This window comes from Escherichia sp. E2586, assembly GCF_005781105.1.
Taxonomy (GTDB): domain Bacteria; phylum Pseudomonadota; class Gammaproteobacteria; order Enterobacterales; family Enterobacteriaceae; genus Escherichia.
Genome location: NZ_VATN01000023.1, coordinates 1 through 57523, shown reverse-complemented (window position 1 = coordinate 57523; position 57523 = coordinate 1). Strand labels below are relative to the sequence as shown.

The following is a 57523-nucleotide window of genomic DNA, read 5'->3' as shown; positions in this document are numbered from 1 at the left end:
GCGCGCTAAATGAAATCCACACCAGCCCGTACAGCAAAGACGCGCCGCTGGTGGCTAGCCTTTCGGTTAACCAGAAAATTACCGGGCGTAACTCTGAAAAAGACATTCGTCATATCGAAATTGACTTAGGCGACTCAGGCCTGCGTTACCAGCCGGGTGACGCGCTGGGCGTCTGGTATCAGAACGATCCGGCACTGGTGAAAGAACTTGTCGAACTGCTGTGGCTGAAAGGCGATGAACCTGTCACCGTTGAGGGCAAAACCCTGCCGTTGAATGAGGCGCTACAGTGGCACTTCGAACTGACCGTCAACACCGCCAATATCGTTGAGAACTACGCTACCTTAACGCGCAGCGAAACGCTGCTGCCGCTGGTGGGCGATAAAGCGAAGTTGCAGCATTACGCCGCGACCACGCCGATTGTCGACATGGTGCGTTTCTCTCCGGCACAGCTGGATGCCGAAGCGCTGATTAATCTGCTGCGCCCGCTGACCCCGCGCCTGTATTCCATCGCCTCCTCGCAGGCGGAAGTCGAGAACGAAGTACACGTCACCGTTGGCGTGGTGCGTTACGACGTGGAAGGCCGCGCCCGTGCCGGTGGTGCCTCCAGCTTCCTCGCGGACCGCGTGGAAGAAGAGGGCGAAGTCCGCGTCTTTATCGAACATAACGACAACTTCCGCCTGCCCGCTAACCCGGAAACCCCGGTGATTATGATTGGCCCAGGTACCGGTATTGCGCCGTTCCGCGCCTTTATGCAGCAACGCGCCGCTGACGAAGCGCCAGGTAAAAACTGGCTGTTCTTTGGCAATCCGCATTTTACGGAAGACTTCCTGTATCAGGTGGAGTGGCAGCGCTACGTCAAAGAGGGTGTGCTGACGCGGATCGATCTCGCCTGGTCGCGCGATCAAAAAGAAAAAGTTTACGTACAAGACAAACTGCGCGAACAGGGCGCGGAGCTGTGGCGCTGGATCAATGACGGTGCCCACATTTATGTCTGCGGCGACGCTAATCGCATGGCGAAAGACGTTGAGCAGGCACTTCTGGAAGTGATTGCCGAATTTGGTGGCATGGACACCGAAGCGGCGGATGAATTTTTAAGTGAGCTGCGCGTAGAGCGCCGTTATCAGCGAGATGTCTACTAATGAGCGAAAAACATCCAGGGCCTTTAGTGGTCGAAGGAAAACTGACAGACGCCGAGCGCATGAAGCTTGAGAGCAACTACCTGCGCGGCACCATTGCTGAAGATTTAAATGACGGCCTGACCGGTGGGTTTAAGGGCGATAACTTCCTGCTGATCCGCTTCCACGGCATGTATCAGCAGGATGACCGCGACATCCGCGCCGAACGTGCTGAACAGAAGCTGGAGCCGCGCCACGCGATGATGCTGCGCTGCCGTTTGCCTGGCGGTGTTATCACCACCAAACAGTGGCAGGCGATCGACAAATTTGCGGTGGAAAACACCATTTACGGTAGCATCCGCCTGACCAACCGTCAGACGTTCCAGTTCCACGGTATTCTGAAAAAGAACGTCAAACCTGCACACCAGATGCTGCACTCGGTTGGTCTGGATGCGTTAGCCACCGCCAACGACATGAACCGTAACGTGCTGTGCACCTCGAACCCGTTCGAGTCGCAGCTGCATGCGGAAGCCTATGAATGGGCGAAGAAAATCTCTGAACATCTGCTGCCGCGTACTCGCGCTTACGCGGAGATCTGGCTCGATCAGGAAAAAGTCGCCACCACCGATGAAGAACCGATCCTCGGTCAGACCTACCTGCCGCGTAAGTTTAAAACCACGGTAGTGATCCCGCCGCAGAACGATATCGATCTGCATGCCAACGACATGAACTTCGTGGCGATCGCTGAAAACGGCAAGCTGGTGGGCTTTAACCTGTTGGTGGGCGGTGGGCTTTCCATGGAGCACGGTAACAAGAAAACCTACGCCCGCACGGCGAGCGAGTTTGGCTATCTGCCGCTGGAGCATACGCTGGCGGTGGCGGAAGCCGTCGTGACAACTCAGCGTGACTGGGGTAACCGAACCGATCGTAAAAATGCCAAAACCAAATACACGCTGGAGCGCGTGGGTGTTGAGACGTTTAAAGCGGAAGTGGAACGTCGCGCGGGGATCAAATTTGAACCGATCCGTCCGTATGAGTTTACCGGACGCGGTGATCGTATTGGCTGGGTTAAGGGCATTGATGATAACTGGCATCTGACGCTGTTTATCGAAAATGGTCGCATCCTTGATTATCCTGGGCGTCCGCTGAAAACCGGCTTGCTGGAGATCGCGAAGATCCACAAAGGCGATTTCCGCATTACGGCGAACCAGAATCTGATCATCGCCGGTGTACCGGAAAGTGAGAAAGCGAAGATCGAGAAGATCGTCAAAGAGAGCGGGTTGATGAATGCCGTCACGCCGCAGCGTGAAAACTCAATGGCTTGCGTGTCATTCCCGACTTGCCCGCTGGCGATGGCGGAAGCGGAGCGTTTCCTGCCGTCGTTTATCGATAACATCGATAATTTAATGGCGAAACATGGCATTAGCGATGAGCATATCGTGATGCGTGTAACAGGCTGCCCGAACGGTTGTGGTCGCGCGATGCTGGCGGAAGTGGGTCTGGTGGGTAAAGCGCCGGGTCGCTACAACCTGCATCTTGGCGGCAACCGCATGGGGACACGTATCCCACGGATGTATAAAGAAAACATCTCCGAGCCGGAAATCCTGGCGTCGCTTGATGAACTGATAGGGCGCTGGGCGAAAGAGCGTGAAGCGGGTGAAGGCTTCGGCGACTTTACGGTGCGTGCGGGCATCATTCGCCCGGTGCTCGACCCGGCGCGCGATTTGTGGGATTAACCATCAGCCCGGTCTTGTAGGCCTGATAAGACGCGCCAGCGTCGCATCAGGCAAGTTGGCACCTTTTGCCGGATGCGGCGTAAACGCCTTATCCGGCCTACGGTTGAGCCCGGTTTTGTAGGCCTGATAAGACGCGCCAGCGTCGCATCAGGCAAGTTGGCACCTTTGCCGGATGCGGCGTAAACGCCTTATCCGACCTACGGTTGAGCCCGGTCTTGTAGGCCTGATAAGACGCGTCAGCGTCGCATCAGGCAAGGCAAACAGTGAGGAACTTATGCCCAAACTCGATCTAAACACCCTGAACGAACTGCCAAAGGTAGACCGGATTCTGGCGCTGGCCCAAACTAACGCCGAACTGGAAAAACTGGACGCTGAAGGCCGCGTTGCCTGGGCACTGGATAATCTGCCCGGTGAATATGTGCTTTCTTCCAGCTTCGGCATTCAGGCGGCGGTGAGCCTGCATCTGGTGAATCAGATTCACCCGGACATTCCGGTGATCCTCACCGATACCGGTTATCTGTTCCCGGAAACTTACCGCTTTATTGACGAGTTAACGGACAAACTCAAGCTCAACCTGAAAGTGTACCGTGCTACCGAAAGCGCCGCCTGGCAGGAAGCGCGCTACGGTAAACTGTGGGAGCAGGGCGTTGAAGGCATTGAAAAATACAATGACATCAACAAAGTTGAACCGATGAACCGGGCGCTGAAAGAACTGAATGCGCAAACCTGGTTTGCTGGCCTGCGCCGCGAACAATCCGGCAGCCGCGCTAATTTGCCAGTACTGGCTATCCAGCGTGGTGTATTTAAAGTGCTGCCGATTATCGACTGGGATAACCGAACTATTTATCAGTACCTGCAAAAACATGGCCTGAAATATCACCCATTATGGGATGAAGGATATTTATCTGTAGGAGATACCCATACAACCCGTAAATGGGAACCGGGCATGGCGGAAGAAGAAACGCGTTTCTTTGGCTTAAAAAGGGAATGTGGGCTTCACGAAGGGTAATAAATCGGTACCGTTAATAAGCGCCCCTGTCGGAAACGATGGGGGCGTATTTATTTTGCGAGCAGCATTCCTGCTTTTAAACGTGAATGTAGCAAGGGGAATCTACAGGCATAGAATGGCGTCGGGTGCTTGAGGCTGTCTGGCGTTAAGCATTCGCGAGGTTCCAGATGGACAAAAGCCCCAGGCGATATTTCTATCAACCTGAGGCCTACGTTCGAACCTAAGCAATTCGGATGTTAGTCTCTTCTTTGCAGGGAGGCAAGACATGCTGACAAAATATGCCCTTGTGGCAATCATCGTACTGTGTTTTACAGTACTGGGATTCACGCTGATGGTAGGCGACTCGTTGTGTGAGTTGAGTATCAGAGAACGTGGTATGGAGTTTAAGGCAGTTCTCGCTTACGAATCGAAGAAGTAGCCACCACGCGGGGGTAAAACCCCGCGTATTGAATTGTTAAAGTTTGGCCTCCTGCACCCCTTTTTTATTCTCTGTTCCAGGTGGCATTGATTTCCTGCAGGCACGGGAGTAATCATTTCAACCCCATCAAGACGCCTTCGCCAGCTCCTTCACCAACGGTAACATTATCCGCATAACATCACGGCAGCGGCGTTCTATTCTTCCAGGAAGTGCCTTATCTATATGCTGTTGATTATCCAGTCTTACGTCATGCCAGCTATTTCCCGCAGGGAATGCGGCTGTTTTTGCTCGTTGCTGATAACCATCCTTATTCCCAAGATTCCAGTTTGTCGCTTCCACCGAAAGTACAGCAATGCCCGCTTTGTCGAATATTTCTGCGTCATTACAACACCCAGTGCCTTTCGGATAGTTTTTATTCAAACCTGGATTTGTGGTGGCGGCAATTCCGTGACTGCGGGCAATTGCCAGCGCCCGGTCGCGCGTTAATTTCCTTACTGCTTCAGGTGTTTTTACGCCACTGTTGAAATACAGCTTATCGCCAACAATCAGATTATCGAGGTTAATCACCAATAAAGTATTTTTCTTTTCGGTATCACTCATGCGCTTGAGTAAATTCTCAGCACCTAATTTCCCTTCCTCTTCACCACTGGTGGCAATAAAACGAATCCCATACTCAGTCGGAATATCTTTCAGGCGTTCAGCCAGCTCCAGCATGACACCTAAACCTGCGGCATTATCATCCATTCCTTGTAACGTCAGCCCGCCGAGATTGGCATCTGCATCTGCGTCGCTCTGCGGGGCATAGGTATCCAGATGCGCCATAATGATGATCTGCTGCGGCGCTTTGCCTTCATGAGCGGCAATCACCGTACTTCCCGTCACGTTGTGCCAGTTTTTGCGGTTATCGCGTGCGGTATAAATATATCGGCTATTAAATGTTCGAATATCACTGCGGTAACCCATTTGCTGAAACTGTTGCCGAATATAATCGGCAGATAACATTTCTGCGGGTGTTCCGGTCATTCGTCCCGGAAAGAAAGTGGCAATATGTCGCGCCTGTGTATTGGCAAAATCACCAGGTTTAGGTGATGAGGCGTAAACGGGGAGAATAAAGCATACGCCGAGCGCCAGGGCAGCGGTACGGTGGCGCAATGCGGAAAACATAGTGAGTCCTTAAATACCATGCAAAATTTTTACCGCCATAGTATGAAACTGCCGCTGCGCTAAAACAATTTCAAATCTTCCTAAACGCCCGAAATTCGGTAGCTTAAGCACTTTTTGATATTTGCTTTGCCAAAGCGTTATTCCGTTAAGGAACTACTCATTCCAATTGGTAATTTCATTCGTTCTCCTGCGCTCCCTATAGTCGAAACATCTGATGGCAAGAAAATAGCGGTATTGCAAAGGAACGGTTATGGATCAAAAACGACTTACCCACCTACGACAGCTGGAGGCGGAAAGCATCCACATCATTCGCGAGGTGGCGGCAGAATTCTCAAATCCGGTGATGCTCTACTCCATCGGCAAAGATTCCAGCGTCATGCTGCATCTGGCGCGCAAGGCGTTTTATCCTGGTACGCTGCCGTTCCCACTGCTGCATGTCGATACCGGCTGGAAATTCCGCGAGATGTATGAGTTCCGCGATCGTACGGCGAAAGCTTACGGCTGCGAGTTGCTGGTACATAAAAACCCGGAAGGCGTGGCGATGGGGATTAACCCGTTCGTGCACGGCAGCGCCAAACATACCGACATTATGAAAACCGAAGGTTTGAAACAGGCTCTGAACAAATACGGTTTTGATGCCGCCTTCGGTGGCGCACGTCGCGATGAAGAGAAGTCCCGCGCCAAAGAACGAATCTACTCTTTCCGTGACCGATTTCATCGCTGGGATCCGAAAAACCAGCGTCCGGAGTTGTGGCACAACTATAACGGGCAGATCAACAAAGGCGAAAGCATCCGCGTCTTCCCGCTCTCTAACTGGACCGAGCAGGATATCTGGCAATACATCTGGCTGGAAAATATCGACATTGTTCCACTGTATCTCGCCGCTGAACGTCCGGTTCTGGAACGCGACGGTATGTTGATGATGATTGATGACAACCGTATCGACCTGCAACCGGGCGAAGTGATTAAAAAACGGATGGTGCGCTTCCGCACGCTGGGCTGCTGGCCGCTGACCGGTGCGGTTGAGTCGAATGCACAAACGCTGCCGGAGATCATCGAAGAGATGCTGGTTTCCACCACCAGTGAACGTCAGGGGCGCGTGATTGACCGCGACCAGGCAGGCTCTATGGAGCTGAAAAAACGTCAGGGGTATTTTTAAGATGAACACCGCACTTGCACAACAAATCGCCAATGAAGGCGGCGTCGAAGCCTGGATGATTGCGCAACAACATAAAAGCCTGCTGCGTTTTCTGACCTGTGGTAGCGTCGATGACGGCAAAAGTACCCTGATTGGTCGCCTGCTGCACGATACCCGCCAAATCTACGAAGATCAGCTCTCATCGCTGCATAACGACAGTAAACGTCACGGCACCCAGGGCGAAAAACTGGATCTGGCGCTGCTGGTGGACGGCCTGCAAGCGGAACGCGAACAGGGCATCACAATCGATGTGGCTTATCGCTATTTCTCCACCGAGAAGCGTAAATTTATTATCGCCGATACCCCTGGGCACGAGCAGTACACCCGCAATATGGCGACTGGCGCGTCAACGTGTGAGCTGGCGATCTTATTGATCGACGCCCGTAAAGGCGTGCTCGATCAAACCCGTCGTCACAGTTTTATCTCCACGCTGTTGGGGATCAAACATCTGGTCGTAGCGATCAACAAAATGGATCTGGTGGATTACAGTGAAGAGACATTCACCCGCATTCGTGAAGACTACCTGACTTTTGCCGAACAATTGCCGGGCAATCTGGATATTCGCTTTGTGCCGCTCTCTGCGCTGGAAGGCGACAATGTAGCTTCGCAAAGTGAAAGAATGCCGTGGTACAGCGGCCCAACATTACTTGAAGTGCTGGAAACCGTGGAGATTCAGCGAGTGGTTGATGCCCAGCCGATGCGCTTCCCGGTTCAGTACGTTAACCGCCCTAATCTCGATTTTCGTGGCTACGCCGGAACGCTGGCTTCCGGCAGCGTGCAAGTCGGGCAACGTGTCAAAGTGCTGCCCTCTGGCGTGGCGTCAAATATCGCGCGGATCGTCACTTTTGATGGCGATCGCGAAGAAGCTTTTGCTGGAGAAGCGATCACCCTGGTGCTGACGGACGAGATCGACATCAGCCGTGGCGATCTGCTGCTGACAGCAGATGAAGCGTTACCGGCGGTGCAGAGCGCGTCAGTTGATGTGGTATGGATGGCGGAGCAACCGCTTTCCCCTGGGCAGAGTTACGACATCAAAATCGCCGGTAAGAAGACGCGCGCCCGCGTTGATGGTATTCACTATCAGGTTGATATTAATAACCTTACCCAACGCGAAGTTGAAAACCTGCCACTGAATGGGATCGGCCTCGTGGATCTCACCTTTGACGAGCCGTTGGTGTTAGATCGTTATCAACAAAATCCGGTGACGGGTGGGCTGATTTTTATCGATCGCCTGAGCAACGTGACTGTTGGTGCCGGTATGGTGCATGAGCCGAAATACGAGGCCGCCGTTGCGCCGTCGGAATTTAGCGCATTCGAGCTGGAGCTGAATGCGTTAGTACGCCGCCACTTCCCGCACTGGGGAGCGCGCGATTTACTGGGAGGTAAATGATGGCGCTGCATGACGAAAACGTCGTCTGGCATAGCCATCCGGTTACTGCACAACAACGCGAGCACCACCACGGTCATCGAGGTGTTGTGCTGTGGTTTACCGGCCTCTCTGGTTCCGGTAAATCAACGGTCGCGGGGGCGCTGGAGGAGGCGTTACATAAACTTGGCGTCAGTACATATTTACTGGATGGCGACAATGTCCGCCACGGTTTATGCAGCGATCTCGGTTTTAGCGATGCCGATCGCAAAGAAAATATCCGTCGGGTCGGTGAGGTGGCGAATTTAATGGTCGAAGCCGGACTGGTGGTGCTGACGGCGTTTATCTCACCACACCGCGCCGAACGGCAGATGGTTCGCGAACGTGTAGGAGAAGGGCGGTTTATCGAAGTGTTTGTCGATACGCCGCTGGCGATTTGTGAGTCTCGCGATCCAAAAGGCTTATATAAAAAAGCACGCGCTGGTGAACTGCGTAACTTTACCGGAATAGATTCCGTTTACGAAGCGCCTGAATCGGCAGAAATTCATCTCAATGGTGAACAATTAGTAACAAATTTGGTTCAGCAATTATTAGATCTACTGAGACAGAACGATATTATCAGATCCTGAGACACCACCGGGTTTTCATGCCCGGTTCGTCAAAGTAACAGGATCTGATATGCGTAATAGCCATAACATTACACTAACAAATAGTGATAGCCTTACCGAGGATGAAGAAACCACATGGTCGCTACCAGGGGCCGTGGTCGGTTTTGTGTCCTGGCTGTGTGCACTGGCGATTCCGATGTTGATTTATGGCTCTAACACGCTGTTTTTCTTTATCTACACCTGGCCTTTCTTTCTGGCGCTGATGCCTGTTGCGGTGGTGGTAGGTATTGCGCTGCATTCCTTGATGGACGGGAAATTACGCTACAGTATTGTTTTCACTTTTATCACCGTTGGCATTATGTTTGGTGCACTGTTTATGTGGTTGTTGGGCTAATCTGTTCTTTCCTGTTCATTCTGTCCATAATTCAAACCGTAACCAATAATGAGATTATGTTCTGCGCGCCCTGGGTATACGTAACAGTGGACAAATGTGGTACATTTGCCCGCGTTGTCGCGGTATCCCCAACAGAGGATGTAGAGTCGTCTTCGGATGCATGGGATGAGGATGCCGTTTTTCAGGGGGCAGGATGGGTAAACTAACGCTGCTGTTGCTGGCTATTCTGGTCTGGCTACAGTATTCGCTGTGGTTCGGTAAGAACGGTATACATGACTATACCCGCGTCAATGATGATGTGGCGGCACAGCAAGCTACAAACGCGAAACTTAAAGCGCGAAACGATCAGCTTTTTGCCGAAATTGACGATCTCAATGGCGGCCAGGAGGCGCTCGAAGAGCGTGCGCGTAATGAACTCAGCATGACCAGGCCGGGCGAAACTTTTTATCGTCTGGTGCCTGACGCGTCGAAGCGCGCGCAGTCTGCGGGGCAAAACAATCGATAAATCAGCCCAGGAATTAACATGGCAACCACTCATTTGGATGTTTGCGCCGTGGTTCCGGCGGCCGGATTTGGCCGCCGAATGCAAACGGAATGTCCTAAGCAATATCTCTCAATCGGTAATAAAACCATTCTTGAACACTCGGTGCATGCGCTGCTGGCGCATCCCCGGGTGACGCGTGTCGTCATTGCAATAAGCCCTGGCGATAACCGCTTTGCTCAACTTCCTCTGGCGAATCATCCGCAAATCACCGTTGTTGCTGGTGGTGAAGAGCGTGCTAATTCCGTGCTGGCAGGTCTGAATGCCGCTGGCGATGCGCAGTGGGTGTTAGTGCATGACGCCGCTCGCCCTTGTCTGCATCAGGATGACCTCGCGCGCCTGTTGGCGTTGAGCGAAACCAGCCGCACGGGAGGGATCCTCGCCGCGCCGGTGCGCGATACGATGAAGCGCGCCGAGCCAGGCAAAAATGCCATTGCTCACACCGTTGATCGCAACGGCTTATGGCACGCGCTTACGCCGCAATTTTTCCCTCGTGAGCTGTTACATGACTGCCTGACACGCGCTTTAAATGAAGGCGCTACCATTACTGACGAAGCCTCAGCGCTGGAATACTGCGGTTTTCATCCGCAGCTTGTCGAAGGCCGAGCGGATAACATTAAAGTCACGCGCCCGGAAGATTTGGCGCTTGCCGAGTTTTACCTCACCCGAACCATCCATCAGGAGAATACATAATGCGAATTGGACACGGTTTTGATGTTCACGCCTTTGGCGGCGAAGGCCCAATTATCATTGGTGGCGTGCGCATCCCTTATGAAAAAGGGCTGCTGGCACATTCTGATGGCGACGTGGCGCTGCACGCGCTGACCGATGCATTACTTGGTGCAGCGGCGCTGGGGGATATCGGCAAGCTATTCCCGGATACCGATCCGGCATTTAAAGGCGCTGACAGCCGCGAGCTGCTACGCGAAGCCTGGCGACGCATTCAGGCGAAGGGCTATACCCTCGGCAACGTCGATGTCACTATCATCGCTCAGGCACCGAAGATGCTGCCGCACATTCCTCAAATGCGCGTGTTTATTGCCGAAGATCTCGGCTGCCATATGGATGATGTTAACGTGAAAGCCACTACTACGGAAAAACTCGGATTTACCGGACGTGGGGAAGGGATTGCCTGTGAAGCGGTGGCGCTACTCATTAAGGCAACAAAATGATTGAATTTGATAATCTCACTTACCTCCACGGCAAACCGCAAGGAACCGGGCTGCTGAAAGCTAACCCGGAAGATTTTGTAGTGGTGGAAGATTTAGGCTTTGAGCCTGATGGTGAAGGTGAGCATATCCTGGTGCGGATCCTCAAAAACGGCTGCAATACCCGTTTTGTGGCCGACGCACTGGCGAAATTCCTGAAAATTCATGCTCGCGAAGTCAGTTTCGCCGGGCAGAAAGACAAACACGCCGTTACGGAACAGTGGTTATGCGCTCGGGTACCGGGCAAAGAGATGCCTGATCTAAGTGCGTTTCAACTGGAAGGCTGCCAGGTGCTGGAGTATGCACGCCACAAGCGCAAACTGCGTTTAGGTGCGCTGAAAGGCAACGCTTTTACCCTGGTGCTGCGAGAAGTGAGCAATCGTGATGACGTTGAACAGCGACTGATCGATATTTGCGTGAAAGGTGTACCGAATTACTTTGGCGCGCAACGTTTTGGTATTGGCGGTAGTAACTTGCAGGGTGCGTTGCGCTGGGCGCAAACCAATACTCCGGTGCGCGATCGCAATAAGCGTAGTTTTTGGTTGTCGGCAGCTCGTAGTGCGTTGTTTAATCAGATTGTTGCTGAGCGTCTCAAAAAAGCAGAAGTTAATCAGGTTGTTGACGGTGATGCGCTACAATTAGCCGGGCGCGGCAGCTGGTTTGTTGCCACGAATGAAGAACTGGCGGAATTACAGCGTCGCGTGAACGATAAAGAGCTGTTAATTACCGCTGCAATGCCGGGTAGCGGCGAATGGGGAACCCAGCGTGAGGCGCTGGCATTCGAACAAGCAGCTGTCGCCGGAGAAACGGAATTACAAGCCTTACTGCTGCGCGAAAAAGTTGAGGCGGCGCGCAGAGCGATGCTGTTATATCCGCAACAATTAAGCTGGAACTGGTGGGATGACGTCACCGTCGAAATCCGTTTCTGGCTTCCGGCAGGAAGCTTTGCAACCAGCGTTGTCAGGGAACTTATCAACACAACAGGTGATTATGCGCATATTGCTGAGTAATGATGACGGGGTACATGCACCCGGTATACAAACGCTGGCGAAAGCTCTGCGTGAGTTTGCTGACGTTCAGGTGGTCGCCCCCGATCGTAATCGCAGCGGCGCTTCAAATTCTCTAACGCTGGAATCCTCCCTGCGCACGTTTACCTTTGAAAATGGTGATATCGCCGTGCAAATGGGAACCCCGACCGATTGTGTCTATCTTGGCGTGAATGCTCTGATGCGTCCGCGCCCGGATATTGTGGTTTCGGGTATTAACGCCGGGCCGAATCTGGGTGATGATGTTATTTATTCCGGCACGGTAGCCGCCGCGATGGAAGGCCGTCATTTAGGCTTTCCGGCACTGGCCGTTTCACTTGACGGGCATAAACATTACGACACTGCTGCAGCGGTCACCTGTTCCATTTTGCGTGCACTGTGTAAAGAGCCGCTGCGTACCGGACGTATTCTCAATATCAACGTACCTGATTTACCGCTGGATCAGATTAAAGGTATCCGCGTGACTCGCTGCGGTACACGACATCCGGCAGATCAAGTGATTCCGCAGCAGGATCCGCGCGGTAATACGCTGTACTGGATTGGCCCGCCGGGCGGTAAGTGTGATGCCGGTCCGGGGACCGATTTTGCTGCGGTAGATGAAGGCTACGTCTCCATCACGCCGCTGCATGTGGATTTAACCGCGCACAACGCGCAAGATGTGGTTTCAGACTGGTTAAACAGCGTGGGAGTTGGCACGCAATGGTAAGCAGACGCGTACAAGCACTTCTGGATCAATTACGTGCGCAAGGTATTCAGGATGAGCAGGTGCTTAATGCACTTGCTGCCGTGCCGCGTGAAAAATTCATCGATGAAGCGTTTGAACAAAAAGCCTGGGACAATATCGCATTGCCGATAGGTCAGGGGCAGACAATTTCGCAGCCGTATATGGTGGCGCGAATGACTGAATTACTTGAACTGACGCCGCAGTCGCGAGTGCTGGAGATCGGCACTGGTTCAGGATATCAAACAGCAATTCTGGCACATCTTGTCCAGCATGTATGCTCGGTCGAGCGGATTAAAGGGTTGCAGTGGCAGGCGCGCAGGCGTCTGAAAAATCTTGATTTACACAATGTTTCAACCCGTCACGGCGATGGATGGCAAGGTTGGCAAGCACGTGCGCCGTTTGACGCTATCATTGTAACGGCTGCACCGCCCGAAATTCCGACAGCGTTAATGACGCAACTGGACGAAGGCGGCATTCTCGTCTTACCCGTAGGGGAAGAGCACCAGTATTTAAAGCGGGTGCGTCGTCGGGGAGGCGAATTTATTATCGACACCGTGGAGGCTGTGCGCTTTGTTCCCTTAGTAAAGGGGGAGCTGGCTTAGCGCGTGAGGAAAATACCTGGAATTTTCCTGGTTATTTTGCAGCAGGTCAGCGTATCGTGAACATCTTTTCCAGTGTTCAGTAGAGTGCCTTGCACGGTAATTATGTCACTGGTTATTAACCAATTTTTTTTCTGGGGGATAAATGAGCGCGGGAAGCCCAAAATTCACCGTTCGCCGTATTGCGGCTTTGTCACTGGTTTCGCTATGGTTGGCTGGCTGTTCTGACACTTCAAATCCACCGGCACCTGTCAGCTCCGTCAATGGCAATGCACCTGCAAATACCAATTCTGGTATGTTGATTACGCCGCCACCGAAGATGGGGACGACGTCTACAACGCAGCAACCGCAAATTCAGCCGGTACAACAGCCACAAATTCAATCGGCTCAACAGCCGCAAATCCAACCGGTACAGCCTGTTGCCCAGCAACCGGTGCAAATGGAAAACGGACGCATCGTCTATAACCGTCAGTACGGAAATATTCCGAAAGGCAGTTATAGCGGCAGTACTTACACCGTGAAAAAAGGCGACACGCTTTTCTATATCGCCTGGATTACCGGTAACGACTTCCGTGACCTTGCCCAACGCAACAATATTCAGGCGCCTTACGCTCTGAACGTAGGTCAGACCTTACAGGTGGGGAATGCTTCCGGTACGCCAATCACTGGCGGAAATGCCATTACCCAGGCCGACGCAGCAGAGCAAGGAGTTGTGATCAAGTCTGCACAAAATTCCACCGTTGCTGTTGCGTCGCAACCGACAATTACGTATTCTGAATCTTCGGGTGAACAGAGTGCTAACAAAATGTTGCCGAACAACAAGCCAACTGCGACCACGGTCACAGCGCCTGTAACGGTACCAACAGCAAGCACAACCGAGCCAACTGTCAGCAGTACAACAACCAGTACGCCGATCTCCACCTGGCGCTGGCCGACTGAGGGCAAAGTGATTGAAACCTTTGGTGCTTCTGAGGGAGGCAACAAGGGGATTGATATCGCAGGTAGCAAAGGACAGGCAATTATCGCGACCGCAGATGGCCGCGTTGTTTATGCCGGTAATGCGCTGCGCGGCTACGGTAATCTGATTATCATCAAACATAATGATGATTACCTGAGTGCCTACGCCCATAACGACACAATGCTGGTCCGGGAACAACAAGAAGTTAAGGCGGGGCAAAAAATAGCGACCATGGGTAGCACCGGAACCAGTTCAACACGCTTGCATTTTGAAATTCGTTACAAGGGGAAATCCGTAAACCCGCTGCGTTATTTGCCGCAGCGATAAATCGGCGGAACCAGGCTTTTGCTTGAATGTTCCGTCAAGGGATCACGGGTAGGAGCCACCTTATGAGTCAGAATACGCTGAAAGTTCATGATTTAAATGAAGACGCGGAATTTGATGAGAATGGAGTTGAGGTTTTTGACGAAAAGGCCTTAGTTGAAGAGGAACCCAGTGATAACGATTTGGCCGAAGAGGAGCTGTTATCGCAGGGCGCAACACAGCGTGTGCTGGACGCGACTCAGCTTTATCTTGGTGAGATTGGTTATTCGCCACTGTTAACGGCCGAAGAAGAAGTTTATTTTGCGCGTCGCGCACTGCGTGGTGATGTCGCCTCTCGCCGCCGGATGATCGAGAGTAACTTGCGTCTGGTGGTAAAAATTGCCCGCCGTTATGGCAATCGTGGTCTGGCGCTGCTGGACCTTATCGAAGAGGGTAACCTGGGGCTGATCCGCGCGGTTGAGAAGTTTGACCCGGAACGTGGTTTCCGCTTCTCAACTTACGCAACCTGGTGGATTCGCCAGACGATCGAACGGGCCATCATGAACCAAACCCGTACTATTCGTTTGCCGATTCACATCGTAAAGGAGCTGAACGTTTACCTGCGAACCGCACGTGAGTTGTCCCATAAGCTGGACCACGAACCGAGTGCGGAAGAGATCGCAGAGCAACTGGATAAGCCAGTTGATGACGTCAGCCGTATGCTTCGTCTTAACGAGCGCATTACCTCGGTAGACACCCCATTGGGTGGTGATTCCGAAAAAGCGTTGCTGGATATCCTGGCCGATGAAAAAGAGAACGGTCCGGAAGACACCACGCAAGATGACGATATGAAACAAAGCATCGTCAAATGGCTGTTCGAACTGAACGCCAAGCAGCGTGAAGTGCTGGCACGTCGATTCGGTTTGCTGGGGTACGAAGCGGCAACACTGGAAGATGTAGGTCGTGAAATTGGCCTCACCCGTGAACGTGTTCGCCAGATTCAGGTTGAAGGCCTGCGTCGTCTGCGTGAGATTTTGCAGACTCAGGGGCTGAATATCGAAGCGCTGTTCCGCGAATAAGCAAGCATCTGTCAGAAAGGCCAGTCTCATATGAGGCTGGCCTTTTTCTTTTGTATAGGGAGTTGGTGTGTTTTGTCGCCTGGATAAGATGCGACAGCGTTATGTGTTCATCATTTTTCGCACCAGCTGCATAAACAGCTCCTGCTCTTCTCCACTCAAACGCCCCAAAAATTCTTCATCCACGCCGTCCCCAATGGGGATCGCCGCTGCAAGTACCTTTTCTCCTTCCGCAGTCAGCCAGACAAAGCGCCGTCGCTTATCGACGGTGTCATGCTCTCGTCTGACCAGGCCACGATTTTCCATTCTTGCCAACATTTCCGCCAGCGTAGCCTTCGTGCTGACAGCAGCTTCTATCAGCGCAACCTGCTCTATACCGGGGTGTTCAGCAATAGCGCGCATCACCGCATACTGCGGTTTGGTCAGATCAGGTAACTCATGCTGCCAGCGAGACGTGTGCTGCTGAAAAAGCTGTCGTAACTGATGGAACGCTTTATTTCGTAACGCCATGTAAACTCCGGGCTAATTCTCTGCCGTTATCATAGCGGTTTTTTAGTGACGAAGAAGATGTTGTTACTTTTCCGCACTTGCCGCTACGTGAATAGAAGGGTATGTTAATAATAACGTTCGTGTACGAACAATTAAGGGAATAAAAAATGAGACTGATCGTCGGGATGACTGGGGCTACAGGTGCGCCTCTTGGTGTGGCATTACTGCAAGCACTAAAGAAGATGCCCGGTGTTGAAACACATCTTGTGATGTCGAAGTGGGCGAAAACCACCATTGAACTGGAAACGCCATACAGCGTCCACGATGTCGCGGCCCTGGCAGACTATTGCCATGACCCGGCGGATCAGGCGGCGACTATCTCCTCAGGTTCCTTTCGTACCGATGGCATGATCGTTATTCCGTGCAGCATGAAGACGCTGGCTGGTATTCGTGCTGGCTATGCCGATGGGCTGGTGGGGCGCGCAGCTGATGTTGTTCTCAAAGAAGGGCGCAAGCTGGTGCTGGTGCCGCGTGAAATGCCGCTCAGTACTATCCACCTTGAAAATATGCTCGCGCTTTCCCGTATGGGCGTGGCGATGATACCGCCCATGCCTGCCTTCTATAACCATCCCGAAACGGTAGATGACATTGTCCACCACGTGGTTGCCCGCGTGATGGATCAGTTTGGCCTCGAACATCCTCAAGCCAGGCGCTGGCAAGGATTGCCGCAGTCCGGGAGTTTTTCTCTGGAGAATGAATAATGGCTTTTGATGATTTACGCAGCTTTTTACAGGCACTTGACGACCAGGGGCAATTGCTGAAAATCAGTGAAGAGGTTAACGCCGAGCCAGATCTGGCCGCTGCTGCCAACGCCACCGGGCGTATCGGCGACGGCGCACCCGCGCTGTGGTTTGATAATATTCGCGGCTTTACCGATGCCCGCGTGGCGATGAATACCATTGGGTCCTGGCAGAACCACGCGATTTCCCTCGGCCTGCCGCCGAACACGCCGGTTAAAAAACAGATTGATGAGTTTATCCGCCGCTGGGATAACTTCCCGATTGCCCCGGAGCGCCGCGCCAATCCAGCCTGGGCGCAGAACACTGTCGATGGCGAAGAGATTAACCTGTTCGATATTCTGCCGCTGTTTCGCCTGAACGATGGCGATGGCGGTTTCTATCTCGATAAAGCCTGCGTGGTTTCCCGCGATCCGCTCGACCCGGATAACTTCGGCAAGCAGAATGTCGGCATCTACCGTATGGAAGTGAAGGGCAAGCGTAAGCTCGGCCTGCAACCGGTGCCAATGCACGATATCGCCCTGCATCTGCATAAAGCGGAAGAGCGTGGAGAAGATTTGCCGATAGCCATCACCCTTGGTAACGATCCGATCATCACGCTGATGGGCGCTACACCGCTGAAATACGATCAGTCTGAGTACGAAATGGCGGGCGCACTGCGCGAAAGCCCATACCCGATCGCTACCGCCCCGCTGACCGGTTTTGATGTGCCGTGGGGCTCGGAAGTAATCCTCGAAGGGGTTATCGAAAGCCGCAAACGCGAGATTGAAGGGCCGTTCGGCGAGTTTACCGGCCACTACTCCGGCGGGCGCAACATGACCGTGGTGCGCATCGATAAAGTCTCTTACCGCACGAAACCGATTTTCGAATCGCTCTATCTCGGTATGCCGTGGACTGAAATCGACTACCTGATGGGGCCAGCCACCTGTGTGCCGCTGTATCAGCAACTGAAAGCCGAGTTCCCGGAAGTGCAGGCGGTGAACGCCATGTACACCCACGGCCTGCTGGCGATAATCTCCACCAAAAAACGCTACGGCGGCTTTGCCCGCGCGGTGGGCCTGCGTGCGATGACCACGCCGCACGGTCTGGGCTATGTGAAGATGGTGATTATGGTCGATGAAGACGTTGATCCGTTCAACCTGCCGCAGGTGATGTGGGCGCTCTCGTCGAAAGTGAACCCGGCGGGCGACCTGGTGCAGTTGCCAAATATGTCAGTGCTGGAACTCGACCCAGGCTCAAGTCCGGCGGGGATCACCGACAAGCTGATTATCGACGCCACCACGCCTGTCGCCCCGGACAACCGTGGTCACTACAGCCAGCCGGTGGTGGATTTACCGGAAACTAAAGCCTGGGCTGAAAAACTGACCGCTATGCTGGCCGCACGTAAATAAGGAGAACAAGATGATTTGTCCACGTTGTGCCGATGAACAGATTGAAGTGATGGCGAAATCGCCGGTGAAAGATGTCTGGACGGTCTACCTGTGCCAGCATTGCCTTTATACCTGGCGCGATACCGAACCGCTACGCCGCACCAGCCGTGAACATTATCCGGAGGCGTTCCGTATGACGCAAAAAGATATTGATGACGCGCCGATGGTGCCGAGCATTCCGCCGCTGCTGGCGACAGATAAGCGTTAATAAAAAATGCCGGGTAGAGGATTTACTTTACCCGGCTACGTTATTTAATTTTATAAAACGACAGGCGTCCGCTTTTCGGCGATCCGGTATCAATGTAAATCTGGTTAGCGAACGTCTGAATGTTATCAAACATCGTATGTCCAAATATAAAATAGTCAGCGCCGTTTATTTCTTCTAACTCGCCATTAAGCGATTTCTGCACACGATCAACAGGCCAGAGTAATTCGCTTTCCGCTATTTCTTTGTCAAAGAGATATTCATTCCCCGGATAATCTGCATGTGCGATGACATATTTTATTATGTCGTTGGTAATTTCAATAATATGCGGAAGGTGATGGAATTTCAGTAACAGGTCTATTGCCTCTTGTTGTTCCGTATCATTTAAATCGAAAAACCAGTCACCGCCGCTGGCTAACCACATATTACCATCACCTGTAGCGAACGCATCAAGCGCCATCGCTTCGTGGTTGCCTTTTACGGTGGTAAACCAGGGCTGGTTTAACAGGCGCAACACATTAAGACTCTCCGGCCCACGATCAATGTTATCGCCGACGGAAATAAGTAAGTCTGTTTCAGTGCAAAATGATAATTGATGTAAACGGGAGTGTAATAATTGATAATCCCCATGAATATCACCAACGGCCCATATATGGCGATAGTGATGGGCATTGATTTTTTGATAGCGTGTAGATGGCATGGTTTTACCCTGTAAAATAATATCTACTATTATACAGGGTATTTTTATTTGATTTGTCAGTTGTCGTTAATATTCCCGATAGCAAAAGACTATCGGGAATTATTTTTACACCAAACTTTTCAACCGATAAATCCACTCTAACGCCTGACGCGGGGTGAGTGAATCTGGATCAAGATTTTCCAGAGCTTCGACCGCAGGCGAAGTTTCTTCTGGTACTGATAGCAAAGACATTTGCGTACCATCCACCTGCGTAGCGGCGGCATTCGGTGAAATGCTTTCCAGCTCGCGCAGTTTTTGCCGCGCGCGTTTGATCACCTCTTTCGGCACGCCTGCTAGCGCAGCAACCGCCAGGCCGTAGCTTTTGCTCGCCGCGCCGTCCTGCACGCTGTGCATAAAGGCGATGGTGTCGCCGTGCTCCAGCGCATCGAGGTGCACGTTAGCGACGCCTTCCATTTTCTCCGGTAGTTGAGTCAGCTCGAAGTAGTGGGTGGCAAACAGCGTCAATGCCTTAATCTTATTCGCCAGATTTTCCGCGCACGCCCATGCCAGTGACAGACCATCGTAAGTGGACGTCCCGCGTCCAATCTCATCCATCAACACCAGACTGTACTCGGTGGCGTTATGCAGAATATTAGCGGTTTCGGTCATCTCCACCATAAAGGTTGAACGCCCGGATGCCAGATCGTCCGCCGCGCCCACACGGGTAAAGATACGGTCAATCGGGCCAATCTCGACTTTTTGTGCCGGTACATAGCTGCCGATATAGGCCATCAGCGCAATCAGTGCGGTCTGGCGCATATAGGTACTTTTACCGCCCATGTTCGGACCGGTAATGATTAACATGCGACGCTGTGGCGACAGATTCAGCGGGTTAGCGATAAACGGCTCATTCAGTACCTGTTCAACCACCGGATGGCGGCCTTCGGTAATGCGAATGCCAGGTTTATCAATAAAGGTCGGGCAGGTGTAGTTCAGGGTATAGGCCCGTTCTGCCAGGTTCACCAGCACGTCGAGTTCTGCCAGCGCGCTCGCGCTCTGTTGCAGCGCTTCCAGATGCGGCAACAGCAGGTCGAACAACTCTTCATAAAGCTGTTTTTCCAGTGCTAGTGCTTTGCCTTTTGAAGTGAGGACTTTGTCTTCGTACTCTTTCAGCTCTGGAATAATGTAACGTTCAGCGTTTTTCAGCGTCTGGCGGCGCATATAGTTGATTGGCGCCAGATGGCTTTGCCCACGGCTGATCTGAATGTAATAACCATGAACCGCGTTAAAGCCGACTTTCAGCGTGTCCAGGCCGGTACGTTCACGCTCGCGGATTTCCAGACGCTCCAGATAATCGGTCGCGCCGTCAGCCAGCGCCCGCCACTCATCCAGTTCTTCGTTATAGCCTGGTGCGATAACACCACCGTCGCGTACCAAGACCGGCGGCGTGTCGATGATTGCGCGCTCCAGCAGATCGCGCAGCTCGGCAAACTCGCCCATCTTTTCACGTAGCGCCTGTACCGGTGCACTATCGACATTTTCTAACTGCGCGCGCAGTTCCGGCAGTTGCTGGAAAGCGTGACGCATACGGGCCAGATCGCGTGGGCGAGCAGTTCGTAAAGCCAGACGTGCCAGAATACGCTCCAGATCGCCCACCTGACGCAGCACAGGCTGCAGCTCGGCGGTAAAATCCTGCAATGCGCCAATAGTTTGCTGGCGCTCAAGTAACACGCGGGTATCGCGCACAGGCATATGCAGCCAGCGTTTCAGCATACGGCTACCCATCGGCGTGACGGTGCAATCGAGCACTGAAGCCAGCGTATTCTCCGCACCGCCCGCCAGATTCTGGGTGATTTCCAGATTACGGCGTGTCGCGGCATCCATAATGATGCTGTCCTGCTCACGTTCCATCGTGATAGAACGAATATGCGGCAGGGTGGTGCGTTGGGTATCTTTTGCATACTGCAACAGGCAACCGGCAGCACAAAGCCCGCGTGGCGCATTCTCGACGCCGAAACCAATCAGATCGCGAGTGCCAAATTGCAGGTTCAACTGCTGGCGCGCGGTGTCGATTTCAAACTCCCACAGCGGGCGACGACGCAGGCCGCGACGACCTTCAATCAGCGACATCTCGGCGAAATCTTCTGCATACAGCAGCTCTGCCGGATTGGTGCGTTGCAGCTCTGCCGCCATCGTTTCGCGGTCAGCCGGTTCGCTCAGACGAAAACGCCCGGAGCTGATATCCAGCGTCGCATAGCCAAAACCTTTGCTGTCCTGCCAGATAGCCGCCAGCAGGTTATCCTGGCGCTCTTGCAACAGGGCTTCATCACTGATAGTCCCCGGCGTGACGATACGGACAACCTTGCGCTCAACCGGCCCTTTGCTGGTTGCAGGATCGCCAATCTGTTCGCATATAGCGACGGACTCGCCCTGATTCACCAGTTTGGCGAGATAGTTTTCCACTGCATGGTAGGGAATACCCGCCATCGGGATCGGCTCGCCCGCAGACGCGCCGCGTTTGGTCAGCGAAATATCCAGCAGCTGCGACGCCCGTTTTGCGTCGTCATAAAACAGCTCGTAAAAGTCACCCATCCGGTAGAACAGCAGGATCTCCGGATGCTGGGCTTTCAGCTTGAGATACTGCTGCATCATTGGTGTATGGGCGTCGAAATTTTCTATTACACTCATGGAATTAGATCCGGTTCCCTGATGTTAAATGTAGTGTGATGGTTTTTATTTTCGTTGTAATCACATAAGGCGCACATGATACCGGAGTTAATCATTTCAGGGGAAGACGCGAAAGGTCAGTTCTTGATGCCGGTTCCGCGAAAAATGCTGCTTTGCAGCTTTTGCGTGATGACTATGAAACAAGATCGCAAAATTACATCGGTTGAAGAAACCTCCTCCTTCAGAGCCATAGTCCCCTTTAGAATTAAGTTGTAATATAAATGCACCTTAAGAGTATGGAGGCAGCATGTCCGGCAAGCGTATCTCTCGTGAAAAACTGACGATTAAAAAAATGATCGATCTTTATCAAGCGAAATGCCCGCAGGCGTCAGCGGAGCCGGAGCATTACGATGCGCTGTTTGCTTACGCGCAAAAGCGGCTGGATAAATGTGTGTTTGGCGAAGAGAAACCTGCCTGTAAACAGTGTCCGGTGCACTGTTACCAGCCTGCGAAGCGTGAAGAGATGAAGCAGATTATGCGGTGGGCGGGGCCGAGAATGCTGTGGCGTCATCCGATCTTAACCGTGCGTCATCTGATTGATGATAAACGTCCAGTGCCAGAACTGCCGGAAAAATATCGCCGGAAGAAATAAATTTGCCGGAGGAATTTATTCTCTCCGGCAAATACGGCGCTTACGCTTTGGTCGCAATCAGGATTGCTGATGCCTTGATCAATGCAATAACGCGCGATCCTGTGGTGAGTTTCATTTCATCCTGGCTTTCATTGGTTACCACTGCCACAACTTCAAAACCCGCATCTGTTTTGATATGGACAGTGGCATTCACTGCGCCTTCGGTGATTTTCGAAACGCTGCCAGCAAACTGGTTGCGAGCAGAGAATTTCAGTCCACAGTCTTCCGTTGCCAGCGTTACCCACGGGGCTTTAATCAGGGCAATCGCTTCTTTCCCTTTTGCCAGCCCCAGGGCTTGCTGGCTACTGTGGGTAACAACCGCTACCAGCTTTGCGCCACCTGCCAGCGTCAGTTCTACTTCATCATTCACCGCGCCCATTGCGACTGCGCTAACTGTTCCGGTTAATTGATTTCTTGCTGAAACTGCCATACTGCCTCCTTTCATTGAATGTTGATCGAGTATAACCACATCTGTTAAACCAATGCCGCTTTATCTATCCCCAGCCGCTTCATCCGTGACAGCAGAGTGGTGCGTTTTAACCCCAGACGTTGTGCAGCGCCTTTTGGCCCGGCAACCACGCCATTAGTCTCTTTTAATACGCGGACAATCAGTTGATATTCATCTTCGCCTTCCTGGGCGACGACCGTCGCGGCCGGTGGTGTTTCAGGTTCTGACAGAGGGATATCGGGTAAAGAGAGTTGTAGAACGTTACCTCGTGTCAGCAACACCGCGCGCTCAATGACGTTTTCCAGTTCGCGCACGTTACCTGGCCATTCCATATTGCTCAATGCGCGCAGAGTCTCGGCAGGAATGCTGTCAATATTACGACCCAGGCGGCGGGCAATTTTAAATGTAAAGGCTTTAGCCAGCAGCGGAATATCTTCCGGGCGCTCGCGCAGCGGCGGCAGATGAATCGGGAAGACGTTCAGGCGGTAGTAGAGATCGCTACGGAACTCGCGGTCGGCGACCATTTTTTTCAGATCGCGGTTAGTCGCGGCGATTAAACGCACGTCCGTCTGAATGATTTTATTGCTGCCGAGGCGTTCAAACTCCTGTTCCTGCAATACGCGCAGCAACTTCGGCTGTAACTCCAGCGGCATATCGCCCACTTCATCGAGGAACAGCGAGCTTTTATCCGCCAGTTCAAAACGACCAATGCGCTGAGCGCTGGCACCAGTAAAGGCACCACGCTCATGACCAAACAGGTCACTTTCCAGTAATCCCGCAGGCATGGCGGCGCAGTTCATCTTCACCATTCGCCGACCATTGCGGTTGCTAAGATTGTGGATCGCGCGGGCAATCAGTTCCTTACCCGTCCCCGTTTCACCGAGAATGAGTACGGTACTGTCGCTTTGCGCTACCATCTCAACCTGCTTGAGCACGCTATACATGGCTTCGCTGCGACCAATAATCTCGCCAAATTCGCTATCCACATTATTGAGCTGTTCGGTCAGAGCAAGGTTTTCGTCAACCAGGCGCTCTTTCAGTCGGTGGATTTCCTGATAGGCGAGGGCGTTATCCACGGCAATCGCCACACGTTCCGCAATCTGGCGCAGCAAACTCAGGTTAGTGGTGGTAAAGGTTTTCTCTTCGCACTGCGCCAGTTTCAGCACGCCCAGCATGGTGTTGCCAGACATCAACGGTAGCAGGCACAGCGTCTGGATCTGGTTGCCCCAGGTGTCGAACAACATGCGTTCGTAGGGGGCTAAATTGTCTCGCTCGTGGAGATTAAGCAGCAGCATCTCTTTGCTTTTAAATACGCGCTCGGTGAGGGTTCCGGCCTCATCAACTTCACTCTGTTCGTGAGTGGGATGCTGTTTATCGAGATAGTGAGTGGAGTAAACGTTGAGTTTGTTTTTGCGGTGGCTACGTAAGACGATGCTGATATCGTCGATATCGAAGTAGTAGTGGATTTCCTTAGCCACTTCGCTGACCAGCTCGTCCATGTCCAGGCGAGAAAGTACCGCGTTGGTGATGGCAACCAGGATGCGGAAGTTATCCCGTTCCCGGCATAGCAGTTCGTAGTCGACATTGTTGATGACGCGGCTCTGAATTTGCTCGCTGACAACAGAAACAATCTGCGTAAATGTTTGCAGTCGATTGAACTCTTTTTCGCTCCACGGGCGATCGTCATAACGAATAAATTCACAACCGCCAAAAATATGTCCTTCCGCGGCCTGCGGCATCAGGCAATAGTGACCAAATTTGGGGTATAGCCCACTCGTAGCCAGTTGCGGCCAGGTGTCACAAAATTCTTCGTAGCTGCAGTGCAGTGTGTCAGGGCGCGATAAAATGCTGCGCACCGGACCATGTGCCAGAATGGTTTCGTCTTCGTATTTAATGGGATTGTCTTTGTCACGCGACGCGTAATAAGTCGCACGTTGAGTCTGCGCTTGCCACAACACAATAGCTGCGTTGTCGGCGAGCGCAGAACGCTTTACCAGTTGCGAAAGAGCCTCACACAGCGAGGCCAGATCGGGCTGCTGCAATAGTGTCCGAGTGATGTCGAACAACCCTTGTTGCCCGAGATCACTCATCGGTGTATACGACATGTTGTTCTTCCAGGAAAGCACCGCTAAGCGGTGCAAAAGGTAAATGACAAATTCCAGGGGCTAGATTTTTATTAGCATATACGAGGTAGCGGTTCGGCGTGTGGTAGGTCGAGAGTTCGTTTCACGCCATAAAGTCCAGCGAGACGAACACCTTTACGCTCAACCACTTCGCCAATTAATGCTGCATCTTGTCCCAGTGGGTGGGAACGCAGCGCCGCCAGCACTTGCTCTGCCGCGTTACGCTCTACAGCAATCACCAGCTTACCTTCGTTGGCAAAGTTAAGGGCATCAAGACCCAGCAGCTCGCAAACGCCACGCACGGCAGGTTTAACCGGCAGCGCTGCTTCTGAAAGTTCAATACCGCAACCGCAGGCTGCCGCGAACTCATGAACTACCGCGTTCACTCCACCACGGGTAGCATCGCGCAGCGCTTTCACGCCGGGAATGTCGCGCAGCGTCTGAATCAGTGGCGTCAGTACCGCGCAGTCGCTGACCAGTTCGCCGTCCAGCCCCAGCTGCTCGCGCAGGTTAAGGATAGTCGCCCCGTGGTCGCCGAGGGTACCGCTAACCAGCAACACATCGCCTGCGGTTAGCGTCTGTGCTCCCCAGTGAATATTCGCCGGAATTGCGCCCATGCCTGCGGTGTTGATAAACAGTTTATCTGCCGCCCCACGCTGTACCACTTTAGTATCGCCAGTGACGATGGCGATGCCTGCCGCGCGGGCGGTTTCTGCCATGCTGGTAACCACGGCTTTCAGCGTCTCCATCGGCAATCCTTCTTCGAGGATAAATCCACAGGAGAGATAGCGCGGAATAGCGCCGCTGACCGCAACGTCATTGGCCGTGCCGCAAATCGCCAGCTTGCCGATATTACCGCCAGGGAAGAACAGCGGGTCGATGACGTAGCTGTCAGTGGAGAAGGCAAGACGATCGCCTTCTGCCATTAATTGCGCCAGGTCAAGACGTGCCTGATCTTCCTGTTCTGCCAGCCACGGATTGGCAAAGGCTTCCATAAACAGGCTGTTGATTAATTGCTGCATCGCCTGGCCGCCGCTGCCGTGGGCGAGTTGGATATTGTTCACACTTCACTCTCCTGCTGACGATACTGATACCATGCGGCACATGCTCCTTCGGAGGAAACCATAAGTGCGCCGAACGCGGTTTGAGGATTACAGGTGTTACCAAACAGCGGGCATTGATGCGGCTTACATTTGCCGGTCAATACTTCACCACAACGTGCGCGCGGGTCATCGCAAACCTGCTGCGGTGCTGGGCGGAAATGTGCTTCGGCATCGAATCGTTGATAATCCGGCGTCAGGTGCACACCAGACGATTCAATCACGCCTAAGCCGCGCCATTCGCTGTCGCCATTGACGCAGAAGACGTCAGCAATCGCCTGTTGTGCCAGCAAATTACCCGCATCTGGCACCACTCGCCGGTACTGATTCTCTACCTTGCTGTGGGCCGCTATTTTCTGCTCTACCAGCATCACCACGCCTTGCAGTAGATCAAGAGGTTCGAAACCAGCGACCACCAGAGGACGATGAAAATCGCTGGCGATAAAATTATAGGCGTCGGTGCCAATTACCATACTGACGTGGCCCGGCGCGAGGAACGCGTCGATGCCATTGTCCGGCTGTTCCAGCAAACTGCGCAGCGTGGGGATCAGCGTAATGTGCTGGCAGAAGAAGTAAAAATTCTGCACATCGCGGGCTTTTGCCTGTTGCAGAGTGATGGCAGTGGTCGGCATGGTGGTTTCAAACCCTAAGCCGAAGAACACCACTTTACGAGTTGGGTTCTCCTGCGCCAGTTTCAACGCATCCATTGGCGAGTAGACGATGCGCACATCAGCACCGCGTGCTTTTGCCTGCAACAACGACCCCTGTTTCCCCGGTACGCGCATGGCGTCGCCAAAGGTACAGAAGATGACTTCCGGATGGCTGGCAATCTCCACGCAGGTGTCGATTCTGCCCATCGGCAGAACGCACACCGGGCAACCAGGTCCGTGGATAAACTCAACGTTTTCCGGCAGTAACTGGTCGAGGCCGAATTTAAAGATGGCGTGGGTATGACCGCCGCACACTTCCATAATCCGCAGAGGGCGTTCGGCGGTGTATGAAAGATGTGAAGCACGTTCGCGCAGATGCTCAATTAACTGCATCACCTGTTCCGGCGCGCGATATTCATCAACAAAACGCATTATTTTTCCTCGCCATACAACAGCGCACCGACATCCGGCTCAACATCAAACATATTTTGTAAGGCGTCGAGAGTGTCACGCGCTTCGGCTTCATTAATTACGCTCATGGCAAAGCCAACGTGAACCAGTACCCACTGGCCCACGCGTGGCTGACCGTTTTCATCGCAGCTGCCGACTAGCGTTAAATCAACATCGCGCTGAATGCCGCAGACGTCGACTTTCGCCAGGTTGCCGTCAATGGTGCGAATCTGGCCAGGAACGCCTATGCACATCGCTGTGCCTCCAGCCAGTTCAGCCACTGGCCCATCCCTTCGCCGCTGGTGGCGGAAATAAGGATGATTTCAATTTCTGGATTGACTTCGCGGGCGCAGGCGATGCACTTCTCAACGTCAAAGTTGAGATACGGCAGCAAGTCAACTTTGTTGAGCAGCATCAGTGAGGCGGCGGCAAACATATGTGGATATTTCAGCGGTTTGTCTTCGCCTTCAGTGACGGAAAGTACCGCGACTTTGTGTTTTTCTCCGAGATCGAAGCTCGCCGGGCATACGAGGTTACCGACGTTTTCGATAAACAGAATACCGTTATCGTCCAGTGGCAGGCGCGGTGCGGCATCAGCGATCATCTGTGCATCGAGATGGCAGCCTTTACCGGTATTCACCTGAATAGCTGGTGTGCCGGTAGCGCGAATGCGGGCTGCATCGTTCACGGTTTGCTGGTCGCCTTCAATCACCGCACACGGAACGCTATCTTTCAGGCGCATTAAAGTTTCCGTCAGCAGGGTGGTTTTACCGGAACCAGGGCTGGAAACCAGGTTGAGTACCAACTGATTGCGGGCAGCAAAGCGCGCGCGGTTGCGTTCAGCCAGACGGTTGTTTTTGTCCAGCACGTCAATTTCGACTTCCAGCATCCGACGCTGGCTCATACCCGGTGCATGAGTGCCAGCTTCGCCGTGACCATAATGCAGGTCGCCTTCTTCGGTCTGGCTGGGGGTAAATTCAGGCGCTTTAATGCCGGTGATTTTCATCTTCGGCCGTGCCGCCGGGGCAAATGGCGCGCTACGAAACGCGGAATGAGGGTTATGTTCATCACCCTCGATATACAGGTTGCCTTCACCGCAACCGCATGTTGTACACATCGCTCACTCCTGGTCTATTTCTATCCGCCGAATCTGTAAACCGTCGTCTGCCACAATGCGCAGCATGTCGCCATGACACTGTGGACAGCGGCGGACGCGCTGGGTCAGTAGCGTTACATACTGCTGGCATGTTTCACACCAGCACTCGGCCTCTTGTTCTTCGAGGTGCAGTTTACAACCTTCTGCCACGCTGCCGCGGCAAACCAGATCAAAACAAAAGGCAAGAGAGCTGGTTTCGACACAAGAAAATGCGCCAATTTTGAGCCAGACCGCAGTTACGCGTTTTGCGCCGTGTTGTATGGCCTGCTGTTCGATCAATTCCAGTGCCCGCTGGCAGAGGGTTATTTCGTGCATATCGCCTCCCATTAACTGTTGCCCGTGACAAGCAATAATTATGCCAGTGTTGATTATCCCTGATGTGAACAATGTCGATGATGTCGAAATGACACGTCGTCATGGCGTCGAAAGTCGGCTGCCTTATGAAAAGTATATAAATAACAATGAGATAAAAATTGGCACAAAAAATGCTTAAGGCTGGCATCTCTGTTAAACGGGTAACCTGACAATGACTATTTGGGAAATAAGCGAGAAAGCCGATTACATCGCACAGCGGCATCGTCGCCTACAGGACCAGTGGCATATCTACTGCAATTCGCTGGTTCAGGGGATCACGTTATCAAAAGCGCGTCTGCACCACGCCATGAGTTGCGCGCCAGATAAAGAACTCTGTTTCGTACTTTTTGAACATTTTCGCATTTACGTCACCCTGGCGGATGGTTTTAACAGCCACACCATCGAGTACTACGTCGAAACGAAAGACGGCGACGACAAGCAGCTGATTGCACAGGCTCAGTTAAGCATTGACGGCATGATTGATGGCAAGGTCAACATCCGCAATCGCGAACAGGTTCTGGAACACTATCTCGAAAAAATCGCTGGTGTTTACGACAACTTATACACCGCCATTGAGAACAATACGCCGGTGAATTTAAGCCAACTGGTAAAGGGACAAAGCTCAGCAGCATGAGCTGAGGCTTTGTCCGGTTTGCAGGCATCATGCCTGTTTGGGGATGGGCGTGTCGATGAGTGTCGAAAATGACATTTCATCGGCATGTTTTCGTCAAAAATGACAATCACCTGAGGAATGCCCGGTGAATCGTTTTGTAATTGCTGACTCCACGCTCTGTATCGGCTGCCACACCTGTGAGGCCGCCTGTTCAGAGACGCATCGCCAGCACGGCCTGCAATCAATGCCGCGCCTGAGAGTGATGCTAAATGAAAAAGAATCTGCGCCGCAGCTCTGTCACCACTGTGAAGATGCGCCCTGTGCGGTGGTCTGCCCGGTTAATGCTATCACTCGTGTTGATGGGGCCGTGCAGCTGAATGAAAGCCTGTGCGTAAGCTGCAAACTGTGCGGCATCGCCTGTCCGTTCGGCGCAATCGAATTTTCCGGCAGCCGTCCGCTGGATATTCCTGCAAATGCCAATACCCCGAAAGCGCCACCGGCACCGCCTGCTCCGGCGCGTGTCAGCACGCTGCTTGACTGGGTGCCAGGTATTCGCGCGATCGCCGTCAAATGTGACCTTTGTAGCTTTGATGAACAAGGTCCGGCCTGCGTGCGGATGTGCCCGACCAAAGCCCTGCACCTGGTGGATAACACCGATATCGCCCGCGTTAGCAAACGTAAGCGTGAGCTGACCTTTAACACGGACTTTGGCGATCTCACCTTGTTTCAGCAGGCTCAAAGTGGAGAGGCTAAATGAGCGCAATTTCCCTGATCAATAGCGGCGTGGCGTGGTTTGCCGCCGCCGCTGTTCTGGCATTTCTCTTTTCTTTTCATAAGGCACTAAGCGGCTGGATTGCCGGAATTGGCGGCGCGGTTGGTAGCCTGTACACCGCAGCGGCAGGTTTCACCGTGCTGACTGGCGCGGTTGGCGTGAGCGGTGCGCTGTCACTGATAAGCTACGATGTGCAAATCTCTCCGCTTAACGCGATTTGGCTGATTACGCTCGGCCTGTGCGGTCTGTTTGTCAGCCTCTACAACATTGACTGGCATCGCCACGCGCAGGTGAAGTGCAACGGCTTGCAGATCAATATGTTGATGGCTGCGGCCGTCTGTGCCGTCATCGCCAGCAACCTGGGCATGTTAGTCGTGATGGCAGAAATCATGGCCCTGTGCGCGGTGTTCCTCACCAGCAACAGTAAAGAGGGCAAACTGTGGTTTGCGCTGGGGCGTCTTGGTACTTTGCTGCTGGCGATTGCCTGCTGGCTGGTCTGGCAGCGTTACGGCACGCTGGATCTGCGCCTGCTGGATATGCGTGTGCAGCAACTGCCGCTCGGTTCCGATATCTGGCTGCTCGGTGTGATTGGCTTTGGCCTGTTGGCCGGGATTATTCCTCTGCACGGCTGGGTGCCGCAGGCACATGCTAACGCCTCTGCGCCAGCTGCCGCGCTGTTTTCTACGGTGGTGATGAAAATTGGCCTGCTGGGCATTTTAACCCTGTCGCTGCTGGGTGGTAACGCGCCGCTGTGGTGGGGGATCGCGCTGCTGGTGCTCGGCATGATCACCGCGTTCGTCGGCGGTCTGTATGCGTTGATGGAGCACAACATCCAGCGTCTGCTGGCTTACCACACCCTGGAAAATATCGGCATTATCCTGCTGGGGCTGGGCGCTGGCGTAACGGGTATCGCGCTTGAACAACCGGCGCTGATTGCTCTTGGCCTGGTCGGTGGTCTGTACCATCTGCTTAACCACAGCCTGTTCAAAAGCGTACTGTTCCTCGGGGCGGGGAGCGTCTGGTTCCGTACCGGTCATCGCGATATCGAAAAACTCGGTGGTATTGGCAAGAAAATGCCGGTTATCTCCATCGCTATGTTAGTCGGGCTGATGGCAATGGCTGCGCTGCCGCCGCTGAACGGTTTTGCCGGGGAATGGGTTATCTATCAATCCTTCTTCAAACTGAGCAATAGTGGCGCGTTTGTTGCCCGTCTGCTGGGGCCGCTGCTCGCTGTGGGGCTGGCAATTACCGGTGCGCTGGCGGTGATGTGTATGGCGAAAGTCTATGGCGTCACGTTCCTCGGTGCGCCGCGTACCAAAGAAGCCGAAAACGCCACTTGTGCGCCGCTCCTGATGAGCGTCAGCGTGGTGGCACTGGCGATTTGCTGCGTAATTGGCGGTGTTGCTGCGCCGTGGCTGCTGCCGATGCTGTCGGCTGCTGTACCTCTGCCGCTGGAACCCGCCAACACCACCGTTTCTCAACCGATGATCACACTGCTGCTGATTGCCTGCCCGCTGCTGCCATTCATCATCATGGCGATTTGCAAAGGCGACCGTCTGCCGTCACGTTCCCGTGGCGCGGCCTGGGTGTGCGGCTACGACCACGAAAAATCAATGGTGATTACCGCTCACGGTTTTGCCATGCCGGTTAAACAGGCGTTTGCGCCAGTGCTGAAACTGCGCAAATGGCTGAATCCGGTGTCGCTGGTGCCGGGCTGGCAGTGCGAAGGTAGTGCGTTGCTGTTCCGCCGGATGGCGCTGGTTGAACTGGCGGTACTGGTGGTGATTATTGTTTCACGAGGAGCCTGAGAATGAGTGTTTTATATCCGTTAATTCAGGCGCTGGTGTTATTTGCCGTTGCGCCGCTGCTCTCCGGTATAACCCGCGTGGCGCGCGCCCGTCTGCATAATCGTCGCGGGCCGGGCGTGTTGCAGGAGTATCGCGACATTATCAAACTGCTGGGCCGCCAGAGCGTTGGCCCGGATGCCTCCGGCTGGGTGTTCCGCCTGACGCCGTATGTGATGGTGGGTGTCATGCTGACTATCGCTACTGCGCTGCCGGTAGTAACCGTTGGTTCTCCGCTGCCGCAACTGGCTGATTTGATCACCTTACTGTATCTCTTCGCCATCGCGCGTTTCTTCTTTGCCATTTCTGGTCTGGATACCGGCAGCCCGTTTACCGCCATCGGCGCGAGCCGTGAAGCGATGCTTGGCGTGCTGGTCGAACCGATGTTGTTGCTTGGTCTGTGGGTCGCCGCGCAGGTTGCTGGTTCCACCAATATCAGCAACATCACCGACACCGTTTATCACTGGCCGCTGAGCCAGAGCATCCCGCTGGTGCTGGCGCTTTGTGCCTGTGCATTCGCCACCTTTATCGAAATGGGCAAACTGCCGTTCGACCTGGCGGAAGCCGAGCAGGAGTTGCAGGAAGGCCCGCTCTCTGAATACAGCGGTAGCGGTTTTGGCGTAATGAAATGGGGTATCAGCCTGAAACAGCTGGTGGTGTTGCAGATGTTCGTCGGGGTGTTTATTCCGTGGGGACAAATGGAAACCTTCACCGCTGGTGGGCTGCTGCTGGCGCTGGTGATTGCCATCGTCAAACTGGTGGTCGGCGTACTGGTTATCGCGCTATTCGAAAACAGCATGGCCCGTCTGCGTCTTGATATTACTCCGCGCATTACCTGGGCTGGTTTTGGTTTTGCATTTTTAGCGTTCGTCTCCTTGCTGGCGGCGTGATTAAAGAGAGTTTGAGCATGTCTGAAGAAAAATTAGGTCAACATTATCTCGCCGCGCTGAATGAGGCATTTCCGGGCGTCGTGCTGGACCACGCCTGGCAGACCAAAGATCAGCTGACTGTCACCGTGAAGGTGAACTATCTGCCGGAAGTGGTGGAGTTCCTCTACTACAAACAGGGCGGCTGGCTGTCGGTGCTGTTTGGTAACGACGAACGCAAACTGAACGGTCATTACGCCGTTTACTACGTGCTGTCGATGGAGAAGGGCACCAAATGTTGGATTACGGCTCGCGTCGAAGTTGACGCCAACAAACCGGAGTATCCGTCCGTGACGCCACGCGTTCCGGCGGCGGTGTGGGGCGAGCGCGAAGTGCGCGATATGTACGGTTTGATTCCGGTTGGTTTGCCGGATGAACGTCGTCTGGTGCTGCCGGATGATTGGCCGGATGAACTCTACCCGCTGCGTAAAGACAGCATGGATTATCGTCAGCGTCCGGCACCGACTACTGATGCTGAAACCTACGAGTTCATCAACGAACTGGGCGACAAGAAAAACAACGTCGTGCCGATTGGTCCGCTGCACGTCACTTCCGACGAACCGGGCCACTTCCGTCTGTTCGTCGATGGCGAAAACATTATCGACGCCGACTACCGCCTGTTCTATGTCCATCGCGGCATGGAAAAACTGGCGGAAACCCGCATGGGTTACAACGAAGTGACCTTCCTCTCTGACCGTGTGTGCGGGATCTGCGGCTTCGCCCACAGCACCGCCTACACCACATCGGTGGAAAACGCGATGGGTATTCAGGTGCCAGAACGCGCGCAGATGATCCGCGCCATTCTGCTGGAGGTGGAGCGCCTGCACTCGCATCTGCTCAACCTCGGACTGGCCTGCCACTTCACCGGGTTTGACTCCGGCTTTATGCAGTTCTTCCGCGTGCGTGAAACCTCCATGAAAATGGCGGAGATCCTTACCGGTGCGCGTAAAACTTACGGCCTGAACCTGATCGGCGGGATTCGTCGCGATCTGCTGAAAGATGACATGATCCAGACCCGTCAACTGGCACAGCAGATGCGTCGTGAAGTGCAGGAGCTGGTGGATGTGCTGCTGAGCACTCCGAACATGGAACAGCGCACCGTTGGCATTGGTCGTCTGGACCCGGAAATTGCCCGCGATTTCAGTAACGTTGGCCCGATGGTCCGCGCCAGCGGTCACGCCCGCGATACCCGTGCCGATCACCCGTTTGTTGGTTATGGCCTGCTGCCAATGGAAGTCCACAGCGAGCAGGGCTGCGACGTTATTTCCCGTCTGAAGGTGCGTATCAACGAAGTCTATACCGCGCTGAACATGATCGACTACGGTCTGGATAACCTACCGGGCGGCCCGCTGATGGTGGAAGGCTTTACCTACATTCCGCACCGTTTCGCGCTGGGCTTTGCCGAAGCGCCGCGCGGCGATGATATCCACTGGAGCATGACCGGCGACAACCAGAAGCTGTACCGCTGGCGCTGCCGTGCCGCGACCTACGCGAACTGGCCGACCCTGCGCTACATGCTGCGCGGCAACACCGTTTCCGATGCGCCGCTGATTATCGGTAGCCTGGACCCTTGCTACTCCTGTACCGACCGCATGACCGTAGTCGATGTGCGTAAGAAGAAGAGCAAAGTGGTGCCGTACAAAGAACTCGAGCGCTACAGCATTGAGCGTAAAAACTCGCCGCTGAAATAAGGAATCGCCATGTTTACCTTTATCAAAAAAGTCATCAAAACCGGCACGGCGACCTCGTCTTATCCGCTGGAGCCGATTGCGGTTGATAAAAACTTCCGTGGTAAGCCAGAGCAGAACCCGCAGCAGTGCATCGGCTGCGCGGCCTGCGTCAATGCCTGCCCGTCAAACGCCTTAACGGTTGAAACTGACCTCGCCACCGGTGAGCTGGCCTGGGAGTTCAATCTTGGCCGCTGCATCTTCTGTGGACGCTGCGAAGAAGTCTGCCCGACGGCGGCGATCAAACTGTCGCAAGAGTACGAACTGGCGGTGTGGAAGAAAGAAGATTTCCTGCAACAGTCCCGCTTTGCGCTGTGCAACTGTCGCGTCTGCAATCGTCCTTTCGCCGTTCAGAAAGAGATCGACTACGCCATTGCGCTGCTTAAGCACAATGGCGACAGCCGCGCGGAAAACCACCGTGAAAACTTTGAGACTTGCCCGGAATGTAAGCGCCAGAAATGCCTGGTGCCGTCCGACCGTATTGAACTGACTCGCCATATGAAAGAGGCCATCTGATGAGCAATTTATTAGGCCCCCGTGACGCCAACGGCATTCCGGTCCCGATGACGGTGGATGAGTCCATCGCCAGCATGAAGGCGTCGTTACTGAAAAAAATCAAACGTTCTGCCTACGTTTACCGCGTGGACTGCGGCGGCTGCAACGGCTGCGAAATCGAAATTTTCGCCACGCTTTCGCCACTTTTCGATGCAGAACGCTTCGGCATTAAAGTCGTTCCGTCACCGCGTCATGCGGATATTTTACTGTTTACCGGCGCGGTCACCCGTGCAATGCGATCCCCTGCGCTACGTGCGTGGCAGTCCGCGCCGGACCCGAAAATCTGTATCTCCTACGGTGCCTGCGGCAACAGCGGCGGCATTTTCCACGATCTTTACTGCGTGTGGGGCGGTACGGATAAAATCGTCCCGGTGGATGTTTATATCCCTGGCTGCCCGCCAACACCAGCCGCCACGCTGTACGGCTTTGCAATGGCACTCGGCCTGCTGGAGCAGAAAATTCACGCCCGTGGCCCGGGTGAGCAGGATGAACAACCGGCTGAGATCCTGCATGGCGATATGGTGCAGCCGCTGCGCGTGAAAGTGGATCGCGAAGCACGCCGCCTGGCGGGTTACCGCTACGGTCGTCAGATTGCCGATGACTTCCTGACACAGTTAGGGCAGGGCGAAGAACAGGTTGCACGCTGGCTGGAAGCGGAAAACGATCCGCGTCTGAACGAGATTGTCAGCCATCTGAATCATGTTGTTGAAGAGGCGCGTATCCGATGAGTGAAAAGGTGGTGTTCAGTCAACTGAGCCGTAAATTTATTGATGAGAACGATGCCACGCCCGCAGAGGCGCAGCAGGTGGTCTATTACAGCCTGGCGATTGGTCACCACCTTGGGGTTATCGATTGCCTGGAAGCGGCGCTCACCTGCCCGTGGGATGAATATCTGGCATGGATTGCCACTCTGGAGGCGGGCAGCGAAGCCCGCCGCAAAATGGAAGGCGTGCCGAAATATGGCGAGATCGTCATCGACATTAACCATGTGCCGATGCTGGCCAATGCATTCGATAAAGCCCGGTCAGCGCAAACTTCGCAGCAGCAGGAATGGAGTACAATGCTGTTAAGTATGCTGCATGATATTCATCAGGAAAACGCCATCTATTTGATGGTGAGGAGATTGCGTGACTGACGTTTTACTCTGTGTTGGCAATAGCATGATGGGCGATGATGGCGCAGGTCCGCTGCTGGCGGAAAAGTGCGCCGCCGCGCCGAAAGGTAACTGGGTGGTGATTGATGGCGGTAGTGCACCGGAAAACGACATCGTCGCCATCCGTGAACTGCGCCCTACGCGGTTACTGATTGTTGACGCTACTGATATGGGGCTAAACCCCGGCGAAATCCGCATCATCGACCCGGATGATATCGCCGAGATGTTTATGATGACTACCCATAATATGCCGCTGAACTATCTTATCGACCAGTTGAAAGAAGACATTGGCGAAGTGATTTTCCTCGGCATCCAGCCGGATATCGTCGGCTTTTACTACCCGATGACCCAGCCGATTAAAGATGCGGTTGAAACCGTTTATCAACGACTGGAAGGCTGGGAAGGGAACGGCGGATTTACGCAGTTAGCGGTGGAAGAAGAGTAGTTTTTCAGTAAGGAATCAGGACAGGGATGTTTTTGATGAGGGAATCAGAACTGATAGCAAACGCCAGATTGCCCGATGCGCTGTGCTTATCGGGCCTTCCTGGTTCGTGCGACACGTAGGCCGGATAAGGCGTTCACGCCGCATCCGGCACTGTTACTTACTCTAAATCTTCACCGTTACTGGCAATCACTTTTTTATACCACCAGAACGATTTCTTACGCGTGCGCGCCAGCGTACCGTTGCCTGCGTCGTCACGGTCTACGTAGACAAAACCGTAGCGTTTGCTCATTTCACCCGTAGAGGCGGAAACCAAATCAATACAGCCCCAGGTGGTATAGCCCATCAGCGGAATGCCGTCTGCAATCGCTTCGCCCATTGCGCGGATATGTTCGCGTAAATAGCTGATGCGATAGTCATCGTTAATCTCACCATTAGCAGCAAATTCATCTTTTGCGCCCAGGCCGTTTTCCACCAGAAACAGCGGCTTCTGATAACGGTCGTACATCATATTCATGGTGATACGCAGACCGAGTGGATCAATACCCCAGCCCCAGTCGCTTACCTGTAGATACGGGTTACGCAGCGATTTCACCACGTTCGCCGCACTGCTGTTGTTGGCGTTCATCTCCGCCGAGGCGCAGCGCGAGGCGTAATAGCTGAAAGAGACAAAATCGACGGTATTTTTCAGGATTTCATCATCGCCCGGTGCTTTGTCGATGGTTACCCCTTTTTCGCGGAATACGCGGGCAGAGTAAGCCGGATACGCGCCCCGCGCCTGCACATCGATAAAAAACAGGTTTTCCCTGTCTTTCTCCAGCGCCGCCCAGACATCCTCCGGCTTGCAGCTGTAAGGGTAGAAGTTACCGCCTGCCAGCATACAGCCCACCTGATTTTGCGGGTTAACCTCATGGGCGATTTTGGTGGCTAATGCACTGGCAATCAGTTGGTGATGCGCGGCCTGATATTTCACCTGATCCTGATTTTCACCTTCTTCAAACACCAGACCCGCGCCGGAAAACGGGCTATGCAACATAATGTTGATTTCATTGAAGGTGAGCCAGTATTTCACCAGACCATCAAAGGCTTCAAAGCAGGTTCTGGCGTAGCGGCTGAAAAACTCCACCAGCTTGCGGTTACGCCAGGAGCCATATTCGGTGACCAGATGCATCGGCACATCGAAGTGGCACAACGTGACCAGCGGTTCGATGCCGTACTTTTTACACTCTTCAAAGACCGAACGATAAAAAGCAATGCCCTGCGGGTTGGGCGTCAGTTCATCGCCCTGCGGAAAGAGGCGGCTCCAGGCAATCGAGGTACGGAGAACCTTGAATCCCATCTCTGCCATCAGGGCGATATCTTCTTTATAACGATGATAAAAATCCGTCGCCTCATGGCTGGGATAAAACTCGTCATTGCGTAACTGAAAACGTTTTTCCAGCCCCAGTTTTACCGCCATTCGATGCTCGCCGTGTGGGATCATATCGACCGTGGTCAGCCCTTTGCCACCTTCACGGTACGCACCTTCGGACTGGTTGGCGGCAAGCGCGCCGCCCCATAAAAAACCTTGCGGAAATACTGACATTTTCATCCTCAATTAAGACTTACTTCTTTGGCGACGGTCGGTTGTGCGCCCTGATGTTTTCGCGCCTCGGCAGCCGCTTCCTCAACAGGAATATCCTCAAAGCCGAGCAACAGTGTGAGGATAAACGACAGCACAACCGCCAGCGCCATGACGGCGAACACCCAGACGATGCTCATTGGATTCGCCGGATCGAAGAACTGCACGCTGGTAAATAACCCCGGCGCTGCCATTGAGTGGCTGGCAAGCCCCGCCATACCGGCAACCGCCCCGCAAATAAAACCGCTGATAAGACTGGCGATAAGCGGACGTTTCAGGCGGATCGCCACGCCGTATAACGCCGGTTCGGAAATCCCCGCCATAATGGCTGATGCCGCCGCAGCCAGCGCCGTCTGGCGCAGTTCCGGGTTTTTCGTTTTCCACGCCACCGCCAGTGATGAACCGCCCAGCGACAGGTTAGCGCCGATCTCGGACGGCATGACCATCCCTTCTTTGCCGGTTTCGGCAATGGTCTGAATGATGGTTGGCGTAAAGACGCGGTGCATCCCGGTCATTACCAGCAGAGGCCACAGTGCGCCCATAATGGCGACTGAAAGCCAGCCCAGATAACCATGGATGGTGTAAACCAGCGCCGAAATGGCGCTACCGATCCAGATACCAATCGGGCCAATTAGCAGGATTGCCAGCGGTGCGGCAATCAACACAATCAGCATCGGCTTGAGGAAGTTTTTGGTCACCGCCGGTGTAATGCTGTCCACCCAGCGTTCGATATATGACAGGCACCAGGTCATCACCAGCGCCGGGATCACCGTGTAGGTATATTTCACCGCGGTGACCGGAATCAGGGCAAATTCGACATGTTCACCCTGGGCCGCTTTCGCCATCAGTTCAATAAAACTCGGATGTACCAGCACACCCGCGATGGCAATCGCCAGCGACATATTGGTTTTAAATTTGATGGCGGCAGATGCCGCGACCATTAGCGGCAGGAAGAAGAAAGCACCGTCACCAATCACATTCAGAATGGTTAAGGTCGGCGATCCTTTTGTCAACACGCCGCTCATCTCGAGGATCATCGCCAGTAGTTTGACCATCGATCCGCCGATAATCGCCGGGATCAGCGGTGACATGGTGCCGATCAGCGCATCAAGGATCCCCGCACCAATGCGACGTAGCGTGAGTTTAGGTTTACCCACGGGCTGTGCGGGCTGCATATCTCCCGGCAGCAGACTGACGACTTCCTGAAAGGCTTGCGAAACGGTATTGCCGATAATTACCTGACACTGGTTGTCACTACGTACCACGCCGAGCACGCCGGGGATGGTTTTTAACGTCGGGCTGTCGATAAGCTGGTCATCTTTGATAACAAAGCGCAAACGCGTCATACAGTGCGTGACTGCCGAGATGTTATCAACGCCGCCCAGTGCCGCTATCACCGAGCGTGCCAGCGCCGCATAATTTTTGGCCATCGGATTTTATCCTGTTATCAGTAGGGTAGATGTAGTTGTTATCAGTCGACGGGACGGAAAAATGCCGATGCTGAAACGGAATTAAGAAACCGGTTTCACAAAATCATGAATAGTTGTCAAAAAATAAGCAAGAAAGTTAATTGTTCATTTTTTATATTTGTGAAACCGGTCACCTGAATATTTTTCCCGCCGATTGCGCAAGGACAATCGGCAAACGGTGCAGTACACTCCGTTGATTGCGTGTAAAGGGATGAAAATGATGACGACGATGCTGGAAGTGGCGAAGCGCGCCGGGGTTTCAAAAGCGACCGTTTCCCGTGTGCTTTCAGGTAATGGCTACGTCAGCCAGGAGACTAAAGATCGCGTGTTTCAGGCGGTAGAAGAGAGCGGTTACCGCCCAAACTTGCTGGCGCGTAATCTGTCGGCGAAGAGTACTCAGACGCTGGGGCTGATAGTGACCAACACGCTTTACCACGGCATTTATTTTAGTGAATTACTGTTTCATGCCGCGCGAATGGCGGAAGAGAAAGGGCGACAGTTGCTATTGGCAGATGGCAAACATAGCGCCGAAGAAGAGCGCCAGGCGATTCAGTATCTGCTGGATCTGCGCTGCGATGCCATCATGATTTACCCGCGTTTTTTAAGCGTGGATGAGATCGATGACATCATTGACGCGCACAGTCAGCCGATAATGGTGCTTAATCGCCGCCTGCGCAAAAACAGCAGCCATAGCGTCTGGTGCGATCATAAACAGACCAGCTTTAACGCCGTGGCAGAGTTGATAAACGCCGGACATCAGGAGATTGCTTTCCTTACCGGTTCGATGGATTCCCCCACCAGCATTGAACGTCTTGCCGGATATAAAGACGCGCTGGCGCAGTATGGTATTGCGCTCAATGAAAAACTTATCGTTAACGGTAAATGGACGCCCGCCAGCGGGGCCGAAGGGGTAGAAACGTTACTCGAACGTGGGGCTAAATTTAGCGCGTTAGTTGCCAGTAACGACGATATGGCGATTGGTGCGATGAAAGCGTTACACGAGCGCGGCATAGCGGTGCCAGAGCAGGTGTCAGTTATCGGATTCGATGATATCGCAATTGCCCCCTACACCGTTCCGGCGCTCTCCAGCGTAAAAATTCCGGTGACTGAGATGATTCAGGAAATTATTGGACGGCTGATTTTTATGCTCGATGGTGGGGATTTCTCACCGCCGAAAACCTTCAGCGGAAAACTGATCCGCCGCGACTCACTCATTGCTCTTTCGCAATAAACACTGTCATCACATGTCATCGTCACTAGTGTCGATGACATCGTTTTTCCTGTATCGCAGAAATTAATTTCCTTAAATAACAGCAAATTAAAAACTGGCATGATTTGTGAATGTATCGGCGCATTAACTGTCATTGCTGGAGAATTTGATGAACCGTTTCATCATTGCTGACGCGAGTAAATGTATTGGTTGCCGTACCTGTGAAGTGGCGTGCGTGGTTTCTCATCAGGAAAATCAGGACTGTGCATCGCTGACCCCGGAAACTTTTTTACCGCGAATCCATGTCATTAAAGGTGTGAATATTTCCACGGCAACAGTCTGCCGTCAGTGTGAAGATGCACCGTGCGCTAACGTCTGCCCGAATGGTGCTATCAGCCGTGATAAAGGGTTTGTTCATGTGATGCAGGAACGTTGCATTGGTTGCAAAACCTGCGTTGTGGCTTGCCCGTATGGCGCGATGGAAGTGGTGGTACGTCCGGTGATTCGCAACAGCGGTGCGGGGCTGAATGTACGTGCTGACAAAGCCGAAGCCAATAAATGCGACCTGTGCAACCATCGTGAAGACGGCCCGGCGTGTATGGCTGCTTGCCCGACTCATGCGCTGATTTGTGTCGATCGTAATAAACTTGAACAACTGAGCGCAGAAAAACGTCGCCGTACGGCGCTGATGTTCTAAAAATCTTACAGAACTGTTCTGGCATCAAAGGAATTCCCGGAAATATTCGTAGAATACGGAGCGGGCGGTATCGCCGACCTGTGGCTGCCGGATGCGACGCTGTCGTGTCCGGCTGGGCGGGTTACGCAATTCATGATGGCGGGAATAACTCAATGGCAAAAAACACATCTTGCGGTGTCCAACTGCGTATTCGTGGCAAAGTGCAGGGCGTCGGTTTTCGTCCGTTTGTCTGGCAGCTGGCACAGCAATTAAATCTTCACGGCGATGTCTGTAATGATGGCGATGGCGTAGAAGTCCGGCTGCTGGAAGACCCGGAAATGTTTCTTGTTCAATTGCATCAGCACTGCCCGCCGCTGGCGCGTATTGATAGCGTCGAGCGTGAGCCGTTTATCTGGTCACAACTGCCCACCGAGTTCACCATCCGCCAGAGCGCGGGCGGCGTCATGAATACGCAAATTGTTCCCGATGCCGCTACTTGCCCTGCCTGTCTTGCCGAAATGAATACCCCAGGCGAACGGCGTTATCGTTATCCGTTTATCAACTGTACCCACTGCGGCCCGCGTTTCACCATTATTCGCGCCATGCCTTACGACCGCCCGTTTACTGTGATGGCGGCGTTTCCGCTGTGTCCGGCCTGTGACAAAGAGTACCGTGACCCGCTCGATCGTCGCTTCCACGCCCAGCCGGTGGCCTGCCCGGAGTGTGGCCCGCATCTTGAATGGGTAAGTCATGGTGAACATGAGGAACAAGAGGCGGCATTACAGGCAGCTATCGCACAGTTAAAAATGGGCAACATTGTCGCCATCAAAGGGATTGGCGGATTTCATCTCGCCTGCGATGCACGTAACAGTAACGCGGTGGCGACACTTCGGGCGCGCAAACATCGCCCAGCGAAACCGCTGGCGGTTATGTTGCCAGCGGCAGACGGTTTACCAGACGCTGCCCGCCAGTTGCTCACCACGCCCGCCGCGCCGATTGTGCTGGTGGATAAAAAATACGTTCCTGAGCTTTGTGATGATATCGCCCCTGGCCTTAACGAAGTCGGGGTGATGTTGCCTGCGAATCCGCTCCAGCATTTGCTGTTACAGGAACTGCAATGCCCGCTGGTGATGACCTCCGGCAACCTGAGCGGTAAACCACCGGCTATCAGCAACGAACAGGCGCAGGCGGATTTGCAGGGCATTGCCGACGGATTCTTGATACATAACCGCGACATCGTGCAGCGGATGGATGATTCAGTGGTGCGCGAAAGCGGCGAAATGCTGCGCCGTTCGCGGGGGTATGTGCCGGATGCGCTGGCTTTGCCTCCGGGCTTTAAAAATGTTCCGCCTGTGCTGTGTCTCGGCGCGGATCTGAAAAATACCTTCTGCCTGGTGCGCGGTGAACAAGCGGTGTTGAGTCAGCATCTGGGCGATTTAAGTGACGATGGCATCCAGATGCAGTGGCGCGAAGCGTTACGCCTGATGCAAAACATCTACGATTTTACCCCGCAATACGTTGTGCATGACGTGCATCCGGGCTATGTCTCCAGCCAGTGGGCGAGCGAAATGAATCTGCCGACGCAAACGGTGCTGCATCATCATGCCCACGCGGCGGCGTGTCTGGCAGAACATCACTGGCCGCTGGAGGGCGGGGATGTCATTGCTTTGACGCTCGACGGTATCGGTATGGGGGAGAACGGCGCTTTGTGGGGCGGCGAGTGTCTGCGGGTGAACTATCGCGAATGCCAGCACTTGGGCGGCTTGCCTGCAGTGGCGCTTCCGGGGGGCGATTTGGCTGCAAAGCAGCCGTGGCGAAACCTGTTGGCGCAGTGCCTGCGCTTTGTGCCGGAGTGGCAGAATTATCCTGAAACGGCAAGTGTGCAACAGCAAAACTGGAGCGTGCTGGCGCGGGCCATTGAGCGTGGAATTAACGCGCCGCTGGCGTCATCGTGTGGGCGTTTGTTCGATGCCGTAGCGGCGGCACTGGGCTGTGCGCCAGCCACGTTAAGTTATGAAGGTGAAGCGGCTTGTGCCCTGGAGGCACTCGCAGCTTCGTGCCACGGAGTGACGCATCCGGTGACGATGCCGCTGGTGGACAATCAACTGGATCTCGCCACTTTCTGGCAGCAGTGGCTGAACTGGCAGGCACCGGTTAATCAACGCGCGTGGGCGTTTCATGATGCGCTGGCGCAGGGTTTTGCCGCGTTGATGCGTGAACAGGCCACGATGCGCGGTATCACTACGCTGGTATTTAGCGGTGGGGTTATTCATAACCGTTTGCTGCGTGCGCGTCTGGCGCATTATCTCGCTGATTTCACGTTGCTCTTTCCGCAGAGTTTACCGGCGGGTGATGGCGGCTTGTCTCTGGGGCAGGGGGTTATTGCTGCGGCTTGTTGGTTAGCGGGTGAAGTCCAGAACGGATAAAACGTGTTGCATTTGGCCACCATTGCCGGATGCGCTCCCCGTAGGTCGGATAAGACGCGCGAGCGTCGCATCCGACATTTTGGGTACAGTAGCTGGATGCGACATGAACGCATTATGTGACCAACACATGCGCTCCCCGTAGGTCGCATCCGACATTTTAGGCACAGTAGCCCGCTTACACCGGCAACGTTTTCAACAATCCAAATGCCTCTTTCATCCGATCCTCACTGACCACAAAGGCGCGAAGCTGGTCTGCATCGTCAACGCCGCGCGCCACCATTCCCTGGCGTTCGGTATTAATCTGCCAGCGTAAATCCTGACGCTGGGTTTCGCCTGCCAGATGCAGCGGTAATTCCGGCGTTTTGATTTTCACCAGCATCGCCGGTAGTTTCAGCGGCGTGTTATTGCCGAGAAGATTTTTTGCCAGCACCATCGCGCTAAGTTGAATCGGCTGGAGGAACGGCAATACCTGACCGTTAATTTCCGCGCAATCGCCCAGCGCATAAATATCGGCATTACTGGTTTGCAGATAACTGTCGACGCAAACGCCGCGATTAATCGTCAGCCCGGCGCGTCGTGCCAGGGCGGTTTCCGGGCGCAGTCCGGTGGCGGCAATTACCGCATCCACTTCGATGCTACGCTGGCGGTCCAGCGTTGCCAGAATGCCAGAATCCGTTTTTTCCAGCCCCTGCAACTGAGATTTTAACAGCAGATGAACGCCCATCTCCGTCAACCGATGCTGCAAGCGGCTGCTTACTTCCGGCGGCATTAACGACGCCAGAATGCTGGCGGCGTTATCAATCAGCGTGACCGCTTTGCTTGCCCGACAAAAATCCATCGCCAGTTCGCTACCAATCAAACCACCGCCGACAATCAACACGCGTTGGGCATCCTGCAGTTGTGTTTCACAGGCGCGATACTCTTGCTGACTATTTAACGTCAGCATTAACTCACGCCCAGGCACTGGCGGGACAAAGGCACTGGCACCGGTTGCCAGCACTAACTTGTCGTATTGCCACTGATTATTCTGACTTTTCACCACATGGGCTTCGGCATCGATATCCGTCACCCAGGTGTGCGGAAACAGGCGCAGATTAAACTGCTCGGCAAATTCACCTGCCGTCTGGCGGGTTAGGTCGTCGGCACGTTGCCTCTGGCTGATAACATGGCTGAGGTCAGGTTTGTTGTACTCATCCATGCTGTCGGCGGCAATCAGGGTTAATGGAATAGTAGCGTCCTGTTTGCGGATATTTTTCACCAGTTGGCGGGCGGCGAAGCCCGAACCAATGATCACAATGCCGTAACTCATTTTGCCTCCGATGCCAGTTCGTCGAAGACATCTTTGCCGAGGGAACATTCCGGGCAGAGGAAGTTGTCCGGAACTTCACTCCACGGCGTTCCCGGCGCGACGTCCTGCATTGGCTCGCCTTTTGCCGGATCGTAAATCCACTGGCAGACGCTGCACTGCATCCGCGGACCGAGATCAGCCGTCGTGGTGGCACAGGTTTCTTCTTTAACTACCGTATTCACTGTGATTTGTGGCAGCGGCGCGAGCGCCCACTGACGGGCGATTTCGCGACCGTGTTCACGGCATAATTCCAGTGCATCCTGGTCCGGTCGCCATTTGGCTTTCAGGCTAAGTGACATTTCGAAACCTGCATCCTGCAAGCGCGTGGAAAGACGATCCACCGCACCGCCGCTCCAGCCGTGAGAGCCGAAAGCACTGGCGCGTTTGTTACGGAAGCGTAATCCGGTCATCTCCTCCACCAGCCCGGCGATTTTCGGCATCATCACGTTATTCATCGTCGAAGTCCCAACCAGTACGCCTTTTGAGCGGAAGACATTGGTCAGGATTTCGTTTTTATCGCTTCGGGCGACGTTGAAAATTTTCACCGCTACGCGCGGGTCGGTTTCCGCAATCCCCTGGGCGATAGCGTCAGCCATCATGCGGGTATTATTCGACATGGTGTCGTAGAAAATGGTGATTCTGTCTTCCTGATAATCCGCCGCCCATTTCAGGTACAGCTCGACAATTTGCGTCGGGTTATCGCGCCATACCACGCCGTGAGAGGTCGCTATCATATCGACTGGTAAGTTAAAGCCCAGGATCTCGGTAATTTTCGGCGTTACCAGGCGGCTGAACGGCGTCAGGATATTGGCGTAGTAACGCTGGCACTGCTCGAAAAGCTCCGTCTGATCCACTTCATCGTTGAACAGATGCTCGTCGCAGTAGTGCTGACCGAAAGCATCGTTACTGAACAGCACCGCGTCGCCTGTCAGGTAAGTCATCATGCTGTCCGGCCAGTGCAGCATTGGCGTTTCGACAAAAATGAGCTGTTTGCCGTTGCCGATATCCAGCGTGTCGCCAGTTTTCACCACATTAAAATTCCACTCCGGATGATGGTGATGACCATTTATCGAGTCGATAGCGTTGGCAGTACAGTAAATCGGCGTATCGGGAATTTGCGCCATCAGTTCGGTCAGCGCCCCGGCGTGGTCCTCTTCTGCATGGTTAATAACGATGTAGTCGATATCCGCCAGATCGATTTCATTACGCAGGTTCTGCACAAATTCGCGGCTGAATTTATGGTCGACGGTGTCGATCAGCACGTTTTTTTCTTCGCGGATGAGGTAGCTGTTGTAGCTGCTGCCGCGCAGCGTTTTATATTCTGTACCGTGAAAATCACGCACTTCCCAGTCACGTTGACCAACCCAATGAATGTTATTTTTCACCACAATAGACATAGCAACCTCAATTTATTCAGCGTGTTCTAAAAAGATGTCTTGCTAATTGCAGATTGCGTGCCAGTTTTTATCTAATTGTTTTTACAATATAAATGAAATCATGCTCATTAATGAGTAGTCAAAATGACTATCAATCAAATGGTCGATATGACAATATCTATAGTCAAATTGACAGTGAGGCAAAGATGAGTTTTTCCGTTGATGTGCTGGCGAATATCGCCATCGAATTGCAGCGTGGGATTGGTCATCAGGATCGTTTTCAGCGCCTGATCACCACGCTGCGTCAGGTGCTGGAGTGCGATGCGTCTGCGTTGCTACGTTACGACTCGCGGCAGTTTATTCCGCTTGCCATCGACGGGCTGGCGAAGGATGTACTCGGTAGACGCTTTGCGCTGGAAGGTCATCCGCGGCTGGAAGCGATTGCCCGCGCTGGGGACGTGGTGCGTTTTCCCGCAGACAGCGAATTGCCCGATCCCTATGACGGTTTGATTCCCGGGCAGGAGAGTCTGAAGGTTCACGCCTGCGTTGGCCTGCCGTTGTTTGCCGGACAAAACTTGATCGGCGCACTGACGCTCGACGGGATGCAGCCCGATCAGTTCGATGTTTTCAGCGACGAAGAGTTACGGCTGATTGCTGCGCTGGCGGCGGGAGCGTTAAGCAATGCGTTGCTGATTGAACAACTGGAAAGCCAGAATATGCTGCCAGGTGATGCCGCGCCGTTTGAAGCGGTGAAACAGACGCAGATGATCGGTCTGTCGCCAGGTATGACGCAATTGAAAAAAGAGATTGAGATTGTGGCGGCGTCCGATCTCAACGTCCTGATCAGCGGTGAGACGGGAACCGGTAAGGAGCTGGTGGCGAAAGCGATTCATGAAGCCTCGCCAAGGGCGGTGAATCCGCTGGTCTATCTCAACTGTGCCGCACTGCCGGAAAGTGTGGCGGAAAGTGAGTTGTTCGGGCATGTGAAAGGAGCGTTTACTGGCGCTATCAGTAACCGCAGCGGGAAGTTTGAAATGGCGGATAACGGCACACTGTTTCTGGATGAGATCGGCGAGTTGTCGTTGGCATTGCAGGCCAAGCTGCTGAGGGTGTTGCAGTATGGCGATATTCAGCGCGTTGGCGATGACCGCAGTTTGCGGGTCGATGTGCGCGTGCTGGCTGCGACTAACCGCGATTTACGCGAAGAGGTGCTGGCAGGGCGATTTCGCGCCGACTTGTTTCATCGCCTGAGCGTGTTTCCACTTTCGGTGCCGCCACTGCGTGAGCGGGGCGATGACGTCATTCTGCTGGCAGGGTATTTCTGTGAGCAGTGTCGTTTGCGGCTGGGGCTTTCCCGCGTGGTATTAAGTGCCGGAGCGCGAAAATTACTGCAACACTATAATTTTCCGGGAAATGTGCGCGAACTGGAACATGCTATTCATCGGGCGGTAGTGCTGGCGAGAGCCACTCGCAGCGGCGATGAAGTGATTCTTGAGGCGCAACATTTTGCTTTTCCTGAGGAGGCGTTGCCGCCGCCAGAAGCGATGACAATGCCCGTTGTTAAGCAAAATCTGCGTGAAGCGACAGAAGCGTTCCAGCGTGAAACCATTCGCCAGGCTCTGGCACAAAATCATAACAACTGGGCTGCCTGCGCGCGGATGCTGGAAACCGACGTCGCCAACCTGCATCGGCTGGCGAAACGTCTGGGATTGAAGGATTAAATAATCCCGGCCTGATAGAAATCCTGCAGGTTAATCGCACCGGTGAGTTTGCCGTTTTCATCCACCACCGGTGCGGCGGTGATTTTGCGCTTCATCAGAACTTCTTTGGCGTCGATGGCGCGACTTTGTGCCTGTAATGTCGTGCCGCCTGTCGTCATCGCTTCATTAACTGGCGTGGTGAGTGCGCCGCCGCCAACCAGCCAGCGACGTAAATCACCGTCGGTAAAGACGCCTTGTACCTGTTGTTGAGCGTCACATACCGCCACCAGCCCCAGACCGGTGCGGCTGAGTTCCAGCATCGCATCCATCACGCTTGCGGTTAACGCTACCTGTGGGATAGCGTCATCACGGCGCATCAGATGATGCACTTTATTCAGCAAGCGAGCGCCCAGTGCCCAAGCTGGGTGGGAGCGGGCAAAATCTTCTTCATTAAATCCGCGTGCCTGCATGACCGCCATCGCCAGCGTATCACCCATCATCAGGGTATTGACGGTGCTGGAGGTCGGCGCAAGGTGCATCGGACAGGCTTCGCGTTCTACGGAGATATCCAGCACCGCTTTCGCCGCCAGTCCCAGCGGTGACGTCGGTTTGCCGGTCATCGCCAGCAGCGCGATAGATTTGTCTTCCAGACGCGGAATAATCAGATCCAGTTCCTTCGCTCCACCGGAGTAAGAGATAAACAACATCACATCGCGGCTTTCAATCATCCCCAGATCGCCGTGCAGTGCTTCTGCCGGATGGACAAAAAAAGCCGGTGTGCCGGTGCTGGCAAGTGTTGCGGCGATTTTCTTACCAATGTGGCCCGATTTGCCAATTCCCGAAACTACCACTTTGCCTTCGCAGTGCAGGATGATATTGGCGGCGCGAACAAAATCATCGCCCAGACGTTCCGGTAAACGGCTTGCTTCCTGCAACTCCAGCATTAACGTCTGACGTCCCGCGTTCAGTAGTGCTTCACTCATTGCTCTCTCCGGTTAAGGTCCATTTATTTATTCCAGCCAGGGATTGATGGCCGGAATGAGCGCTCATTATCCAGCGCTATGGGAAGGGAAACAACATATGTGAATTTAGTTACAACATACTTTAAGAAAAAATATGAACTGAAAGAAGAGACTAAAGAGAAATGGAGTGCCGAAAACAGACTACCGCTTCCTTGTGCTGGGCGGGATGCTTTACCATACTTGCCCCTGGTTGAATTTGTTAAATGGACCCCTCATGTTCAAGCATCGTTATGTAACATTGCTTCCCCTTTTTGTGTTACTTGCCGCCTGTAGCAGCAAGCCAAAACCGACTGAGACTGAAACAACCACCGGAACGCCGTCCGGCGGCTTCCTGCTTGAGCCGCAGCACAATGTGATGCAGATGGGCGGAGATTTTGCCAATAACCCCAATGCCCAGCAGTTCATCGAAAAAATGGTGAACAAACATGGTTTCGATCGTCAGCAATTGCAGGAAATTCTCTCTCAGGCGAAACGTCTGGATTCGGTACTGCGGCTGATGGATAACCAGGCACCAACCACATCGGTGAAACCGCCATCTGGTCCGAACGGCGCATGGCTGCGTTATCGCAAAAAATTTATTACGCCGGATAACGTGCAGAACGGCGTGGTTTTCTGGAATCAGTATGAAGATGCGCTGAATCGCGCGTGGCAGGTGTATGGCGTACCGCCGGAAATTATCGTCGGGATTATCGGCGTCGAAACCCGCTGGGGGCGCGTGATGGGGAAAACCCGCATCCTCGATGCGCTGGCAACGCTGTCATTTAACTACCCACGCCGCGCGGAGTATTTCTCTGGCGAGCTGGAAACCTTCCTGCTGATGGCGCGCGATGAGCAGGACGATCCGCTCAATCTGAAAGGTTCCTTTGCCGGGGCGATGGGCTACGGACAGTTTATGCCGTCGTCTTACAAACAATATGCGGTAGATTTCAGCGGCGACGGGCATATCAACCTTTGGGATCCGGTTGATGCGATCGGTAGCGTGGCGAACTATTTCAAAGCGCACGGCTGGGTAAAAGGCGATCAGGTCGCGGTAATGGCAAACGGTCAGGCTCCAGGCTTGCCAAATGGCTTCAAAACCAAGTACAGCATTTCGCAGCTTGCCGCGGCAGGTTTAACGCCACAGCAGTCGCTGGGCAACCATCAACAGGCCAGCCTGCTGCGTTTGGATGTTGGAACAGGTTATCAGTACTGGTACGGTCTGCCGAACTTCTACACCATTACCCGTTATAACCACAGCACACATTACGCAATGGCGGTCTGGCAGTTAGGACAAGCCGTGGCGTTGGCGCGCGTACAGTAACTATCTGCAAGAGGGAGGTTAAACTTCCCTCTGCTTTCTTACTGTTTATTCGAATGACGTAATTGCCTGATTTTTTTTGACAGCGATATCGCATATCCCAGACAGACAACGCCTAACGCAGCCTGACCGAAGTCGAAAGGTTCAAGATAGCCAGAAGATAAAATCTTACATATCACTGAAACCAGTGCGCTGATGCCACCAATGATGACCCACATACGCATTTGCGTGGTCTGTTTAAGCACGTTTTGGGGGGGGTTATCCGTTTTCTTTGTTGTCATTATTTTTCTCTCCTTGTGAATACCTGGCAATATGAACGCTGCATGGTAGCGTTTTTCTTTACCGGTTGGCCGCAACAGTCTTATTTCGGAATGCGACTCGTAAAATGAATCGCTGGTCCCCATCTTCTGCGGGAAAGTGCTATCTTGTCCGGCATAAATTTTTGACTGACAGAGGTTGTGATGACTGACAGTGAACTGATGCAGTTAAGCGAGCAGGTAGGGCTGGCGCTGAAATCCCGTGGCGCAACCGTAACAACCGCTGAATCCTGTACTGGCGGTTGGGTAGCGAAAGTGATTACCGATATTGCCGGCAGTTCCGCCTGGTTTGAACGCGGATTTGTCACCTACAGTAACGAAGCCAAAGCGCAGATGATCGGCGTACGCGAAGAGACGCTGGCGCAGCATGGTGCGGTGAGTGAACCTGTTGTGGTGGAAATGGCGATAGGCGCACTGAAAGCGGCTCGTGCTGATTATGCGGTTGCTATCAGTGGCATCGCCGGACCGGATGGCGGCAGCGAAGAGAAGCCTGTCGGCACCGTCTGGTTTGCTTTTGCCACAGCCCGCGGCGAAGGCATTACCCGCCGGGAATGCTTTAGCGGCGACCGCGATGCCGTGCGTCGTAAGGCGACGGCTTATGCCTTAAATACGCTGCGGCAACAATTTCTACAAAATACTTGATACTGTATGACTATACAGTATAATTGCTTCAACAGAACATATTGACTATCCGGTATTACCCGGCATGACAGGAGTAAAAATGGCTATCGACGAAAACAAACAGAAAGCGTTGGCGGCAGCACTGGGCCAGATTGAGAAACAATTTGGTAAAGGCTCCATCATGCGCCTGGGTGAAGACCGTTCCATGGATGTGGAAACCATCTCTACTGGTTCGCTTTCACTGGATATCGCGCTCGGAGCAGGTGGTCTGCCGATGGGCCGTATCGTCGAAATCTACGGACCGGAATCTTCCGGTAAAACCACGCTGACGCTGCAGGTGATTGCCGCTGCCCAGCGCGAAGGTAAAACCTGTGCGTTTATCGATGCTGAACACGCGCTGGACCCAGTCTATGCACGTAAACTGGGTGTCGATATCGACAACCTGCTGTGCTCCCAGCCGGACACCGGCGAGCAGGCACTGGAAATCTGTGACGCTCTGGCGCGTTCTGGCGCAGTAGACGTTATCGTCGTTGACTCCGTGGCGGCACTGACGCCGAAAGCGGAAATCGAAGGCGAAATCGGCGACTCTCACATGGGCCTTGCAGCACGTATGATGAGCCAGGCGATGCGTAAGCTGGCGGGTAACCTGAAGCAGTCCAACACGCTGCTGATCTTCATCAACCAGATCCGTATGAAAATTGGTGTGATGTTCGGTAACCCGGAAACCACTACCGGTGGTAACGCGCTGAAATTCTACGCCTCTGTTCGTCTCGACATCCGTCGTATCGGCGCGGTGAAAGAGGGCGAAAACGTAGTGGGTAGCGAAACCCGCGTGAAAGTGGTTAAGAACAAAATTGCAGCGCCGTTTAAACAGGCTGAATTCCAGATCCTCTACGGTGAAGGCATCAACTTCTACGGCGAGTTGGTTGACCTGGGCGTGAAAGAGAAGCTGATCGAGAAAGCAGGCGCGTGGTACAGCTACAAAGGTGAGAAGATCGGTCAGGGTAAAGCGAATGCGACTGCCTGGCTGAAAGATAACCCGGAAACCGCGAAAGAGATCGAGAAGAAAGTACGTGAGCTGCTGCTGAGCAACCCGAACTCAACGCCGGATTTCTCTGTAGATGACAGCGAAGGCGTAGCAGAAACTAACGAAGATTTTTAATCGTCTTGTTTGATACTCAAGGGGCGCATCTGCGACTCTGAGACGGATGACAAACGCAAAATTGCCTGATGCGCTACGCTTATCAGGCCTACATGTTCTCTGCAATGTATTGAAGTTGCACGGTTTGTAGGACGGATAAGGCGCTCACGCCGCATCCGGCATGAACAACGCCACTTTGTCAGCAAAACCTGGGTCGCATCTGCGGCCCTTTTGCTTTTTAAGTTTTAAGGATATGCCATGACAGACTCAACATCCCGTCGCCCGGCATATGCTCGTCTGTTGGATCGAGCGGTACGCATTCTGGCGGTGCGCGATCACAGTGAGCAAGAATTGCGACGTAAACTCGCGGCACCGATTATGGGCAAAAATGGCCCGGAAGAGATTGATGCCACGGCAGAAGATTACGCGCGCGTTATTGCCTGGTGCCATGAACATGGCTATCTCGATGACAGCCGATTTGTTGCGCGCTTTATTGCCAGCCGTAGCCGCAAAGGCTATGGTCCGGCGCGTATTCGTCAGGAACTGAATCAGAAAGGTATTTCCCGCGAAGCGACAGAAAAAGCGATGCGTGAATGTGACATTGACTGGTGCGCGCTGGCGCGTGATCAGGCGAAGCGAAAATATGGCGAACCTTTGCCAACTGTCTTTTCAGAAAAAGTTAAGATCCAGCGTTTTCTGCTTTATCGTGGCTATCTGATGGAAGATATCCAGGAGATTTGGCGAAATTTTGCCGACTGAACGCATACGGTATTTTACTTCCCAGTCAAGAAAACTTATCTTATTCCCACTTTTCAGTTACCAGCCCGGCGGTTAAGACACGCTGTAGCTGGTGGCGATATTTCGTTAGCTTGATTTCAGGATAATTATGAGCAAGAGCACCGCTGAGATCCGTCAGGCGTTTCTCGACTTTTTCCATAGTAAGGGACATCAGGTAGTTGCCAGCAGCTCCCTGGTACCCCATAACGACCCAACTTTGTTGTTTACCAACGCCGGGATGAACCAGTTCAAGGATGTCTTCCTTGGGCTCGACAAGCGTAATTATTCCCGCGCTACCACTTCCCAACGCTGCGTGCGTGCGGGTGGTAAACACAACGACCTGGAAAACGTCGGTTACACCGCGCGTCACCATACCTTCTTCGAAATGCTGGGCAACTTCAGCTTCGGCGACTATTTCAAACACGATGCCATTCAGTTTGCATGGGAACTGCTGACCAGCGAAAAATGGTTTGCCCTGCCGAAAGAGCGTCTGTGGGTTACCGTCTATGAAAGCGACGACGAAGCCTACGAAATCTGGGAAAAAGAAGTAGGGATCCCGCGCGAACGTATTATTCGCATCGGCGATAACAAAGGTGCGCCATACGCATCTGACAACTTCTGGCAGATGGGTGACACTGGTCCGTGCGGCCCGTGCACCGAAATCTTCTACGATCACGGCGACCACATTTGGGGTGGCCCTCCGGGAAGCCCGGAAGAAGACGGTGACCGCTACATTGAGATCTGGAACATCGTCTTCATGCAGTTCAACCGCCAGGCAGATGGCACGATGGAACCGCTGCCGAAGCCGTCTGTAGATACCGGTATGGGGCTGGAGCGTATTGCCGCCGTGCTGCAACACGTAAACTCCAACTATGATATCGACCTGTTCCGTACGCTGATTCAGGCGGTGGCTAAGGTGACTGGCGCGACCGATCTGAGCAATAAATCGCTGCGCGTTATCGCTGACCACATTCGTTCTTGTGCGTTCCTGATCGCGGATGGCGTAATGCCGTCCAACGAAAACCGTGGTTATGTGCTGCGTCGTATCATTCGTCGCGCAGTGCGTCACGGCAATATGCTGGGCGCGAAAGAAACCTTCTTCTACAAACTGGTTGGTCCGCTGATCGACGTTATGGGCTCTGCGGGTGAAGACCTGAAACGCCAGCAGGCGCAGGTTGAGCAGGTGCTGAAGACTGAAGAAGAGCAGTTTGCCCGTACTCTGGAGCGCGGTCTGGCACTGCTGGATGAAGAGCTGGCAAAACTTTCTGGTGATACGCTGGATGGCGAAACTGCTTTCCGCCTGTACGACACCTACGGCTTCCCGGTTGACCTGACGGCTGACGTTTGCCGTGAGCGCAACATCAAAGTTGACGAAGCTGGATTTGAAGCAGCAATGGAAGAGCAGCGTCGTCGTGCGCGCGAAGCCAGCGGCTTTGGTGCCGATTACAACGCAATGATCCGTGTTGATAGTGCATCTGAATTTAAAGGCTATGACCATCTGGAACTGAACGGCAAAGTGACCGCGCTGTTTGTTGATGGTAAAGCGGTTGATGCCATCAATGCAGGCCAGGAAGCTGTGGTCGTGCTGGATCAAACGCCATTCTATGCAGAATCCGGCGGTCAGGTTGGCGATAAAGGCGAACTGAAAGGCGCTAACTTCTCCTTTGCGGTGGAAGATACGCAGAAATATGGCCAGGCGATTGGTCACATCGGTAAACTTGCTGCGGGTTCTCTGAAAGTGGGCGACGCAGTACAGGCGGATGTAGATGAAGCTCGTCGCGCTCGTATTCGTCTGAATCACTCCGCAACGCACCTGATGCACGCTGCGCTGCGTCAGGTTCTGGGCACTCATGTCTCCCAGAAAGGTTCGCTGGTTAATGACAAGGTGCTGCGTTTTGACTTCTCGCATAACGAAGCGATGAAACCAGAAGAGATTCGTGCTGTCGAAGATCTGGTGAACGCGCAGATTCGTCGTAACTTGCCTATCGAAACCAACATCATGGATCTCGAAGCGGCGAAAGCGAAAGGTGCGATGGCGCTGTTCGGCGAGAAGTATGATGAACGTGTACGTGTGCTGAGCATGGGCGATTTCTCCACCGAGCTGTGTGGTGGTACTCACGCCAGCCGCACCGGTGATATTGGTCTGTTCCGTATCATTTCTGAATCGGGTACTGCTGCAGGCGTTCGTCGTATCGAAGCGGTAACCGGAGAAGGTGCTATCGCCACCGTTCATGCAGACAGCGATCGCTTAAGCGAAGTCGCGCATCTGCTGAAAGGCGATAGCAATAATCTGGCTGATAAAGTGCGCTCAGTACTGGAACGTACGCGTCAGCTGGAAAAAGAGTTACAACAGCTTAAAGAACAGGCTGCCGCACAGGAGAGCGCAAATCTTTCCAGTAAGGCAATTGATGTTAATGGTGTTAAGCTGTTGGTTAGTGAGCTTAGCGGTGTTGAGCCGAAAATGTTGCGCACCATGGTTGACGATTTAAAAAATCAGCTGGGGTCGACAATTATCGTGCTGGCAACGGTAGCCGAAGGTAAGGTTTCTCTGATTGCAGGCGTATCTAAGGACGTCACAGATCGCGTGAAAGCAGGGGAACTGATTGGTATGGTCGCTCAGCAGGTGGGCGGCAAGGGTGGTGGACGTCCTGACATGGCGCAAGCCGGTGGTACGGATGCTGCGGCCTTACCTGCAGCGTTAGCCAGTGTGAAAGGCTGGGTCAGCGCGAAATTGCAATAATATAAGTGTCAGGCAATGCCGTGGACTTGCTTCACGGCATTCGCATCGACGCTATCGACAATGATAAAGTCAGGTTGAAGTTGTGTATATCGGCTAAACTTAGGTTTAACAGAATGTAATGCCATGACTGCTTAGATGTAATGTGTTTGTCATTGCTTACTTTTTGGCGTTATATGATGGATAATGCCGGGATACAGAGAGACCCGACTCTTTTAATCTTTCAAGGAGCAAAGAATGCTGATTCTGACTCGTCGAGTTGGTGAGACCCTCATGATTGGGGATGAGGTCACCGTGACAGTTTTAGGGGTAAAGGGCAACCAAGTACGTATTGGCGTAAACGCCCCGAAGGAAGTTTCTGTTCACCGTGAAGAGATCTACCAGCGTATCCAGGCTGAAAAATCCCAGCAGTCCAGTTACTAATCTTTCCGCGTCTCATCTTTAACGGTGAGACGCACCCTCAAAATTTCTCTTTCACTTCATTTTTTTCGCGTTACTCCCGTTCATTTAACTTTTGCCTTCATTTTTCTCTATCACTGCTACCTGTCAGAGGTCTGTTTTTCTGTTGATAAAACACTCTTTTTGACGTTTTTACAGACTAATTGAGCGCGAAGTGTGCAAACGATAAAAGTGTGGGAAAAATTGTTTGACTTATAAGTCTCAGAAAGTAATATGTGCGCCACGCAGCGACGATGAGCGATAAACAAGTTCTTCGAAGCACTCGTAAGAGGCGTGTGGTGAGGTGGCCGAGAGGCTGAAGGCGCTCCCCTGCTAAGGGAGTATGCGGTCAAAAGCTGCATCCGGGGTTCGAATCCCCGCCTCACCGCCATTTGCATCCGTAGCTCAGCTGGATAGAGTACTCGGCTACGAACCGAGCGGTCGGAGGTTCGAATCCTCCCGGATGCACCATCTCTTACTTGATACGGCTTTAGTAGCGGTATCAATATCAGCAGTAAAATAAATTTCCCGATGCATCCGTAGCTCAGCTGGATAGAGTACTCGGCTACGAACCGAGCGGTCGGAGGTTCGAATCCTCCCGGATGCACCATCT

At 53.4% G+C, this 57523-nt stretch carries 56 protein-coding genes and 3 tRNA genes (1 of these 59 cut by a window edge); 42 read left to right on the top strand and 17 right to left on the bottom strand.

The window, feature by feature from the left end:
- The 4 genes from cysJ to FEK50_RS20700 form a co-directional block, all read left to right on the top strand.
- On the top strand, positions 1-1139 hold the 3' portion of the coding sequence (gene cysJ, locus FEK50_RS20725) for an NADPH-dependent assimilatory sulfite reductase flavoprotein subunit (protein WP_131162388.1). Its footprint begins 661 nt before the window's first position; only the last 1139 of its 1800 coding nucleotides appear in the window; its start codon lies off the left edge, out of view; it ends in the stop codon at positions 1137-1139.
- Positions 1139-2851, top strand: coding sequence for an assimilatory sulfite reductase (NADPH) hemoprotein subunit (gene cysI / locus FEK50_RS20720; RefSeq protein WP_131162387.1), 1713 nt, complete (start codon positions 1139-1141; stop codon positions 2849-2851). Before cysJ ends, cysI begins: the two co-directional genes overlap by 1 nt.
- A gap of 274 nt (positions 2852-3125) precedes the next feature.
- Complete coding sequence (cysH, locus tag FEK50_RS20710; protein ID WP_131162385.1) at positions 3126-3860, top strand: phosphoadenosine phosphosulfate reductase; 735 nt, start codon at positions 3126-3128, stop codon at positions 3858-3860.
- Positions 3861-4125: 265 nt separating this feature from the next.
- Positions 4126-4278, top strand: a complete 153-nt coding sequence (locus tag FEK50_RS20700) for a Hok/Gef family protein (protein WP_000956460.1) — start codon at positions 4126-4128, stop codon at positions 4276-4278.
- A 126-nt stretch (positions 4279-4404) separates the two neighbouring features.
- On the opposite strand, the gene iap is transcribed toward FEK50_RS20700, so the two are convergent.
- Positions 4405-5442, bottom strand: a complete 1038-nt coding sequence (gene iap / locus FEK50_RS20695; RefSeq protein WP_131162384.1) for an alkaline phosphatase isozyme conversion aminopeptidase — start codon at positions 5440-5442, stop codon at positions 4405-4407.
- 250 nt (positions 5443-5692) lie between these two features.
- Between iap and cysD the strand changes: the two genes are divergently transcribed.
- From cysD to rpoS, 12 genes are all read left to right on the top strand, one after another.
- Complete coding sequence (cysD, locus tag FEK50_RS20690) at positions 5693-6601, top strand: sulfate adenylyltransferase subunit CysD (RefSeq protein ID WP_000372392.1); 909 nt, start codon at positions 5693-5695, stop codon at positions 6599-6601.
- A 1-nt stretch (position 6602) separates the two neighbouring features.
- Complete coding sequence (cysN, locus tag FEK50_RS20685) at positions 6603-8030, top strand: sulfate adenylyltransferase subunit CysN (protein WP_131162383.1); 1428 nt, start codon at positions 6603-6605, stop codon at positions 8028-8030.
- Entirely contained in the window at positions 8030-8635 is a 606-nt protein-coding gene (cysC, locus tag FEK50_RS20680; protein WP_130208047.1) for an adenylyl-sulfate kinase, read from the top strand. Before cysN ends, cysC begins: the two co-directional genes overlap by 1 nt.
- A gap of 49 nt (positions 8636-8684) precedes the next feature.
- Positions 8685-9008 carry a DUF3561 family protein gene (locus FEK50_RS20675; protein ID WP_064528120.1) on the top strand — a complete coding sequence of 108 codons (324 nt, stop codon included), beginning with the start codon at positions 8685-8687 and terminating at the stop codon, positions 9006-9008.
- Between the two features lie 193 nt (positions 9009-9201).
- Positions 9202-9513 (top strand): cell division protein FtsB, encoded by a 312-nt coding sequence (gene ftsB, locus FEK50_RS20670; RefSeq protein ID WP_000517476.1) that lies wholly within the window; start codon positions 9202-9204, stop codon positions 9511-9513.
- Between the two features lie 18 nt (positions 9514-9531).
- A complete protein-coding gene (ispD, locus tag FEK50_RS20665; RefSeq protein ID WP_130207661.1) occupies positions 9532-10242 on the top strand; it encodes a 2-C-methyl-D-erythritol 4-phosphate cytidylyltransferase in 711 nt (236 codons plus the stop codon).
- Entirely contained in the window at positions 10242-10721 is a 480-nt protein-coding gene (gene ispF / locus FEK50_RS20660) for a 2-C-methyl-D-erythritol 2,4-cyclodiphosphate synthase (protein ID WP_001219242.1), read from the top strand. The genes ispD and ispF overlap by 1 nt, the downstream gene beginning before the upstream one ends.
- Positions 10718-11767 (top strand): tRNA pseudouridine(13) synthase TruD, encoded by a 1050-nt coding sequence (gene truD / locus FEK50_RS20655; protein ID WP_130207660.1) that lies wholly within the window; start codon positions 10718-10720, stop codon positions 11765-11767. The genes ispF and truD overlap by 4 nt, the downstream gene beginning before the upstream one ends.
- Complete coding sequence (surE, locus tag FEK50_RS20650; protein ID WP_001516955.1) at positions 11748-12509, top strand: 5'/3'-nucleotidase SurE; 762 nt, start codon at positions 11748-11750, stop codon at positions 12507-12509. Before truD ends, surE begins: the two co-directional genes overlap by 20 nt.
- The gene (gene pcm / locus FEK50_RS20645; protein ID WP_000254703.1) at positions 12503-13129 is read left to right on the top strand and encodes a protein-L-isoaspartate O-methyltransferase; all 627 of its coding nucleotides are present in this window, start codon (positions 12503-12505) and stop codon (positions 13127-13129) included. Before surE ends, pcm begins: the two co-directional genes overlap by 7 nt.
- 193 nt (positions 13130-13322) lie before the next feature.
- Positions 13323-14411, top strand: coding sequence for a murein hydrolase activator NlpD (nlpD, locus tag FEK50_RS20640; protein WP_240780284.1), 1089 nt, complete (start codon positions 13323-13325; stop codon positions 14409-14411).
- 62 nt (positions 14412-14473) lie between these two features.
- Positions 14474-15466 (top strand): RNA polymerase sigma factor RpoS, encoded by a 993-nt coding sequence (gene rpoS, locus FEK50_RS20635; protein WP_000081550.1) that lies wholly within the window; start codon positions 14474-14476, stop codon positions 15464-15466.
- A 99-nt stretch (positions 15467-15565) separates the two neighbouring features.
- Here the strand turns inward: rpoS and FEK50_RS20630 are convergent, their stop codons facing one another.
- Positions 15566-15973 (bottom strand): MarR family transcriptional regulator, encoded by a 408-nt coding sequence (locus tag FEK50_RS20630; RefSeq protein ID WP_130258109.1) that lies wholly within the window; start codon positions 15971-15973, stop codon positions 15566-15568.
- 146 nt (positions 15974-16119) lie between these two features.
- Between FEK50_RS20630 and FEK50_RS20625 the strand changes: the two genes are divergently transcribed.
- The 3 genes from FEK50_RS20625 to FEK50_RS20615 are packed head-to-tail and all read left to right on the top strand — an operon-like array spanning position 16120 to position 18387.
- Positions 16120-16713, top strand: a complete 594-nt coding sequence (locus FEK50_RS20625) for a non-oxidative hydroxyarylic acid decarboxylases subunit B (protein ID WP_131162382.1) — start codon at positions 16120-16122, stop codon at positions 16711-16713.
- Entirely contained in the window at positions 16713-18140 is a 1428-nt protein-coding gene (locus FEK50_RS20620) for a non-oxidative hydroxyarylic acid decarboxylases subunit C (protein WP_046081190.1), read from the top strand. The genes FEK50_RS20625 and FEK50_RS20620 overlap by 1 nt, the downstream gene beginning before the upstream one ends.
- 10 nt (positions 18141-18150) lie before the next feature.
- Positions 18151-18387 (top strand): non-oxidative hydroxyarylic acid decarboxylases subunit D, encoded by a 237-nt coding sequence (locus FEK50_RS20615; RefSeq protein WP_131162381.1) that lies wholly within the window; start codon positions 18151-18153, stop codon positions 18385-18387.
- Positions 18388-18427: 40 nt separating this feature from the next.
- Here FEK50_RS20615 and pphB read toward each other — a convergent pair whose 3' ends face one another.
- Both pphB and mutS read right to left on the bottom strand, forming a co-directional pair.
- Positions 18428-19084 carry a protein-serine/threonine phosphatase gene (pphB, locus tag FEK50_RS20610; RefSeq protein ID WP_131162380.1) on the bottom strand — a complete coding sequence of 219 codons (657 nt, stop codon included), beginning with the start codon at positions 19082-19084 and terminating at the stop codon, positions 18428-18430.
- Between the two features lie 105 nt (positions 19085-19189).
- Positions 19190-21751, bottom strand: a complete 2562-nt coding sequence (gene mutS, locus FEK50_RS20605) for a DNA mismatch repair protein MutS (protein WP_131162379.1) — start codon at positions 21749-21751, stop codon at positions 19190-19192.
- Positions 21752-22037: 286 nt separating this feature from the next.
- On the opposite strand from mutS, the gene FEK50_RS20595 reads away from it, so the two are divergent.
- Complete coding sequence (locus FEK50_RS20595; protein ID WP_130207644.1) at positions 22038-22382, top strand: nitrous oxide-stimulated promoter family protein; 345 nt, start codon at positions 22038-22040, stop codon at positions 22380-22382.
- Positions 22383-22422: 40 nt separating this feature from the next.
- Here FEK50_RS20595 and FEK50_RS20590 read toward each other — a convergent pair whose 3' ends face one another.
- The 7 genes from FEK50_RS20590 to hypA form a co-directional block, all read right to left on the bottom strand.
- Positions 22423-22851, bottom strand: a complete 429-nt coding sequence (locus tag FEK50_RS20590) for a TOBE domain-containing protein (protein ID WP_131162378.1) — start codon at positions 22849-22851, stop codon at positions 22423-22425.
- A 44-nt stretch (positions 22852-22895) separates the two neighbouring features.
- Positions 22896-24974, bottom strand: a complete 2079-nt coding sequence (gene flhA / locus FEK50_RS20585; protein ID WP_130207640.1) for a formate hydrogenlyase transcriptional activator FlhA — start codon at positions 24972-24974, stop codon at positions 22896-22898.
- Between the two features lie 71 nt (positions 24975-25045).
- Positions 25046-26056, bottom strand: a complete 1011-nt coding sequence (hypE, locus tag FEK50_RS20580) for a hydrogenase maturation carbamoyl dehydratase HypE (protein ID WP_130207638.1) — start codon at positions 26054-26056, stop codon at positions 25046-25048.
- Positions 26053-27174 carry a hydrogenase formation protein HypD gene (gene hypD / locus FEK50_RS20575; RefSeq protein ID WP_130207636.1) on the bottom strand — a complete coding sequence of 374 codons (1122 nt, stop codon included), beginning with the start codon at positions 27172-27174 and terminating at the stop codon, positions 26053-26055. The genes hypE and hypD overlap by 4 nt, the downstream gene beginning before the upstream one ends.
- Positions 27174-27446 carry a hydrogenase 3 maturation protein HypC gene (gene hypC / locus FEK50_RS20570; RefSeq protein ID WP_000334874.1) on the bottom strand — a complete coding sequence of 91 codons (273 nt, stop codon included), beginning with the start codon at positions 27444-27446 and terminating at the stop codon, positions 27174-27176. The genes hypD and hypC overlap by 1 nt, the downstream gene beginning before the upstream one ends.
- Positions 27437-28309: a hydrogenase nickel incorporation protein HypB gene (gene hypB / locus FEK50_RS20565; RefSeq protein WP_130259324.1), complete on the bottom strand. Its 873-nt coding sequence runs from the start codon at positions 28307-28309 to the stop codon at positions 27437-27439. The genes hypC and hypB overlap by 10 nt, the downstream gene beginning before the upstream one ends.
- Before the next feature lie 3 nt (positions 28310-28312).
- The gene (hypA, locus tag FEK50_RS20560; protein ID WP_130207634.1) at positions 28313-28663 is read right to left on the bottom strand and encodes a hydrogenase maturation nickel metallochaperone HypA; all 351 of its coding nucleotides are present in this window, start codon (positions 28661-28663) and stop codon (positions 28313-28315) included.
- Positions 28664-28874: 211 nt separating this feature from the next.
- Here hypA and hycA point away from each other — a divergent pair, with 211 nt between their 5' ends.
- The 9 genes from hycA (at position 28875) to hycI (ending at position 36737) form a co-directional block, all read left to right on the top strand.
- Positions 28875-29336, top strand: a complete 462-nt coding sequence (hycA, locus tag FEK50_RS20555) for a formate hydrogenlyase regulator HycA (RefSeq protein WP_131162377.1) — start codon at positions 28875-28877, stop codon at positions 29334-29336.
- 124 nt (positions 29337-29460) lie between these two features.
- Positions 29461-30072 (top strand): formate hydrogenlyase subunit HycB, encoded by a 612-nt coding sequence (gene hycB, locus FEK50_RS20550; protein ID WP_001079186.1) that lies wholly within the window; start codon positions 29461-29463, stop codon positions 30070-30072.
- Positions 30069-31895, top strand: coding sequence for a formate hydrogenlyase subunit 3 (hycC, locus tag FEK50_RS20545; RefSeq protein WP_131162376.1), 1827 nt, complete (start codon positions 30069-30071; stop codon positions 31893-31895). The genes hycB and hycC overlap by 4 nt, the downstream gene beginning before the upstream one ends.
- A gap of 2 nt (positions 31896-31897) precedes the next feature.
- Positions 31898-32821 carry a formate hydrogenlyase subunit HycD gene (gene hycD, locus FEK50_RS20540; protein WP_130207628.1) on the top strand — a complete coding sequence of 308 codons (924 nt, stop codon included), beginning with the start codon at positions 31898-31900 and terminating at the stop codon, positions 32819-32821.
- A gap of 17 nt (positions 32822-32838) precedes the next feature.
- Positions 32839-34548 (top strand): formate hydrogenlyase subunit HycE, encoded by a 1710-nt coding sequence (gene hycE, locus FEK50_RS20535; protein WP_131162375.1) that lies wholly within the window; start codon positions 32839-32841, stop codon positions 34546-34548.
- 9 nt (positions 34549-34557) lie between these two features.
- The gene (gene hycF / locus FEK50_RS20530; protein ID WP_131162374.1) at positions 34558-35100 is read left to right on the top strand and encodes a formate hydrogenlyase subunit HycF; all 543 of its coding nucleotides are present in this window, start codon (positions 34558-34560) and stop codon (positions 35098-35100) included.
- Positions 35100-35867, top strand: coding sequence for a formate hydrogenlyase subunit HycG (gene hycG, locus FEK50_RS20525; RefSeq protein ID WP_000067399.1), 768 nt, complete (start codon positions 35100-35102; stop codon positions 35865-35867). The genes hycF and hycG overlap by 1 nt, the downstream gene beginning before the upstream one ends.
- Entirely contained in the window at positions 35864-36274 is a 411-nt protein-coding gene (hycH, locus tag FEK50_RS20520) for a formate hydrogenlyase assembly protein HycH (protein ID WP_001291926.1), read from the top strand. Before hycG ends, hycH begins: the two co-directional genes overlap by 4 nt.
- Positions 36267-36737 (top strand): hydrogenase maturation peptidase HycI, encoded by a 471-nt coding sequence (gene hycI, locus FEK50_RS20515; protein WP_130207626.1) that lies wholly within the window; start codon positions 36267-36269, stop codon positions 36735-36737. Before hycH ends, hycI begins: the two co-directional genes overlap by 8 nt.
- Before the next feature lie 157 nt (positions 36738-36894).
- Here the strand turns inward: hycI and ascB are convergent, their stop codons facing one another.
- Together ascB and ascF are read right to left on the bottom strand one after the other, a co-directional pair.
- On the bottom strand, positions 36895-38319 hold the full coding sequence (gene ascB / locus FEK50_RS20510) for a 6-phospho-beta-glucosidase AscB (protein WP_131162373.1): 1425 nt from the start codon (positions 38317-38319) through the stop codon (positions 36895-36897).
- An 8-nt stretch (positions 38320-38327) separates the two neighbouring features.
- Positions 38328-39785 carry a PTS cellobiose/arbutin/salicin transporter subunit IIBC gene (gene ascF, locus FEK50_RS20505; protein WP_131162372.1) on the bottom strand — a complete coding sequence of 486 codons (1458 nt, stop codon included), beginning with the start codon at positions 39783-39785 and terminating at the stop codon, positions 38328-38330.
- 259 nt (positions 39786-40044) lie between these two features.
- On the opposite strand from ascF, the gene ascG reads away from it, so the two are divergent.
- The 3 genes from ascG to hypF all read left to right on the top strand — a co-directional run bounded on the left by ascG (position 40045) and on the right by hypF (position 44136).
- Complete coding sequence (ascG, locus tag FEK50_RS20500; protein WP_165489013.1) at positions 40045-41055, top strand: DNA-binding transcriptional regulator AscG; 1011 nt, start codon at positions 40045-40047, stop codon at positions 41053-41055.
- 148 nt (positions 41056-41203) lie between these two features.
- A complete protein-coding gene (gene hydN / locus FEK50_RS20495; RefSeq protein ID WP_001078777.1) occupies positions 41204-41731 on the top strand; it encodes an electron transport protein HydN in 528 nt (175 codons plus the stop codon).
- A 152-nt stretch (positions 41732-41883) separates the two neighbouring features.
- Positions 41884-44136, top strand: a complete 2253-nt coding sequence (hypF, locus tag FEK50_RS20490; protein ID WP_131162370.1) for a carbamoyltransferase HypF — start codon at positions 41884-41886, stop codon at positions 44134-44136.
- Between the two features lie 175 nt (positions 44137-44311).
- On the opposite strand, the gene norW is transcribed toward hypF, so the two are convergent.
- On the bottom strand, positions 44312-45445 hold the full coding sequence (gene norW / locus FEK50_RS20485) for an NADH:flavorubredoxin reductase NorW (RefSeq protein WP_131162369.1): 1134 nt from the start codon (positions 45443-45445) through the stop codon (positions 44312-44314).
- Positions 45442-46881, bottom strand: a complete 1440-nt coding sequence (gene norV, locus FEK50_RS20480; protein ID WP_131162368.1) for an anaerobic nitric oxide reductase flavorubredoxin — start codon at positions 46879-46881, stop codon at positions 45442-45444. Before norV ends, norW begins: the two co-directional genes overlap by 4 nt.
- Before the next feature lie 185 nt (positions 46882-47066).
- On the opposite strand from norV, the gene norR reads away from it, so the two are divergent.
- A complete protein-coding gene (norR, locus tag FEK50_RS20475) occupies positions 47067-48581 on the top strand; it encodes a nitric oxide reductase transcriptional regulator NorR (RefSeq protein ID WP_131162367.1) in 1515 nt (504 codons plus the stop codon).
- Here norR and gutQ read toward each other — a convergent pair.
- On the bottom strand, positions 48578-49543 hold the full coding sequence (gutQ, locus tag FEK50_RS20470) for an arabinose-5-phosphate isomerase GutQ (RefSeq protein ID WP_131162366.1): 966 nt from the start codon (positions 49541-49543) through the stop codon (positions 48578-48580). The two genes, norR and gutQ, sit on opposite strands and share 4 nt — an antisense overlap.
- Before the next feature lie 253 nt (positions 49544-49796).
- Here gutQ and mltB point away from each other — a divergent pair, with 253 nt between their 5' ends.
- A complete protein-coding gene (gene mltB, locus FEK50_RS20465) occupies positions 49797-50882 on the top strand; it encodes a lytic murein transglycosylase B (RefSeq protein WP_130207614.1) in 1086 nt (361 codons plus the stop codon).
- Positions 50883-50920: 38 nt separating this feature from the next.
- Here mltB and FEK50_RS20460 read toward each other — a convergent pair whose 3' ends face one another.
- Complete coding sequence (locus FEK50_RS20460) at positions 50921-51160, bottom strand: hypothetical protein (RefSeq protein WP_131162365.1); 240 nt, start codon at positions 51158-51160, stop codon at positions 50921-50923.
- 180 nt (positions 51161-51340) lie between these two features.
- On the opposite strand from FEK50_RS20460, the gene pncC reads away from it, so the two are divergent.
- The 8 genes from pncC (at position 51341) to FEK50_RS20420 (ending at position 57520) form a co-directional block, all read left to right on the top strand.
- Complete coding sequence (gene pncC, locus FEK50_RS20455) at positions 51341-51838, top strand: nicotinamide-nucleotide amidase (RefSeq protein ID WP_130214441.1); 498 nt, start codon at positions 51341-51343, stop codon at positions 51836-51838.
- 79 nt (positions 51839-51917) lie between these two features.
- A complete protein-coding gene (recA, locus tag FEK50_RS20450) occupies positions 51918-52979 on the top strand; it encodes a recombinase RecA (RefSeq protein WP_000963153.1) in 1062 nt (353 codons plus the stop codon).
- 237 nt (positions 52980-53216) lie between these two features.
- Positions 53217-53717 (top strand): recombination regulator RecX, encoded by a 501-nt coding sequence (recX, locus tag FEK50_RS20445; protein WP_131162364.1) that lies wholly within the window; start codon positions 53217-53219, stop codon positions 53715-53717.
- A gap of 127 nt (positions 53718-53844) precedes the next feature.
- Complete coding sequence (gene alaS, locus FEK50_RS20440; RefSeq protein WP_000047170.1) at positions 53845-56475, top strand: alanine--tRNA ligase; 2631 nt, start codon at positions 53845-53847, stop codon at positions 56473-56475.
- Between the two features lie 234 nt (positions 56476-56709).
- Positions 56710-56895 (top strand): carbon storage regulator CsrA, encoded by a 186-nt coding sequence (gene csrA / locus FEK50_RS20435; RefSeq protein WP_000906486.1) that lies wholly within the window; start codon positions 56710-56712, stop codon positions 56893-56895.
- Positions 56896-57208: 313 nt separating this feature from the next.
- Positions 57209-57301 (top strand) — tRNA-Ser (locus tag FEK50_RS20430).
- 3 nt (positions 57302-57304) lie between these two features.
- A tRNA-Arg gene (locus FEK50_RS20425) sits at positions 57305-57381 on the top strand.
- A 62-nt stretch (positions 57382-57443) separates the two neighbouring features.
- Positions 57444-57520 (top strand) — tRNA-Arg (locus FEK50_RS20420).
- Positions 57521-57523: the final 3 nt, after the last annotated feature.

Coding starts and splice junctions, on each gene's coding strand:
- hycA (WP_131162377.1), top strand. CDS start 28,875: ATGACTATTTGGGAAATAAGCGAGAAAGCCGATTACATCGCACAGCGG.
- hycH (WP_001291926.1), top strand. CDS start 35,864: ATGAGTGAAAAGGTGGTGTTCAGTCAACTGAGCCGTAAATTTATTGAT.
- hydN (WP_001078777.1), top strand. CDS start 41,204: ATGAACCGTTTCATCATTGCTGACGCGAGTAAATGTATTGGTTGCCGT.
- ascB (WP_131162373.1), bottom strand. CDS start 38,319: ATGTCAGTATTTCCGCAAGGTTTTTTATGGGGCGGCGCGCTTGCCGCC.
- hycC (WP_131162376.1), top strand. CDS start 30,069: ATGAGCGCAATTTCCCTGATCAATAGCGGCGTGGCGTGGTTTGCCGCC.
- iap (WP_131162384.1), bottom strand. CDS start 5,442: ATGTTTTCCGCATTGCGCCACCGTACCGCTGCCCTGGCGCTCGGCGTA.
- mutS (WP_131162379.1), bottom strand. CDS start 21,751: ATGAGTGTAATAGAAAATTTCGACGCCCATACACCAATGATGCAGCAG.
- pcm (WP_000254703.1), top strand. CDS start 12,503: ATGGTAAGCAGACGCGTACAAGCACTTCTGGATCAATTACGTGCGCAA.
- FEK50_RS20615 (WP_131162381.1), top strand. CDS start 18,151: ATGATTTGTCCACGTTGTGCCGATGAACAGATTGAAGTGATGGCGAAA.
- norR (WP_131162367.1), top strand. CDS start 47,067: ATGAGTTTTTCCGTTGATGTGCTGGCGAATATCGCCATCGAATTGCAG.
- recA (WP_000963153.1), top strand. CDS start 51,918: ATGGCTATCGACGAAAACAAACAGAAAGCGTTGGCGGCAGCACTGGGC.
- ispF (WP_001219242.1), top strand. CDS start 10,242: ATGCGAATTGGACACGGTTTTGATGTTCACGCCTTTGGCGGCGAAGGC.
- rpoS (WP_000081550.1), top strand. CDS start 14,474: ATGAGTCAGAATACGCTGAAAGTTCATGATTTAAATGAAGACGCGGAA.
- gutQ (WP_131162366.1), bottom strand. CDS start 49,543: ATGAGTGAAGCACTACTGAACGCGGGACGTCAGACGTTAATGCTGGAG.
- hypC (WP_000334874.1), bottom strand. CDS start 27,446: ATGTGCATAGGCGTTCCTGGCCAGATTCGCACCATTGACGGCAACCTG.
- hycG (WP_000067399.1), top strand. CDS start 35,100: ATGAGCAATTTATTAGGCCCCCGTGACGCCAACGGCATTCCGGTCCCG.
- FEK50_RS20620 (WP_046081190.1), top strand. CDS start 16,713: ATGGCTTTTGATGATTTACGCAGCTTTTTACAGGCACTTGACGACCAG.
- pncC (WP_130214441.1), top strand. CDS start 51,341: ATGACTGACAGTGAACTGATGCAGTTAAGCGAGCAGGTAGGGCTGGCG.
- hypD (WP_130207636.1), bottom strand. CDS start 27,174: ATGCGTTTTGTTGATGAATATCGCGCGCCGGAACAGGTGATGCAGTTA.
- hycE (WP_131162375.1), top strand. CDS start 32,839: ATGTCTGAAGAAAAATTAGGTCAACATTATCTCGCCGCGCTGAATGAG.
- FEK50_RS20630 (WP_130258109.1), bottom strand. CDS start 15,973: ATGGCGTTACGAAATAAAGCGTTCCATCAGTTACGACAGCTTTTTCAG.
- FEK50_RS20460 (WP_131162365.1), bottom strand. CDS start 51,160: ATGACAACAAAGAAAACGGATAACCCCCCCCAAAACGTGCTTAAACAG.
- truD (WP_130207660.1), top strand. CDS start 10,718: ATGATTGAATTTGATAATCTCACTTACCTCCACGGCAAACCGCAAGGA.
- cysD (WP_000372392.1), top strand. CDS start 5,693: ATGGATCAAAAACGACTTACCCACCTACGACAGCTGGAGGCGGAAAGC.
- flhA (WP_130207640.1), bottom strand. CDS start 24,974: ATGTCGTATACACCGATGAGTGATCTCGGGCAACAAGGGTTGTTCGAC.
- ftsB (WP_000517476.1), top strand. CDS start 9,202: ATGGGTAAACTAACGCTGCTGTTGCTGGCTATTCTGGTCTGGCTACAG.
- alaS (WP_000047170.1), top strand. CDS start 53,845: ATGAGCAAGAGCACCGCTGAGATCCGTCAGGCGTTTCTCGACTTTTTC.
- ascF (WP_131162372.1), bottom strand. CDS start 39,785: ATGGCCAAAAATTATGCGGCGCTGGCACGCTCGGTGATAGCGGCACTG.
- cysH (WP_131162385.1), top strand. CDS start 3,126: ATGCCCAAACTCGATCTAAACACCCTGAACGAACTGCCAAAGGTAGAC.
- cysI (WP_131162387.1), top strand. CDS start 1,139: ATGAGCGAAAAACATCCAGGGCCTTTAGTGGTCGAAGGAAAACTGACA.
- FEK50_RS20625 (WP_131162382.1), top strand. CDS start 16,120: ATGAGACTGATCGTCGGGATGACTGGGGCTACAGGTGCGCCTCTTGGT.
- ispD (WP_130207661.1), top strand. CDS start 9,532: ATGGCAACCACTCATTTGGATGTTTGCGCCGTGGTTCCGGCGGCCGGA.
- recX (WP_131162364.1), top strand. CDS start 53,217: ATGACAGACTCAACATCCCGTCGCCCGGCATATGCTCGTCTGTTGGAT.
- FEK50_RS20595 (WP_130207644.1), top strand. CDS start 22,038: ATGTCCGGCAAGCGTATCTCTCGTGAAAAACTGACGATTAAAAAAATG.
- norV (WP_131162368.1), bottom strand. CDS start 46,881: ATGTCTATTGTGGTGAAAAATAACATTCATTGGGTTGGTCAACGTGAC.
- hypB (WP_130259324.1), bottom strand. CDS start 28,309: ATGTGTACAACATGCGGTTGCGGTGAAGGCAACCTGTATATCGAGGGT.
- hypA (WP_130207634.1), bottom strand. CDS start 28,663: ATGCACGAAATAACCCTCTGCCAGCGGGCACTGGAATTGATCGAACAG.
- hypF (WP_131162370.1), top strand. CDS start 41,884: ATGGCAAAAAACACATCTTGCGGTGTCCAACTGCGTATTCGTGGCAAA.
- csrA (WP_000906486.1), top strand. CDS start 56,710: ATGCTGATTCTGACTCGTCGAGTTGGTGAGACCCTCATGATTGGGGAT.
- cysC (WP_130208047.1), top strand. CDS start 8,030: ATGGCGCTGCATGACGAAAACGTCGTCTGGCATAGCCATCCGGTTACT.
- FEK50_RS20590 (WP_131162378.1), bottom strand. CDS start 22,851: ATGGCAGTTTCAGCAAGAAATCAATTAACCGGAACAGTTAGCGCAGTC.
- hycD (WP_130207628.1), top strand. CDS start 31,898: ATGAGTGTTTTATATCCGTTAATTCAGGCGCTGGTGTTATTTGCCGTT.
- hycF (WP_131162374.1), top strand. CDS start 34,558: ATGTTTACCTTTATCAAAAAAGTCATCAAAACCGGCACGGCGACCTCG.
- cysN (WP_131162383.1), top strand. CDS start 6,603: ATGAACACCGCACTTGCACAACAAATCGCCAATGAAGGCGGCGTCGAA.
- pphB (WP_131162380.1), bottom strand. CDS start 19,084: ATGCCATCTACACGCTATCAAAAAATCAATGCCCATCACTATCGCCAT.
- surE (WP_001516955.1), top strand. CDS start 11,748: ATGCGCATATTGCTGAGTAATGATGACGGGGTACATGCACCCGGTATA.
- FEK50_RS20675 (WP_064528120.1), top strand. CDS start 8,685: ATGCGTAATAGCCATAACATTACACTAACAAATAGTGATAGCCTTACC.
- mltB (WP_130207614.1), top strand. CDS start 49,797: ATGTTCAAGCATCGTTATGTAACATTGCTTCCCCTTTTTGTGTTACTT.
- norW (WP_131162369.1), bottom strand. CDS start 45,445: ATGAGTTACGGCATTGTGATCATTGGTTCGGGCTTCGCCGCCCGCCAA.
- FEK50_RS20700 (WP_000956460.1), top strand. CDS start 4,126: ATGCTGACAAAATATGCCCTTGTGGCAATCATCGTACTGTGTTTTACA.
- ascG (WP_165489013.1), top strand. CDS start 40,045: ATGACGACGATGCTGGAAGTGGCGAAGCGCGCCGGGGTTTCAAAAGCG.